Annotated in this window: 54 protein-coding genes and 2 pseudogenes (1 of these 56 running past the window's edge); 22 read left to right on the top strand and 34 right to left on the bottom strand. The window is 60.0% G+C overall.

Annotated features, from left to right (window positions below):
* Positions 1-189 precede the first annotated feature (189 nt).
* The 3 genes and pseudogenes from DBR00_RS18210 to DBR00_RS18200 form a co-directional block, all read left to right on the top strand.
* A complete protein-coding gene (locus DBR00_RS18210) occupies positions 190-585 on the top strand; it encodes a hypothetical protein (protein WP_177480025.1) in 396 nt (131 codons plus the stop codon).
* A complete protein-coding gene (locus DBR00_RS18205) occupies positions 582-1145 on the top strand; it encodes a hypothetical protein (RefSeq protein ID WP_256583071.1) in 564 nt (187 codons plus the stop codon). Before DBR00_RS18210 ends, DBR00_RS18205 begins: the two co-directional genes overlap by 4 nt.
* Before the next feature lie 97 nt (positions 1146-1242).
* A pseudogene (locus DBR00_RS18200) lies at positions 1243-1425 on the top strand (transposase); the annotation flags it as partial.
* A 105-nt stretch (positions 1426-1530) separates the two neighbouring features.
* Here DBR00_RS18200 and DBR00_RS18195 read toward each other — a convergent pair.
* The 5 genes from DBR00_RS18195 to DBR00_RS18175 form a co-directional block, all read right to left on the bottom strand.
* A complete protein-coding gene (locus DBR00_RS18195) occupies positions 1531-2331 on the bottom strand; it encodes a transporter substrate-binding domain-containing protein (RefSeq protein ID WP_108486217.1) in 801 nt (266 codons plus the stop codon).
* A gap of 382 nt (positions 2332-2713) precedes the next feature.
* Entirely contained in the window at positions 2714-3301 is a 588-nt protein-coding gene (locus tag DBR00_RS18190) for a TMEM175 family protein (protein ID WP_158271579.1), read from the bottom strand.
* A 65-nt stretch (positions 3302-3366) separates the two neighbouring features.
* Complete coding sequence (locus DBR00_RS18185; RefSeq protein ID WP_218276639.1) at positions 3367-3942, bottom strand: antibiotic biosynthesis monooxygenase; 576 nt, start codon at positions 3940-3942, stop codon at positions 3367-3369.
* A gap of 58 nt (positions 3943-4000) precedes the next feature.
* On the bottom strand, positions 4001-4615 hold the full coding sequence (ycaC, locus tag DBR00_RS18180) for an isochorismate family cysteine hydrolase YcaC (RefSeq protein WP_108486219.1): 615 nt from the start codon (positions 4613-4615) through the stop codon (positions 4001-4003).
* Between the two features lie 397 nt (positions 4616-5012).
* Positions 5013-5717, bottom strand: coding sequence for a pirin family protein (locus DBR00_RS18175; RefSeq protein WP_108486220.1), 705 nt, complete (start codon positions 5715-5717; stop codon positions 5013-5015).
* A gap of 163 nt (positions 5718-5880) precedes the next feature.
* On the opposite strand from DBR00_RS18175, the gene DBR00_RS18170 reads away from it, so the two are divergent.
* Positions 5881-6813, top strand: coding sequence for a LysR family transcriptional regulator (locus DBR00_RS18170; protein ID WP_108486221.1), 933 nt, complete (start codon positions 5881-5883; stop codon positions 6811-6813).
* 204 nt (positions 6814-7017) lie between these two features.
* Here the strand turns inward: DBR00_RS18170 and DBR00_RS18165 are convergent, their stop codons facing one another.
* The 3 genes from DBR00_RS18165 to DBR00_RS18155 form a co-directional block, all read right to left on the bottom strand.
* Positions 7018-7443 carry a BLUF domain-containing protein gene (locus DBR00_RS18165; protein ID WP_108486222.1) on the bottom strand — a complete coding sequence of 142 codons (426 nt, stop codon included), beginning with the start codon at positions 7441-7443 and terminating at the stop codon, positions 7018-7020.
* A 163-nt stretch (positions 7444-7606) separates the two neighbouring features.
* Positions 7607-9013: an FAD-binding oxidoreductase gene (locus DBR00_RS18160; protein WP_108486223.1), complete on the bottom strand. Its 1407-nt coding sequence runs from the start codon at positions 9011-9013 to the stop codon at positions 7607-7609.
* A gap of 60 nt (positions 9014-9073) precedes the next feature.
* Complete coding sequence (locus tag DBR00_RS18155) at positions 9074-9469, bottom strand: YkgJ family cysteine cluster protein (RefSeq protein ID WP_108486224.1); 396 nt, start codon at positions 9467-9469, stop codon at positions 9074-9076.
* Between the two features lie 245 nt (positions 9470-9714).
* Here DBR00_RS18155 and DBR00_RS18150 point away from each other — a divergent pair, with 245 nt between their 5' ends.
* From DBR00_RS18150 to DBR00_RS18120, 7 genes are all read left to right on the top strand, one after another.
* Positions 9715-13305, top strand: a complete 3591-nt coding sequence (locus DBR00_RS18150; protein WP_108486225.1) for a DUF2339 domain-containing protein — start codon at positions 9715-9717, stop codon at positions 13303-13305.
* Positions 13302-14672 carry a DUF3999 domain-containing protein gene (locus tag DBR00_RS18145; RefSeq protein WP_108486226.1) on the top strand — a complete coding sequence of 457 codons (1371 nt, stop codon included), beginning with the start codon at positions 13302-13304 and terminating at the stop codon, positions 14670-14672. Before DBR00_RS18150 ends, DBR00_RS18145 begins: the two co-directional genes overlap by 4 nt.
* A gap of 194 nt (positions 14673-14866) precedes the next feature.
* On the top strand, positions 14867-16510 hold the full coding sequence (locus tag DBR00_RS18140) for a histidine kinase N-terminal 7TM domain-containing protein (RefSeq protein ID WP_108486227.1): 1644 nt from the start codon (positions 14867-14869) through the stop codon (positions 16508-16510).
* A gap of 105 nt (positions 16511-16615) precedes the next feature.
* Complete coding sequence (locus DBR00_RS18135; protein WP_108486228.1) at positions 16616-17623, top strand: class 1 fructose-bisphosphatase; 1008 nt, start codon at positions 16616-16618, stop codon at positions 17621-17623.
* Positions 17624-17626: 3 nt separating this feature from the next.
* Positions 17627-18244 (top strand): DUF924 family protein, encoded by a 618-nt coding sequence (locus DBR00_RS18130; protein WP_108486229.1) that lies wholly within the window; start codon positions 17627-17629, stop codon positions 18242-18244.
* A gap of 68 nt (positions 18245-18312) precedes the next feature.
* The gene (bamE, locus tag DBR00_RS18125) at positions 18313-18567 is read left to right on the top strand and encodes an outer membrane protein assembly factor BamE (protein WP_108486230.1); all 255 of its coding nucleotides are present in this window, start codon (positions 18313-18315) and stop codon (positions 18565-18567) included.
* Positions 18567-19130, top strand: coding sequence for a lipocalin family protein (locus tag DBR00_RS18120; RefSeq protein WP_108486231.1), 564 nt, complete (start codon positions 18567-18569; stop codon positions 19128-19130). Before bamE ends, DBR00_RS18120 begins: the two co-directional genes overlap by 1 nt.
* A gap of 15 nt (positions 19131-19145) precedes the next feature.
* Here DBR00_RS18120 and DBR00_RS18115 read toward each other — a convergent pair whose 3' ends face one another.
* Entirely contained in the window at positions 19146-19580 is a 435-nt protein-coding gene (locus DBR00_RS18115) for a hypothetical protein (protein WP_108486232.1), read from the bottom strand.
* Positions 19581-19703: 123 nt separating this feature from the next.
* Here DBR00_RS18115 and pip point away from each other — a divergent pair, with 123 nt between their 5' ends.
* On the top strand, positions 19704-20675 hold the full coding sequence (gene pip / locus DBR00_RS18110; RefSeq protein ID WP_108486233.1) for a prolyl aminopeptidase: 972 nt from the start codon (positions 19704-19706) through the stop codon (positions 20673-20675).
* Positions 20672-21109, top strand: coding sequence for a D-aminoacyl-tRNA deacylase (gene dtd, locus DBR00_RS18105; RefSeq protein WP_108486234.1), 438 nt, complete (start codon positions 20672-20674; stop codon positions 21107-21109). The genes pip and dtd overlap by 4 nt, the downstream gene beginning before the upstream one ends.
* Here the strand turns inward: dtd and DBR00_RS18100 are convergent.
* Positions 21072-21647, bottom strand: coding sequence for a DoxX family protein (locus DBR00_RS18100; RefSeq protein ID WP_218276638.1), 576 nt, complete (start codon positions 21645-21647; stop codon positions 21072-21074). The genes dtd and DBR00_RS18100 overlap by 38 nt on opposite strands.
* 85 nt (positions 21648-21732) lie before the next feature.
* Between DBR00_RS18100 and DBR00_RS18095 the strand changes: the two genes are divergently transcribed.
* Positions 21733-22293 carry a TetR/AcrR family transcriptional regulator gene (locus DBR00_RS18095; RefSeq protein WP_218276637.1) on the top strand — a complete coding sequence of 187 codons (561 nt, stop codon included), beginning with the start codon at positions 21733-21735 and terminating at the stop codon, positions 22291-22293.
* 249 nt (positions 22294-22542) lie between these two features.
* Here the strand turns inward: DBR00_RS18095 and DBR00_RS18090 are convergent, their stop codons facing one another.
* The 9 genes from DBR00_RS18090 to ubiE all read right to left on the bottom strand — a co-directional run bounded on the left by DBR00_RS18090 (position 22543) and on the right by ubiE (position 28473).
* Positions 22543-23250: a 16S rRNA (uracil(1498)-N(3))-methyltransferase gene (locus DBR00_RS18090; protein WP_108486236.1), complete on the bottom strand. Its 708-nt coding sequence runs from the start codon at positions 23248-23250 to the stop codon at positions 22543-22545.
* The gene (tatC, locus tag DBR00_RS18085; RefSeq protein WP_108486237.1) at positions 23247-24041 is read right to left on the bottom strand and encodes a twin-arginine translocase subunit TatC; all 795 of its coding nucleotides are present in this window, start codon (positions 24039-24041) and stop codon (positions 23247-23249) included. The genes DBR00_RS18090 and tatC overlap by 4 nt, the downstream gene beginning before the upstream one ends.
* Entirely contained in the window at positions 24038-24382 is a 345-nt protein-coding gene (gene tatB, locus DBR00_RS18080; protein ID WP_108486238.1) for a Sec-independent protein translocase protein TatB, read from the bottom strand. The genes tatC and tatB overlap by 4 nt, the downstream gene beginning before the upstream one ends.
* A gap of 9 nt (positions 24383-24391) precedes the next feature.
* Entirely contained in the window at positions 24392-24667 is a 276-nt protein-coding gene (locus tag DBR00_RS18075; protein ID WP_108486239.1) for a twin-arginine translocase TatA/TatE family subunit, read from the bottom strand.
* Positions 24668-24690: 23 nt separating this feature from the next.
* Positions 24691-25023, bottom strand: a complete 333-nt coding sequence (locus DBR00_RS18070; protein WP_108486253.1) for a phosphoribosyl-ATP diphosphatase — start codon at positions 25021-25023, stop codon at positions 24691-24693.
* A 7-nt stretch (positions 25024-25030) separates the two neighbouring features.
* Entirely contained in the window at positions 25031-25432 is a 402-nt protein-coding gene (gene hisI, locus DBR00_RS18065; RefSeq protein WP_108486240.1) for a phosphoribosyl-AMP cyclohydrolase, read from the bottom strand.
* 67 nt (positions 25433-25499) lie between these two features.
* Positions 25500-27089: a ubiquinone biosynthesis regulatory protein kinase UbiB gene (gene ubiB, locus DBR00_RS18060; RefSeq protein ID WP_108486241.1), complete on the bottom strand. Its 1590-nt coding sequence runs from the start codon at positions 27087-27089 to the stop codon at positions 25500-25502.
* Positions 27086-27703, bottom strand: coding sequence for an SCP2 domain-containing protein (locus tag DBR00_RS18055; RefSeq protein ID WP_108486242.1), 618 nt, complete (start codon positions 27701-27703; stop codon positions 27086-27088). The genes ubiB and DBR00_RS18055 overlap by 4 nt, the downstream gene beginning before the upstream one ends.
* Entirely contained in the window at positions 27703-28473 is a 771-nt protein-coding gene (gene ubiE, locus DBR00_RS18050; RefSeq protein ID WP_108486243.1) for a bifunctional demethylmenaquinone methyltransferase/2-methoxy-6-polyprenyl-1,4-benzoquinol methylase UbiE, read from the bottom strand. The genes DBR00_RS18055 and ubiE overlap by 1 nt, the downstream gene beginning before the upstream one ends.
* Before the next feature lie 205 nt (positions 28474-28678).
* Between ubiE and DBR00_RS18045 the strand changes: the two genes are divergently transcribed.
* The 3 genes from DBR00_RS18045 (at position 28679) to DBR00_RS18035 (ending at position 30369) form a co-directional block, all read left to right on the top strand.
* Positions 28679-28957, top strand: a complete 279-nt coding sequence (locus DBR00_RS18045; protein WP_108486244.1) for a polyhydroxyalkanoic acid system family protein — start codon at positions 28679-28681, stop codon at positions 28955-28957.
* A 199-nt stretch (positions 28958-29156) separates the two neighbouring features.
* Positions 29157-29600 carry a phasin family protein gene (locus tag DBR00_RS18040; protein WP_108486245.1) on the top strand — a complete coding sequence of 148 codons (444 nt, stop codon included), beginning with the start codon at positions 29157-29159 and terminating at the stop codon, positions 29598-29600.
* A 10-nt stretch (positions 29601-29610) separates the two neighbouring features.
* The gene (locus tag DBR00_RS18035; RefSeq protein ID WP_108486246.1) at positions 29611-30369 is read left to right on the top strand and encodes a phasin family protein; all 759 of its coding nucleotides are present in this window, start codon (positions 29611-29613) and stop codon (positions 30367-30369) included.
* A 284-nt stretch (positions 30370-30653) separates the two neighbouring features.
* On the opposite strand, the pseudogene DBR00_RS21295 reads toward DBR00_RS18035, so the two are convergent.
* The 12 genes and pseudogenes from DBR00_RS21295 to betB form a co-directional block, all read right to left on the bottom strand.
* A pseudogene (locus tag DBR00_RS21295) lies at positions 30654-30808 on the bottom strand (methyl-accepting chemotaxis protein); the annotation flags it as partial.
* A 385-nt stretch (positions 30809-31193) separates the two neighbouring features.
* Positions 31194-31808, bottom strand: coding sequence for a TetR/AcrR family transcriptional regulator (locus tag DBR00_RS18020; RefSeq protein ID WP_108486247.1), 615 nt, complete (start codon positions 31806-31808; stop codon positions 31194-31196).
* Between the two features lie 73 nt (positions 31809-31881).
* Positions 31882-33564: a class II poly(R)-hydroxyalkanoic acid synthase gene (gene phaC / locus DBR00_RS18015; protein WP_108486248.1), complete on the bottom strand. Its 1683-nt coding sequence runs from the start codon at positions 33562-33564 to the stop codon at positions 31882-31884.
* A 205-nt stretch (positions 33565-33769) separates the two neighbouring features.
* Positions 33770-34630, bottom strand: coding sequence for a poly(3-hydroxyalkanoate) depolymerase (phaZ, locus tag DBR00_RS18010; RefSeq protein WP_108486249.1), 861 nt, complete (start codon positions 34628-34630; stop codon positions 33770-33772).
* Between the two features lie 155 nt (positions 34631-34785).
* Positions 34786-36465, bottom strand: a complete 1680-nt coding sequence (gene phaC / locus DBR00_RS18005; RefSeq protein WP_108538095.1) for a class II poly(R)-hydroxyalkanoic acid synthase — start codon at positions 36463-36465, stop codon at positions 34786-34788.
* 508 nt (positions 36466-36973) lie between these two features.
* Positions 36974-37348, bottom strand: a complete 375-nt coding sequence (locus DBR00_RS18000) for a gamma-butyrobetaine hydroxylase-like domain-containing protein (protein ID WP_108490555.1) — start codon at positions 37346-37348, stop codon at positions 36974-36976.
* A 58-nt stretch (positions 37349-37406) separates the two neighbouring features.
* Positions 37407-38747, bottom strand: coding sequence for an ATP-dependent protease ATPase subunit HslU (gene hslU / locus DBR00_RS17995; protein ID WP_108538094.1), 1341 nt, complete (start codon positions 38745-38747; stop codon positions 37407-37409).
* A gap of 27 nt (positions 38748-38774) precedes the next feature.
* The gene (gene hslV / locus DBR00_RS17990) at positions 38775-39305 is read right to left on the bottom strand and encodes an ATP-dependent protease subunit HslV (protein WP_090254921.1); all 531 of its coding nucleotides are present in this window, start codon (positions 39303-39305) and stop codon (positions 38775-38777) included.
* Between the two features lie 141 nt (positions 39306-39446).
* Positions 39447-40124, bottom strand: a complete 678-nt coding sequence (locus tag DBR00_RS17985) for an SPOR domain-containing protein (RefSeq protein ID WP_108488614.1) — start codon at positions 40122-40124, stop codon at positions 39447-39449.
* Positions 40125-41864, bottom strand: coding sequence for an arginine--tRNA ligase (gene argS / locus DBR00_RS17980; RefSeq protein WP_108488637.1), 1740 nt, complete (start codon positions 41862-41864; stop codon positions 40125-40127).
* A 210-nt stretch (positions 41865-42074) separates the two neighbouring features.
* Positions 42075-43763, bottom strand: coding sequence for a choline dehydrogenase (betA, locus tag DBR00_RS17975; RefSeq protein WP_108488615.1), 1689 nt, complete (start codon positions 43761-43763; stop codon positions 42075-42077).
* A gap of 194 nt (positions 43764-43957) precedes the next feature.
* A complete protein-coding gene (gene betB / locus DBR00_RS17970) occupies positions 43958-45430 on the bottom strand; it encodes a betaine-aldehyde dehydrogenase (RefSeq protein ID WP_108488616.1) in 1473 nt (490 codons plus the stop codon).
* Between the two features lie 341 nt (positions 45431-45771).
* On the opposite strand from betB, the gene DBR00_RS17965 reads away from it, so the two are divergent.
* A complete protein-coding gene (locus tag DBR00_RS17965) occupies positions 45772-47304 on the top strand; it encodes a BCCT family transporter (RefSeq protein WP_108488617.1) in 1533 nt (510 codons plus the stop codon).
* Positions 47305-47343: 39 nt separating this feature from the next.
* Here the strand turns inward: DBR00_RS17965 and betI are convergent, their stop codons facing one another.
* Positions 47344-47934, bottom strand: a complete 591-nt coding sequence (gene betI, locus DBR00_RS17960; protein WP_108488618.1) for a transcriptional regulator BetI — start codon at positions 47932-47934, stop codon at positions 47344-47346.
* A gap of 525 nt (positions 47935-48459) precedes the next feature.
* Between betI and DBR00_RS17955 the strand changes: the two genes are divergently transcribed.
* Entirely contained in the window at positions 48460-49845 is a 1386-nt protein-coding gene (locus DBR00_RS17955) for a sensor domain-containing diguanylate cyclase (protein ID WP_108488619.1), read from the top strand.
* Positions 49846-50197: 352 nt separating this feature from the next.
* On the opposite strand, the gene DBR00_RS17950 is transcribed toward DBR00_RS17955, so the two are convergent.
* Both DBR00_RS17950 and DBR00_RS17945 read right to left on the bottom strand, forming a co-directional pair.
* Positions 50198-51085, bottom strand: a complete 888-nt coding sequence (locus tag DBR00_RS17950; protein WP_108488620.1) for a sterol desaturase family protein — start codon at positions 51083-51085, stop codon at positions 50198-50200.
* A gap of 5 nt (positions 51086-51090) precedes the next feature.
* On the bottom strand, positions 51091-51570 hold the full coding sequence (locus tag DBR00_RS17945; RefSeq protein WP_108488621.1) for a cysteine rich repeat-containing protein: 480 nt from the start codon (positions 51568-51570) through the stop codon (positions 51091-51093).
* Positions 51571-51707: 137 nt separating this feature from the next.
* On the opposite strand from DBR00_RS17945, the gene DBR00_RS17940 reads away from it, so the two are divergent.
* The 3 genes from DBR00_RS17940 to DBR00_RS17930 form a co-directional block, all read left to right on the top strand.
* Positions 51708-52424 carry a response regulator transcription factor gene (locus DBR00_RS17940; RefSeq protein WP_218276636.1) on the top strand — a complete coding sequence of 239 codons (717 nt, stop codon included), beginning with the start codon at positions 51708-51710 and terminating at the stop codon, positions 52422-52424.
* Positions 52425-52436: 12 nt separating this feature from the next.
* Positions 52437-53729, top strand: coding sequence for a sensor histidine kinase KdpD (locus tag DBR00_RS17935; RefSeq protein WP_108488623.1), 1293 nt, complete (start codon positions 52437-52439; stop codon positions 53727-53729).
* Positions 53730-53876: 147 nt separating this feature from the next.
* Positions 53877-54311 carry the 5' portion of a HEAT repeat domain-containing protein gene (locus DBR00_RS17930; RefSeq protein WP_108488624.1) on the top strand. It continues 1566 nt past the right edge of the window, so 435 of the gene's 2001 nt are visible here — the first part of the coding sequence; it begins with the start codon at positions 53877-53879; the stop codon falls past the right edge of the window.

Below are 54311 nucleotides of genomic sequence, written 5' to 3'. Positions count from 1 at the left end.
AGTCGCGTCTGTGCGGTGCCCTGAAAGCCGCACCGCGTCTTGGTTGCAGCCGCATCGACAGGGAAAGTCGCGTCGGGTGATACTGTTGGTCCAAAAGGAACTGCCGCGGCTGAAGTCCCAGCTACCTCTGCAACTACACGGGTAGGGCTGCGGGAAGACCTCGCAGCGCAAGCCGGAATCCCTCGAAATATGGTGGAAGCCCCGGCGAATGTTTGGGGGAAATCCATCGATGATATTCAACAGTCGTTCAAGATGGATGGTGCCAAGCTCACATATGTGCCACCAAGACCTGGAACATCTGGTAACGCGCAGGTGTACAAAGTTGAAGGTGGTACAACTGGGATTAAGACGGTTCAATATAGTCCATCTACTGTTAATGCGCCGATCAAATCAGTGCATGTGGGTGAGTACTATAAAATTACATATGTTGATGGTAGTAAGGCTAAGGTTATTGATCCTTCGACTTATAGGCCGAAATTCCAGGGGCCTTCTAAGCCAATTTATGACGCAAATACGACATATTTGAATCCGCAAGGGCAGAAGGTGAAGTTCAATCCTGCCACCAATACATGGGTTTCTGAATGATGCCGCTAGAAAGTTTTTCTGTAACTTGGGATGCTCAAATTATTCCTGGTGTATCACTTGCAGGTATACCATTGCATGCTAGTGCTGCTGATCTAGAGGCTGTGCTTTCCAGATATTTGGTGGATAAGAATTCTTTGCGGTATAGGTTTGAAGGGGCGCCAGACCTTCGTTTAAGTTGGTATGGTCTGGAGGAATGCGGAAGCGGCGGTTATTCTTTTTCGCTTTTTGATGATGAGATTGTCAGCGAATTCAAAAAGGGAGTTCCTGCATTATCTGTGCTTATTAGTGGTGGGAGGGTGTGTGCGGTTAAAGTTTATGACTTTAGCTTTCCAGACGAGCCTGCGCATAGGTTTGTCTATAAAGGGCTTTTGTCAGGAAGCATAGGTTTGGGAAGTCTTGTGTCGGACATTTTGCCATTTACTGGCTTAGAGTTTGATGAGGCCGAAGAGTGGTTTTATACCGGTCGCGATTATGGTGTCCTTGAAGTTACGGGGTGGGGGGTGCCTCTGAAGGAGGAACCGAACCAGCTTATTACAGCTATATGTGTAATTCCTGGATGATAAGTTCTACATATAGAAAAAAGGGGACAGATTTATTTTTCTAGCTGAGGGGCGGGTTAATAAATAAATCTGTCCCCTTTTCCCTGTCCCCTGTCCCCTGTCCCCTTTTCCCTTTTCCCTTTTCCCTTTTCCCGTCCCCTTTTCCCATGACCGCCAGGTGGTGTTTGCTGCTGCCGAAGATTATCAGCGCTATCTCACGGATCTTCGCGAGCTTAAAGATGTATTTGGGGTAAAGGTCTACGCCTACTGCCTGATGACCAATCATGTTCATCTTTTGCTGGAGCTAATGGGGTCGGAGTGATTTATTTTTGATCAATTAGGAATGGTCAACTGCTAGATAATTCACTCCGACCCCATTAGCTTTAAAAACTGATGTCGCGCGAAATCAAAGATCATTTCCTTTGTATTGAGATAACAACTGATTCATCAAGGTTTTGTTTTCGCGAACTTGAGCTATTGCCTCCCAGATTGCCTGCTGCCTTTCTGCGGGGAAGTTGCTGCTGATAGAAAAAGCGGCAAAATAAGATTTTGAGTTGAAAGGCACCGTTTGTATCTTTAATTTATCTTTGAAGGACGGATGTTCAGCAAACAGCTCTGCCATATTGCGAAGCGTGACCACGCTACCGTTGTCTTGAGTCACTAAGCGCAGCAACGTTGCGAGGTCCCCTTTTGACGTGCTGTCCACGTCGTTGAGGCCACCCGCTTTAAGGTCAGCGCCAACCGAATAACCTTGCGGCACCATCACCGGTTTGGGTAAGTCAAGTATGTTGCCTTCAAACTCATAGGGGTTATCCTTGCGGTTAACCACAACATATTCAGCTTGAGTTAATCGAAATGCAGACGCATTGGTGCTGCTCGCATCTGCCGGATAGCTTAGAAACTCGGTGCGTGCTTCCACATACGAAGCCCTCAGCACCATCTGTACTTCGCCTTTACGCGCCTGTTCAAGGCAAGCAACCCAATCCATAGGTCTAATGCGAAAACGGTCACCGCTAATTTTGCCGGCTTCGTTGAGCATGTCGACATAGAGTCCTTCAGCCTTATTGATTTGTACAAAAGTGAAGGGGTACCAGTAGGCTTTATCAGTACAAACACTGATGGCATCCTCGCTCAGTGCTGGCAAGCAATAGCCACTGAGCGCCAAAAACATACTCAATGAAGCAGAAGCCGTTCGTTTGCTGGCCATTAGAGCCTCCGGATAACCAATGATCTAAGGTGATTGACCGCTCTCTAACCCTAGGTCTGCTCCCCCAAAAATACAATTATTAGACGTGGGGCAGGCGTAAGCGCCCCATTAGCCGCGCCCCATGACAAGACCTTTTTCAGGCGGCCGGAGCTGGCGAGCCGCTCTGAGGCAGCAGCGCTGCGTGGCCATCGAGGGTGTTGATCAGCTGCAGGCGTTCGAGCGTGTGGCGCAGGTAAGCGCAAGATTACTGGCCGTTGGCCTTGGTGGTTTCCACCAGGCCATAGAGCTGGTGCGATCGAAGTAAGCTGCTGAGGCCGACTGAAACCGTGATCTATCCGCTGTTATCCCTTTGTGTGGATGGCGGGTACCTGTTAACGGTTTGTTATGGGTTTGTTCTTTGTGTGCAACTTTTTTCAATATGCTTGTCTGGCATCAGCCAGGCACATGCCACCAGAAAGTAAATTATTAAACTGAGCACAGGTGCAAAAAACGCGCAAACTATGCCGGTCAGGTAGGCCAGCATCGACAACTTGGTCTTGCCCGTCATGGCACACAGCCTCTGTACTTCCGGGTTGTCCGCTTCTTCTTTGGCGACAAACTGTGTCAGCAGAGACCAGGCGAAACTGGACAAAAATAAAATCCCTCCATAAAACGCCAGCGGGTATGAGCTAATAAAGTGCTTTCCCACCCAGCCACTGGCCATGGGAAGAATGGATAGCCAGAAAAGTAAATGTGAATTGGCCCAGAGAATCTTCCCGGTCACCTTGGTTGCGGAAAACCAAAGGTGATGATGGTTGTTCCAATAAATACCCACGTAGATAAACGTCAAAATGTGGGCAGTGAATTCAGGAATCAGGGGGACTAGAGATTCCCAGTTGGTGAACTCTGGGGGTTTGAGGTTGAATACCAGAATGGTAATGGTGATTGCCAGTACTCCATCGCTGAACGCTTGTAATCGTGCTGAATTCACTACGGTTACCTTGAAATAATTCAAAAAAGAGCGAGTGGTTTACTGTCGTTGGCTGAAGACTGGGTTCAACGGTAAAGCCATTTGGCGACCATGCGCGTATAGCGAGGCATGATTACATACACCATCAGTCCCACAATGCATGTTGCTACCAGCAGTTTGCCAAAGAGCATCGCGGGCAGCCCTTGCCCAGCACCCAGCAGGGGGGCAAGCAGTGCCGGTACGATCACCGTTAGTGGAAAAATGGCAGACAGGGTGAGCAGGAACTGCTTCCAGGAAACCGGCGGCTTGACCGTCGGCGGCGTAAACCAGAAATCCAGTCCGGTCTGCACCACGTAACGGTCACCTTTCTCAAGTAGGTGTTCAATACGCTGCAGAAACTCGCGTCGCACGTCAGACTGCATCCAGCGTTGCAGGGCCTCTATGCCTGAAAAACGAATGATCACGGTGAAGGTAGTGAGATTGCCAACCGGGCGGATCACGTCGGTGGACAAATAGCCTGGAATCTCTCTACAAGCCTCTCCTACATCCTCCAGCCACCGTTCGTATTCGGGCCAGCCATTGCGGCGGGGTTGGTGCACGATGATGGCCGTGACGGTTGTATCTGGGCTGCTGGAGTCAATTGCATGGTTTGTGGCGGTCATGGCAGGCCTATGTCGGGCAAGAAAGCGCACCCGCATTTTTGCAGATGCGCTCCGGGATTTACTTAGCGTTGTAGCTGGTCATCAGGTTTTTGTAGTCGGGAATATGGTTTGCGCAGAGCGTTCCCAGACCTTCGACATCATTGCGCCAGTCACGATGCAGTTCGCAGGCCATGCCAAACCAGGTCATGAGTTGCGCGCCTGCTGTCGACATGCGGTTCCAGGCGGAGTCGCGTGTCAGCTCATTGAACGTGCCAGAAGCGTCGGTAATCACGAACACTTCGAAGTCTTCTGCAATGGCGTCCAGTGCGGGGAAGGCTACGCACACTTCAGTAACTACGCCCGCGATGATGAGTTGCTTTTTGCCGGTGGCTTTGACTGCCTTGACGAAGTCCTCGTTATCCCAGGCGTTGATTTGGCCCGGGCGAGCAATATAAGGCGCATCCGGGAAGAGCGCCTTGAGCTCGGGCATCAGGGGGCCGTTGGGGCCTTGTTCGAAACTTGTAGTCAGTATGGTCGGCAGACCGAAAAACTTGGCAGCATCGGCAAGCGCCATAACGTTGTTTTTGAAGCGATCTGGCTCGATATCACGAACCAGTGACAGCAGGCCGACCTGATGATCCACCAGCAGGACAGCGGCATTGTTTTTGTCGAGCTTGACGTAAGGCTTGCTCAAAGGGTTCTCCTTGGTTTTTTTGGTATGTGCGGCGAGTGTTGTTTGCCTGTGGTCGGGGATGCCGCACGAATCCCCGCAGGTTTTTAATCAGCGTTAGGCAGATAAATCAGGTGAGGTGTGTATTGATAACGGAAAGAGACTAGGGGCGTTCCCAATTTGTGTCAGGAACTAAGTTCGCAGTGCAAAAATAATACGCCCACCCAGATAACCGTTTTATTACCGGCTCGCTTGTTCAGTTTGATTGCTCAGGACACGAGTCGTATGAATGCACTTCACTTTTTCGGTTTTTCTTTATGAAGTTATTTTTTGCTCAACGAACTTGGCTCATCTGGAACCTGCATGATGATCCTGACAGTAAGATCGCCAAGTACTTCTTTGTGGCAGCTGTCCCTTAACGTTAGGCTGCGACGTCGACCAGTACGATTTCGGCGGCTTCCTCTGCGGTCACGCGGATCGACTGCTCACCGGAAATCGCCGCACCATCCTGGGCCTGCAGCGCGATGCCATTGACGGTCACGCTGCCGCGTGCGGCGACCAGGTATCCCCGACGACTCGCATCTGCAAAGCGGTATTCCAGGGTTTCCCCGGGGCTCAGCGCTGCACCCAAAACCCGCGCGTTGGCGCGTATCGGCAATGCCTCTGTGTCATCTGCCAGGCCACTCGCCAAGGTGACAAATCGCCCGCAAATGTCGCCTTTTGGGAAGGGCTTGGTTCCCCACGAGGGCGGACCGCCAGGCTGGTCGGGAATGATCCAGAGCTGAAAGATGCGGGTGATGCCCTGTTCGAGGTTGAATTCGGAGTGCCTGATGCCGGTTCCGGCGCTCATCACCTGCACATCACCTGCAAGGGTTTTGCCCTTATTGCCGAGGTTGTCCTGATGAGTGATGGCCCCCTCGCGCACATACGTGATGATTTCCATGTCGGCATGCGGATGCGGCGAAAAGCCGCTGCCCGGTTGAATCGTGTCGTCGTTCCAGGCACGCAAGGCGCCCCAGTTGTTCCTGTCAGGATCCGCGTAGCTCGCGAATGAGAAATGATGACGGGCCTGTAGCCAGCCATGGTCGGCATGGCCGAGGCTTGATAAGGGGCGACGTTCGATCATGGTAGGGTACTGCTTTAAGATGGTTTAAATAAGGATAATAAGCGTTAATGTTTTCCTTAAAAATAGCAACAATGGAATAGCACCATTTCCATTTTTGCTTAGATGACTGGGCCAGTCAGACAATCCGTTGGCGGGCCGGGAAGGTGATGACTGGAGTGTGCGCTTGAACAAACTTCCTGATCTAGAGGCATGGGCGATCTTCGCCAAGGTTGCCCAAACCGGTTCATTCGTGCAGGCCGCAACGGAGTTGTCGCTGTCGCAGGGGACGGTCTCAAAAGCGATTACCCGGCTGGAGGCGCGGGTCAGGAGCATGCTTTTTCACCGCACCTCGCGCAGCATGACGCTGACCGACAGCGGTGTGATCGCCTTGGAGTTTGCCAACAAGATTCTTGAGGAGGGGTTGGCGGTCGAAGCCGAACTGACGGAACAGGCGGTCAATCTGCACGGGCAAGTGCGTGTGACAGCGCCGATGTCTTTCGGGCTTTCGTATGTCGCGCCTGCGCTGCCGGGGTTTATGGCGCAATATCCTGATATTGCGCTCGATATCGATTTCAGTGACGCGTTGGTCGACCTGATCGAACAGCGATTCGATCTGGCTATCCGGATTGCCAAACTCTCTGATTCGAGCTTGCTGGCGCGGCGCTTGTGCACGGTACGCATTCTTCTGGTCGGTTCGCCCGCCTATTTCGAGCAGCATGGCCGGCCTAGGCATCCTCGCGATCTCGCCGGGCACCGGGCGCTTCAATATGCCTATTCCCCTAAGGGTGAGAGCTGGCGGTTCCAGCATCCGCAGCATGGTGAATTCACGCAAACGATGCATGCGCCGTTGCGAGTGAACAACGCGGAAGCCTTGGTGCCAGCACTCCATGCTGGGCTTGGGCTGGCATTACAGCCTGAGTTTCTTGCCTGGCAGGAGATTCAATCAGGACGGCTGGAAACCGCCATTGACGACTGGGAGGTCGAACCTATTGCCTTGCATCTGGTCACCCCGCCCGGAAGGCGGCGTCCCGCGCGAGTACAAACGCTGATCGATTACCTGGGCGATTACTTTGCCACGGTGCCGTGGGCTCACGGAACCGGGCCGGAGCAGGCGTGAATTGGCCGCCCAGATCGTGGGAAAGGAGGCGATTTAATTTCCCGGTTGGTGAGGGCGCCAATCAGTAAAGCTGTCCCCCTGTTGCTTTTCCTAGCTGACTAAAAAGCCTCCGCAGGCATGAGCCTGCGGAGGCTTTTTGTTGGCACTGTTCGCCGGGGGCGGCGACGGTTCTGCCAGGTCATCATTTAGCGTTTGCATCGGTTATCAGGTTTTGGCGATCTGAAAGCGTTCACGCAGCCCCATGAGCAGACCGAGGCAATTGGAGCCGTTCATTTGATACGGCCGGAAGTCATCATCGACACCAAAGCGCAGCAGCAGGTCGCGTGTCAGTTTGGTGATGGGAACATACGCCATGCTCCATTCAGGGAACTGGCGTTCGTCAATCTCGCTGACCTGCAGCAGCAGGAGTTGCTCATGCCGCGAGTCCAGGGCGATGTGTTGATAGAGTTGGTTGACGGCAGTGCGTCCGCCTTCCAATACCTGCAGGAAGAATTCGCCGTTAAAGGCCAGCATGCCGGTGATGCCAACCTTCGCATTGTGTTGGCGAGCGACCTGTAACAGGGCGTCAATTTCATGAGCGCCTAATCCGTTTACCACCTTACTTACATAAAGCAGCCGCACAAGGTACATGGTTATTCTCCTTTTACCATTGGTCAGGCAAACGATAGATGCTCCGCATGGTTTGTGCTGCGCAGAAAGGTTGCATTGTGCAAATTCAGATCAGTGGATTGCGACGCCAATCGCGGCGCGTTGACGGGGGCAGCAAGTGCCTGGCCCAGGTGCTGGATGGGTCTTAGCGCATTAATTTTTCCAGACGGGCGGCCACAGTGCGGGCCATTTTACGCCGCCAGGGGGCGCTGTTTGGGTTGGCCAGTACGCGGTCTTCGAGGGCAAAACTCTGGATGATGGCGTTGTAGCCGAGCCAGCGCAGGGGTTCCGGCTCCCAGCGCGGGAGTCGGTTCAGTGGCTGGTCGCCCAGTACCCAGGGTTGGCGGGTTAGCTCGCTGTGTTGTCCGAGGATCAGGTCAGCCAATGTGCGCCCACCGAGGTTGCTGGCGCCGACGCCTTCGCCGCCATAACCGCCTGCCAGGGCAATGCCGCTGCGCCGGTCGACCAGCATGTGCGGTCGAAAACGCCGTGCCATGCCCAGGTTGCCGCCCCAGGCATGGGTGATGCGCACGTGCCTGAGTTGGGGGAACAGTTCCGCGAAGAGGTAGCGGCGCAATTCGCGCTCATGTTCATGCAGGTTGAAGTCGCTGCGCAAACGCCCGCCGAAGCGATAGCCGCCGCGTGCGCCGAATACCAGTCGGTTGTCAGCGCTGCGTTGGCCGTACGTGACCTGGCGGCTGTTTTCACTGAAGGCCTGGCCCCGTTCCAGGCCGATGTCAGCCCACACTTCCTTGGGCAGTGGCTCGGTAGCTACCAGCAGGCTTTGCACGGGTAGCTGATGCTTGCCCAGCGGTGGGAGGCCTGCTGCGTAGCCTTCAACCGCCGGGACAATCCAGTCAGCACGTACGCTGCCGGTGGCCGTGCGCAGCAGGCCGTTTTGCCAGTCGAGTACGCGGCTTTGCTCGTACAGTTCAACGCCCATGGCCAACACGCAGCGGGCCAAGCCGCGTACCAGCTTGGCCGGTTGGATGGTGGCGCAGTGAGGGCTGTAGAGTGCACCGTAGGCCTTGGCCAGTTGCAGTTGCTTACCCAGGTCAAAGGGCGTCAGCCAGCGGTAATCCGTTTCATCCAGGCCCTGGGCGCGCAAATCAGCCAGCTGCTGTTGCAGGCTGCTGCGCTGCTCGGGATAGCGTGCGGCGCAGTACAGCACGCCGCCTTTGCGGTAGTCGCAGGCAATCTGTTCGCGCTCGAGGACGCTGGCGACTTCATCCGGGATGCCGTGCAGCAATGCGTGGGCGCTGTGCCGTGAGGCATTGGACAGGCCGGCCAGCATGCGTTCCTGGCCGAGCAGGTTGCCCATCAGCCAGCCGCCGTTGCGCCCGGATGCACCGAAGCCGGCGATCTCGCTTTCGAGAATGACGATGCGCAGTTGTGGCGCCTGGCGTTTCAGGTAGTAGGCGGTCCATAGGCCGGTGTAGCCGGCACCAATGATCGCCACGTCGACCTGCAGGTCTTCGCACAGGGCTGGGCGCGGGGTGAGCGTTTTGCCCAGTTGGTCCATCCACAGGCTGAGGGTATGCCATTGCTGCATCTGGGTAGGCCTATTGCGGGTAATGGCCTTTAGCGTAAACCAGTACAGCGCAGCCGGAACTTAGCTCTTGGGTTTATAGGCGCAATAACCTGGGCGCGGGCCGATTCGTGGGTGGTTGCGGCAGGTGTCCGGGCGTTTGTCGTAGATGGTGCACAGGCGGGTTTTGCGATCGAGGTAGTAGCAGTCGTTGTTGCTCATGCGGGTGAGGGTGAAGATGCCCGACTTCTGATGGAAACGTTCGACGATGCCGTCCTTCTGCAGGCGCTTGGCGATGTTCTTCAGCGGTTCGCTGCGTTCGAACTCATCGACCACGCCGATGCGGATCAGGTCATTCAGACGTGCCTCGACCGGCAGCGTGCAGCAGCTGGACATGCAGCTGTGGCACATGTCGGCAGTGTATTTGGCCCAGGTTTCCAGGCGGTCGAGTTCGGCGGCAGCAATCAGGTTGTTTTTCATCAGCGCAGGCAGGCATCAGTTGTACGGCGCGCGATGATAGCGGCCTGACGGCGCTTGTGGATGACTATCTGCCAACTGGTCATCTTTTGTGCTGTTTGCGGACGGGCGAATTTCTTGTTGTGCTGTGATGCGTGCGGCATTCGTCTCTCTGGGTATGCACCGGTCGTGCTCCTATACTGCTGCGCAGTTTGCGCCGGGTGCCGGGCAACGGGATGTTCGGGTTTAGCTGAATAGGAACGCGCTGCATGCAATGGATCTTCATGCTGGTGGGGTTGGTGCTCGGGGCGTTGGCAGATGAGACGCTGACGGCGTCACTGCTGGGCGCTCTGATAGGCTTGGGCCTTGGCCAGGCGCTCAAACTGCAGGGGTTGGCGCGCGAGAATGCTGCGCTGACGGCGCAGCTCAAGGCGTTTACGCAGCGCTTCGAGCAAGGCACTGCGGCGCTGTATGAGCGCTTGCTCAAGTTGGAGCAGGCCGCCATGCCAGCTGCCGAGGTGCCGCCTGTGTCGGAACCGATCAGCTCCGTTGTCGAGCCTGCACCTGAACCTATCGTGAGTGCTCAAGCGGCCCAGCCTGAACTGGACTGGACCCTGGATTTTGTCCTGCCAGAACCAGCTTCCGAGCCTGTCACTGTCATGCAGTCCGTGCCTGAGCCCGCTGTCGCGTCGATCGAAACGCTGCCCGCTACACCCAGGAGGCCTGCTGAACCGCGTCAGCCAACCTTGCTTGAGCGGGGCTTTGCGGCGGCGAAGGACTGGCTGCTGGGCGGTAATACGGTGCTGCGTGTCGGTGTCGTACTGCTGTTTCTCGGCCTGGCCTTCTTGCTGCGTTACGCCACCGAAGGCGTGGTGGTGCCGGTGGAGTTGCGCTATGCCAGTGTCGCCGCCAGTGCCGTGGCGTTGCTGGGTTTGGGCTGGTGGCTGCGTCTGCGTAACCCGAACTATGCCTTGATGCTGCAAGGCACCGGGATCGCAGTGTTGTACCTGACGGTGTTCGCTGCGATGCGCCTGCACCCGCTGCTCGCCCCTGGTATAGCGCTGGGGCTGCTGGTGCTGGTGACGGTGTTCTCGGCGATCCTGGCGGTGCAACAGAATGCCCTGGGCCTGGCGGCTGCAGCGGCATTGGGTGGTTTCGCCGCGCCGATCCTGACCAGTACCGGCAGCGGCAACCATGTGGCACTGTTCAGCTATTTCGCCCTGCTCAATGCCGGAATCTTTGCCATCGCCTGGTTCAAGGCCTGGCGCCTGCTCAATCTGATCGGTTTTGTCGGCACCTTTGGCATCGGCTTCGCCTGGGGCATCCGCTCCTATAAGCCGGAACTGCTGTGGAGCACCGAGCCGTTCTTGATTCTGTTTTTCCTGATGTATGTGGCCATTGGTCTGCTGTTTGCCCGGCGCAAGCTGCATGAGGCTCTGGACGCGCCCGAGGACCGCGACGCACTGCTGCGCTGGGCGGCGCGCAAGGGCGACTATATCGACGCCACTGTGCTGTTCGGTCCGCCGCTGGTGGGTTTTGGCTTGCAGTTTGCGCTGGTGCAACACCTCGAATTTGCTGCGGCGTTCAGTGCGCTGGCGCTCGGACTGTTCTATCTGCTGCTGGCGCGGCTGCTGGTCGGCCGCACCGGTGATCGTGCCGGATTGCTGGTAGAAACCTGCCTGGCACTGGGTGTGGTGTTCGGCAGCCTGGCGATTCCCTTGGGTCTGGATGCGCGCTGGACTTCAGCCGCCTGGGCGGTGGAAGGTGCGGGTATCTACTGGCTCGGTTTACGTCAGCAGCGCAGCTTGGCGCGGGCGTTTGCTCTGCTGCTGCAGGTGGGGGCGGCGCTGGCATTTGTTATGGGCTTGCGCGGCGGCGAGCTGACCCTGTTGGACGGTGTGCCGCTGGGCGCGTTGATGCTTGGCGTGGCCTTGCTGTTCAGCTACTGGCAGTTGCGGCAGAACACGCAACACGCCAGCAGTTGGGAAGTGCGTGGTCTGCCGGTGCTGGCCTGCGCCGGCCTGGCGTTTCTCTATCTGCTTGCGCCGTTGCTGTTTGCTGCCCAGGGCACGGCGATCAGCTGGGCGTTGGCCGGTCTGCTGACGTTATGGCTGGGTTTGCGCCTGCAGGCGCGCAGCTTCCTGTTCAGTGCCTTTACCGTGCAATTGCTTGGTGGTGTGGTGTTTATGCTGGAGATGGCCGGCAATGCGGCCACCGGCATGGGCGGCTTCTCTGCCGGCTGGCAGGGCTTGCTGACTTCGTCCTTGATTGGTTTTGGCCTGATCGCCGGCATGCTGCTGGCCGCCCGTGATCCGCAGGTGGGTAACGACCGCCGCCTGCTGCGCGGGCTGTCGGTTGTGCTGCTGGTTGGGCTGGTGTTTCTCAATCTGGCAGTGCTGTTTGTGCTGCCCTGGGCGACGGCCAGTGCGGTATGGGGCGGCAGCGGGTTGCTGATCATCTGGCTCAGTTTGCATCTGCAGCAGCGCGCCAGTTTTGTCTTCGGTCTGTTGTTGCAGGTGCTGGCGGGGCTGGTGTTTCTCGCAGTCAGTCCGCTGCTGTTCGGTCAGTTGTCGGTCGAGGGGCTTCGGCCGCTGGCTCATATGGATTTCTGGACGCCGCTGGTGCTCGGTGTCGCCGCCTTGATCGGTGCCTGGCGCTTGCAGCAATTGGCGCGCCGCGAGGCGCCCAGCGCCCTGGGTCATTTCAGTTTGCTTGGCCTGGCGCAGTTACTGTTGGTCTGGGGGGCCGCCTGGTGGGCGCTGGCGCTGAGCAGTGAAGTGCTGCGCTTTGTCGCCGCTGAATGGCAGGCAAGTGCCTTGCTCGCGTTGCTGGCGGCCAGTGTGGCCTTGGCCGCGTTTTTGGCCCCGCGCACCCGCTGGGCCGAACTGGCGCTGCTGTGTTGCCTGCTGACACCGCTGGCCGGTGTGGTGTTGCTGTACGCCTGGCATCAGCACTATCACCCGGCCGCACAGTTTGGCTGGCTGGCCTGGGCGCTGCTGTTTGCCGTGCACTTCTGGGCGTTGCGACGGTTGGCGGTGCAGTTGCCGGCTGGCGCGCTGAGCGCCGCCCATGTGCTCGGTTGCTGGTTGCTGCTGGGCGTGCTGGCGCTGGAATTGCGCTACCTGCTGTTGGCTCTGTCGGAGCATTACAACGCCTGGCGCTGGCTGGGTTGGGCGCTGCTGCCGAGTGTCTACCTCTGGCTGATGGCGCTGCCACGGCGCTGGCCATGGCCTGTCGTGGCCTATTCGCGGGAATACCGCTTGCTGGCGGCGGCCCCGCTGGCGTTACTGATGCTGGGCTGGTTCTGGCTGGCCAACGTGGTCAGTGCCGGGGATGCTGAGCCTTTGGCCTACCTGCCGTTGCTCAACCCACTGGAGCTGGGCCTGCTGTTTGCCCTGGGTGCGGTGTTCGCCTGGGCGCGCCTGGGCCTGGCCGAGCTGGGCGTGGACGGTGTGCACAGTCAGTGGCTGACTCAGGCTGTGGCGGGGGCTTCGCTGTTCGCCCTGCTGACCGCGATGGTGATGCGCACGGCCCATCACTGGGGCGGCGTGCCTTATCAGCTGGATGCATTACTCGATTCGATGCTGGTGCAGGCTGGCTTGTCGATTGTCTGGACGCTGATCGCGCTACCGCTGATGGTGCTCGGTAACCGCCGTGGCCGGCGCGAGCTGTGGCTGATCGGCGCGGCGTTGATCGCTCTCGTAGTGGCCAAGCTGTTCTTCGTCGAATTGGGTAACCGCGGTGGCCTGGAGCGCATCGTGTCGTTTATTGGGGTGGGTGTATTGCTGCTGGTCGTGGGCTATTTCGCGCCCCTGCCGGCACGCAAGGCGGATGTGGATCAGCCGCAGGAGCAAGCATGATCAGTCGTTTAATTTACCGCGTGGGCAGCGCTGCCTTGCTTGGCTTGCTGTGCGGCGCGCCAGTCCTGGCGCAGGAGCAGCCTGGCGACTATGCCGTGCAATTACCGCTGAGTCTCAGTGGCGAAGGCCCCTGGTATCGTTTGGATGTGCCGATGGCGCTGCATTTCGCTGCGCGTTATGGCGATCTGCGCGACCTGCGGGTGTTTAACGCGGAAGGTCAGGCCCTGGCTTACGCCCTGGTGGCGGGGCAGGGTGAGTCGCGCGACAGCCAGCAGGAGCAGGCGGTCAAGTGGTTTCCGCTGTATGCCGAGCAGGGCGACAGCAGCGCCACGCCGAGCCTGCGGGTGCAGCGCAGCACCAGCGGCACGCTGATCGAGTTGCTTGATGAGGCGAACTCCTCAGCCACCCCCGCCTTGCTGCGTGGCTGGCTACTGGATGCCAGCGCATTGGACGAGCCGCTGGTGCGCTTGCAGCTGGATTGGAGCGGCGGCCAGGACGGTTTTCAGCGCTTCAGCATCGAGGCCAGTGATGACCTGCAAGGCTGGCAGCCCTGGGGCAGTGGTCAGCTGGCGCGCTTGTCTTTCGACGGTGAGCGTATTGAGCAGCGCCAGATCGAGCTACCGGGGCGCAAGGCGCGTTATCTGCGCCTGCTCTGGCAAAGCCCGCAACAAGCGCCACAGCTGACGGCAGCCAGTTTGCGTAGCCAGCGCAGTGATAGCGTGTCGGCACCGCTGGTGTGGTCGCAGCCGCTGGCGGCTACGCGCAGCCCGGATGGTGAATATCAGTGGCAGCTGCCCCTGGCCTTGCCGCTGGAACGGTTAAAGGTTGAGCTTACGCAGGCCAATAGCCTGGCGCCGATCCGCGTTAGCGGACGCAATGAAGCCAAGGGTGCTTGGCAATCACTGACACAGGGGCTGCTCTATCGGCTGCCGGAAAATGGCGTGGAAATCCGTCAGGACGAGCTGGCACTGCCCGGTTGGGCGGTGCAGCAGCTGCGTCTGCAGGTGGATGAGCGAGGCGGCGGCCTGGGCGGCGAGCCACCGCAGATCAAGGTAGCGGTGCGCGCCACCCAGCTGGTGTTTCTGCAGCGTGGCAGCCCGCCCTATCGGTTGGCGTTGGGGCGCAGCGGGGCAGCGTCGGCGGCCTTGCCGCTGACGACCCTGATTCCTGGCTATCAGCCGCAGCGCCTGCAGCAACTGGGCACAGCCGAAGCAGCGTTGCAGGCCGCTAACCTGGCACAGCAAGAGCGGGCAGCGGTGAGCGATAGCGGCTGGAAGCGTTGGGGCTTGTGGCTGGTGTTGTTGCTTGGGGTTGGACTGCTGGCGCTGATGGCGGTCAGTCTGTTGCGTAGCCCGAAGGCTGAGTAGAGTCCTCTAACAGAAATAAAGCCCAGCTACCTAACGAAATTTGCAGTATGGTTGGCACCTTCAATTGATTGGCGTTTGAGGTCAGGAAGGCCCTTGCGTATTTCTATTTTGACCCGTGTTTGGGTAGCGCCTGAGTGGTTTTGCGGTGTTTTTGACCGAATTGCCAGGCCAATAGCTTTGGTAGAACCCAGCCGATGAATGCCTGCGGAAATTCCTCCTGGGCGTTGAGTGGGCCATTGATACTCACCTGCCTGGTCTGTATCGGGGTGCTGCTGTTGACCCGTTGGGTGACTCGGCAGCGCTATTTCCCCGGGCGCGAGAGTTTTATCGTGCTGCACCTGGCCAGCCTCTGGTGGATGGTGGCCGCAAGCCTGGAGATGGCCGCGCAGGGCGCACAGTGCAAGGTGTTCTGGGCGAGCATGGCCTGGCCGGGAATTCTTGTCGCGCCCACCTTCTGGGCGATCTTCCTCTGGCAATACGTCAACAGCGTGCGGCAACCGTTGCCGCTGCGCAGCGTGCTAGGGTTGGCCGTGGTGCCGGTGCTGATTTGGCTGATGGCCCTGAGCAACCCCTGGCATGGTTTGTTCTATGGCGCAGGTACCGCGCCGCTCAGTGATGAGCCGGGCGCGCCAATCCGTTATGAGCACGGGCCGTTGTTCTATGCGGCAGCGGCATACGTTTATCTGTTCATGACGTTTTGCATGGGCGTAGTGCTGCGCGCGGCTATCGTCAGTTACGGCGTGCATCGGCGTCACTACCTGGCGTTTGTCTTCGTCACGGCCGTGCCCTGGGTCGCCAACATCAGTTACGTGGTATTTGGCTGGATGCTGTTCGGCTTCGACCCGACGCCGTTCAGCTTTGCCTTTACCCTGGTGGCCTTTGCCTGGCTGATCGTCGGGGTACGTCTTTTTGATCTGCTGCCCGTGGCCCGGCACTTGTTGCTGGAAGCGCTGCTTGATCCGGTTCTGGTGGTGGATGCTCAGTTGCGAGTGATTGAAGCCAATCCGGCGGCGTTGAAACTCGCCAGTTTGCGCAGTGGTTGGCAGGGCCGCCCACTGCTGGACTGGCCGATTCTCGGTGCTGATCTGCAGCAATTGCTGGGTCAGCACCCGCCTGGTGAGCAGGATTGTCTCCTGACATTGGCCAACTCCGCACGCTACTTCGAGGTGCGTATCCGGGCGATCGAACGCGTCACGCGCCAAGGCGCTCAGGTGCTCGGGCAGATGCTCTATCTGCGCGATGTGACCCAACGCCACCTTAGTGAGTTGAAACTGGCCGAAGCGCTCGCCTTGAGTGAGGAGCGCCTGCGAACCATCAGCAGCCTGCATGAGCAGTTGCAGCAGCAGGCGCTGTGCGATCCGCTGACCGGTTTGTATAACCGGCGCTATTTGGATGAGTTCTTTGCCCGTGAACTGACCTTGGCGCAGCGCGAATGTTCGCCCATTGCCCTGGCTCTTATCGATCTTGATCACTTCAAGCAACTGAACGATGAGCATGGCCATCTCGAAGGTGACGATGTGCTCAAGGGCGTAGCCCAGCACTTGCTGGAGAACCTGCGTAGCTCTGATGCCGTGTTTCGTATCGGTGGTGAAGAGTTCCTGCTGATCTTGCCAAGAGCCGATGCCGCGGAGGCGCGTGCGCGCCTGGAGGGGATCTGTCGCGATCTGGCGGCTCATCCGCTGTCCACTCGTGGAGGTGCGCGCTATGTCACCCTGTCGGCTGGTCTGGCGCTTTGGCCTGCGCAGGGGCATGTGCTGGACGAGCTGCTCCAGGTGGCGGATGCGGCGCTCTATCAGGCCAAGCATGAAGGCCGTAACCGGGTCTGCAGCCTGGCCTGAGTCAGGTGTTGTCAGGCCGTGCCTTCCCTTCCATCCAGCGCAGAGGCGCTTTTCCCGCTAAAGGGGTAAACTGCGCGCGATTTTTCTTCCTTCCCGGAGCCGTCCATGTCCCGCGTTACCCTCAGCCGCTATCTGATCGAGCAGACCCGCAGCCACAACACCCCGGCCGATCTGCGTTTCCTTATCGAAGTGGTCGCGCGCGCCTGCAAGGAAATCAGCCATCAGGTGTCCAAAGGTGCATTGGGCGGTGTGCTGGGTAGCATGGGCACCGAGAACGTGCAGGGCGAAGTGCAGAAGAAACTCGACGTGATTTCTAACGAGATTCTGCTGGAAGCCAACGAATGGGGCGGTCACCTGGCCGGCATGGCGTCGGAAGAAATGGACAATGCCTACCAGATTCCCGGCAAGTACCCGAAGGGTGCCTACCTGCTGGTATTCGACCCGCTGGATGGCTCCAGCAACATCGACGTCAACGTTTCGGTCGGCACCATTTTCTCGGTACTGCGCTGCCCAGACCGCAATGGCGAAGAGGGTGATCTGGGCGAAGAGGCCTTCCTCCAGCCGGGTACTCAGCAAGTGGCTGCCGGTTATGCCATCTACGGCCCGCAGACCATGCTCCTGCTGACCCTCGGTGAAGGCGTCAAGGGCTTTACCCTGGATCGCGAACTGGGCAGCTTTGTGCTCACCCACGACAACATCAAGGTGCCGGAGTCGACCAAGGAATTCGCCATCAACATGTCCAACCAGCGCCACTGGGAGGCGCCGGTGCAGCGCTATGTCAGCGAATTGCTGGCGGGTGAAGAAGGCCCGCTGGGCAAGAACTACAACATGCGCTGGATCGCCTCGATGGTGGCCGACGTGCACCGCATCCTCACCCGTGGCGGTGTATTTATGTACCCACGCGACAGTCGTGAGCCGGAGAAACCGGGCAAGCTGCGCCTGATGTACGAAGCCAATCCGATGTCGATGATCATCGAGCAGGCTGGCGGTGTGGCCACCAATGGCACCCAGCGCATTCTCGATATCCAGCCGACGTCCCTGCACCAGCGCGTCGCCGTCTTCCTGGGTTCCAAGGAAGAAGTGCTGCGCATCAGCGCCTATCACCGCGAGTAAGCGGTGAACGTGCCCTGGCAGCCGTTGCTCGACTGGTGGTTCGGTGCGGCCGGCTGCGGCCCCGGTGTGACGGCGGCCGAGGTGGCTGCCAGTCGTACTGCGCTGTGGTTCGGCAAACAGGACTACCAGGATGACCAGGCGCGCGAGCAGTTTGCTGCGCTGGTCGAGCAGGCGCTGGGCAACCAGCTGCAAAACTGGCAGGGCCAGCCTGAAGGCTGGCTGGCGACACTGTTGTTGCTCGATCAGCTGCCACGGATGATCTTTCGCGATACATCAAAAGCCTTTGCCGGTGATCCGTTGGCGCGTGCTCTGGTTCAGCACGGGCTGGCGCAAGGCTGGGATCAGGCATTGCCGCCGATCCAGCGGGTGTTTGCCTATCTGGTGCTGGAGCATGCCGAAGATCTGCAGCTGCAAGATCAGGCCGTGCAGCGCTTTGAGGTGTTGCATACGCAGGTCGCAGACACCGAGCGCGAGCTGTTTGCCGGCTATCTGGATTATGCCGAGCGCCACCAGCGGGTAATCGCCCGTTTTGGTCGATTCCCCCACCGCAATCAGATTCTTGGCCGCTGCAGCAGTGCCGAGGAATCTGCCTTTCTGCTGGAACCAGGCTCACGCTTCTAGCGTCGAAGCAAGCAAGCTCGGTATGGCTATGCCAAGCTGGTTTGGCCCATTTTCTCAGGAGTAATCCCATGCCTCTGCGTGTCGTCGCACTACTCGCCGGTTGCCTGCTGCTGGTTGCCTGCAACAAGGTCAACCAGGACAGCTACGCCCAGCTCAAGCCCGGCATGAGCAAGGATGACGTCGAACGCCTGCTCGGCGGCCCGGATGAGTGTGCCGGTGCTCTGGGTATGTCCAGCTGCACCTGGGGTGACGAGCAGCGGTTTATCAGCGTGCAGTACGCGGGCGACAAGGTCATGCTGTTTTCCGGCAAGGGGCTGAAGTGATGCGTCTGTTCGCCGTGTTGAGCGCTGTGCTGGCGCTGGTCGGTTGCGTTAATTCAGGTACCGGTGTGGTGCCGCCGCAGACTGTGGACAAGGTCGACCTGCAGCGCTATCAGGGTACCTGGTACGAAGTAGCCCGCCTGCCGATGTTCTTCCAGCGCAACTGTGCGCAATCCGAGGCGCACTACCGGTTGCAGGACGACGGGGCTATTGGGGTAGTAAACCGTTGTCGGACCTTCAATGGCGAGTTGCAGGAGGTCAAGGGGCAGGCCGTGCCACAGGTGCCGGGGCAAACCAGCAAGCTCTGGGTGCGTTTCGACAATTGGGCCAGCACTCTGCTGCCAGGGCTGACCAAGGGCGACTACTGGGTGCTCTACCTGGATGAGAACTACCAGACCGCGCTGGTCGGGCATCCCAACCGTAAATACCTCTGGCTGTTGGCGCGTGATCAGGACATCAGCCCGCAACACCGTGCGACCCTACTGGAAGAGGCGCGCAAGCGCGGCTATGACACCCGCGAGCTGATCTGGCGGCGTACTGAGGCCGAGATGGCCTTGCCGCGCTGAGGGCTGTTGCCGGCGTTACTTCCAGCTCAGGCGCGCCAGCTTCCAGTCATCGCCATCCAGCCACCATTCCAGTTTCACGCTGTAATGGCGTGCGCTGTCAGGTATCAGCCCCTCGGCACCCGAAAGGGCAACCTGCGCCTCGGTGTGGCCTTTCTCACGGTAGGTCGTATCGAGGTGACTGTCCTTGCTCAGGGCCAAGACTTTGATGTTCTTGTGGCGCATAAACAGCAGCAACATGGTGCGCTGCGCCCACTCGCGGTCGAATTCGCCCTGGGCCGAGAACTGCGGGTGCAGTTGGTCGAGCACCGCGCTGGTGCTCTTTGCTTCCAGATTGTCCTGCAGCTGCTGCAGCGCTGCTGCCAGGGCGGCCTGCGGGTCATCCTTGCTGCCGCAGCCAGCGAGCAAAGTGCAAAACATCAGGAAAACTAAGGCAATTATCCGTGTTGGCATGCTCAACTCCTGTTTCATGGTTATGATGCCCGGCAGAGCTTAAAGCGGTTGCGTCCGTGGTTGTTCGGCGCAAGGCCGTCAACGTTACGCCGCGCATTATTCAGGTCAAGTCAGGAGCATGCCATGCAGACCTTGTATCCGGAGATTAAACCCTACGCCCGTCATGAGCTGGCGGTGCAGGCGCCGCACGTGCTGTATGTGGACGAAAGCGGTTCACCGGATGGTTTGCCTGTGGTGTTTATTCACGGCGGGCCAGGTGCCGGCTGCGATGCTGCGAGTCGACGCTATTTCGACCCCAATCTGTACCGTATTGTCACCTTCGATCAGCGTGGCTGCGGTCGCTCCACCCCGCACGCCAGCCTGGAAAACAACACCACCCAGGCATTGATCGCCGACATGGAGCAGATCCGCGAGCACCTTGGCATCGACCAGTGGGTGCTGTTCGGCGGCTCCTGGGGCTCGACCCTGGCGCTGGCTTACGCCCAGGCCCATCCGCAGCGCGTGCACGGGCTGATTCTGCGCGGCATCTTCTTATGCCGCCCGCAGGAAATTCAGTGGTTCTATCAGGAAGGTGCAAGCCGCCTGTTTCCCGATTACTGGGAGGATTACCTCGCGCCGATCCCGGCGGATGAGCGCGCTGATCTGGTGCAGGCCTTCTACAAACGCTTGACTGGTCCGGATCAGATTGCCCAGATGCACGCGGCCAAAGCCTGGTCGACCTGGGAGGGCCGCACCGCCACCCTGCGCCCGAACCCGCAGGTGGTCGACCGCTTTAGCGAGGCGCACCGCGCGCTATCGATCGCTCGCATCGAATGCCATTACTTCGTCAATAACGCCTTCCTTGAGCCCAATCAGCTGCTGCGCGACATGCCGAAAATCGCCCACCTGCCTGGGGTGATTGTGCATGGCCGTTATGACGTGATCTGCCCGCTGGATAACGCCTGGGCGTTGCACCAGGCCTGGCCGAACAGCGAGCTGCAGATCATCCGCGATGCCGGCCATTCGGCCGCTGAAAGCGGTATTACCGATGCCCTGGTGCGTGCAGCGGACGAACTGGCGCGACGCCTGCTCAACCTGGCGCCGGACGAAGCATGAAAGCACTGATTCAACGGGTGCGTGGCGCCCGGGTAGACGTGGCGGGTGAAGTGGTTGGCGCGATTGATCAGGGCCTGCTGGCGCTGGTCGGCGTTGAGCCGCATGACACTCCGGCCAGCGTCGATAAAATCCTGCACAAGCTGCTCAACTACCGCGTATTCAGCGATGCGGCCGGCAAGATGAACCTGTCGCTGAGTGATGTCGGCGGCGGGCTGTTGCTGGTTTCGCAATTCACCCTGGCCGCCGATACCAAGAGTGGCCTGCGCCCCAGTTTCACTCGCGCCGCGCCGCCGGCACTTGGCGCTGAATTATTCGACTTGCTGGTGGCGCAGGCCCGCGCCCGGCACCCTCAGGTCGCCACCGGGCAATTCGGGGCCGACATGCAGGTGCACCTGATCAATGACGGGCCGGTGACGTTTCTGCTGGAGAGCTGAGCCGACGTCGATCTGCCTGTGCGGCGTGAGCTTGAGCTTCTGGCCTCTTGGCGGGTTGCGGGCCGTGCGTCGCAGCATCGGTTTTGGCTTGGCCAATCAACTCACCGGCGTACAGCGCCCAGAGAATGATCAGCGGCTGAAAGGGCAGGCGCAGCCAGTAGTACCAGGTCGCCGCAGGCAGGCCTTCAACCTGCAATCCATCTACGGCGTTCTTGATATTGGCCGGGAACACGCAGACGAAATAAATCGCCAGGGCAATGGCGGCATAGCGCCTGAAGCGTGGCAGCAGCAGGCCGATCGCACCTGCCAGTTCGCACAGGCCAGTGAAGAGCACCAGTTGCAAAGGATAGGGCAGGTAGCCCGGCATCATGGCCAGGTAACGCTCGGGCGTCAGCAGGTGGTCGGTGCCCGCCATCAGCAGCGCCACGACCATGGCCAGGCGCATGCGCTGGGGCCAGTCAGCCACGCCAGGGACGCCGCAACGGTGAGCCAATGCGGCCAGTAGAGTCAGGCTGAGCAACAAGGCAATGAATAGCATGAGTCCTCCTAATGTGCCGACTGGTAAGGCTAACCGAGCTCGCGGCATAATGTGGGCGTCGTCAACATATAAGGAGATGTTGTCAGTGTCAACACGCAAGCAGGAACAGCCCTATCACCATGGAGAGTTGCGCGGTGCGCTGCTGCTCGCCGCGACCGAACTGTTGGCTGAAGGAGGGCTGGCATCCATTAGCCTGCGCGAAGTCGCACGTCGAGCGGGTGTCTCGCATAACGCGCCCTACCGCCATTTTGCCGACCGCGACAGCCTGCTGGCGTCTCTGGCAATCCAGGGGTTCGTTCAGTTGGGACAAGAGATGGGCCGGCAGTCTGGCGGGCTGGCCGAGCTGGGACAGTGCTATGTGCGTTTCGCCCTGGCGCAGCCGGGGCATTTTGGGTTGATGTTCGGTGCCACCCTGGACAAGCGCCGTTATCCCGAGTTGCAGCAGGCCTCGGCGGCCTTGCACGCGCGTTTGGCCGCGGCCGTGCAGGTGGCCGCGCCACAGCGCGCTCAGCCGGTCGCGACCCTGGCGGCATGGAGCCTGGTGCATGGTCTTGCTCATCTGCTGCAGGAGCAGCAACTGAGCGAGGCCCTGGGAACAGATGAATTGACCGAGCAGGTGACACGACTGTTCGTCAGCCTGCTCTAAGGCATTTCAGCGGCGCAGGGCTGCGACCAGAAAGCCCTGCTGATTCTGGCCGGAGTTGCATTTCGCTGCCGCCCCCGTTGCGTTTGGTGTCTTCTTCGCTGCTGCTCTTCGGGTGTTCTTTGAGCCTTTCAGTTGACTGTGGTGAGCCGGTTGCAACGAGTAGGGTGGATGATGCGCTGTTTATCCATCGGCCGCTGTGGGGGGTGAATGGAGTAAAGGCTTTCCATCCTACGGCTCATGGATGTGTGGTTAAAAAAGTCGCGCGAGCAAGGCAGTAACCGCTGTTTCCACCCGCAGAATCCGCGCGCCTAGTTGAACCGGTTGCAGGCCGGCGTGCTGGAGCTTTTCCACTTCGTAGGGAATCCAGCCGCCTTCCGGGCCGATGGCCAATGTGACGGCCTGTTCGACGGCTCGCGGGCAGGCCGGGTAGTCGCCAGGATGGCCGACCAGGCCTAGGGTGCCGGCGGCAATACCCGGCAGCTGGTCTTCGACAAAGGGCTTGAAGCGTTTCTCGAGGGTGACCTCGGGCAGCACCGTATCGCGGGCTTGCTCCAGGCCGAGGATCAGCTGTTCGCGAATGGCAGCGGGCTCGAGGAAAGGTGTTTGCCAGAAGCTTTTTTCCACCCGGTAGCTGTTCAGCAGCACCAGCCGTGACACGCCCATGCTGCTGACGGTTTGCAGCACGCGGCGCAGCATCTTCGGCCGAGGCAGGGCGAGCAGCAGGGTCAGGGGTAGTTTCACTGGCGGTGGCTGGTTGAGTTGCACAGACAGCTCGGCTTCTTCTGCATCCAGGCGCAGCAATTGGCCGCTGCCCATCAGGCCATTCAGGCGGCCGACGCGCAGGCTGTCGCCCGCTTCGGCGCGGTGCACTTCCTGCAGGTGCTTGAGGCGGCGGCCGCTTAGCCGTACGCAGTCCTCGGCGATAAAGTCGCCGTCTTCCAGCAGCAGCAGGTTCACGGCAGTGGGGCTGGCGGCTGGTCTTCGGTCTCTCGCGTGGTTTCGTCCAGCTCATGCTCATCGCGCCGCTTGATCATGCTGCCGCACAACACGCCGGCCTCGAACAGCAGCCACATGGGCACGGCCAGCAGGGTCTGCGAGAAGATATCTGGCGGCGTTAGCACCATACCGACTACAAAGCAGCCGACGATCACATACGGCCGGCTCTTGCGCAGGGTATCGACGTCGACGATGCCGACCCAGATCAGCAGGAAGGTCGCGACAGGGATCTCGAATGCCACACCAAAGGCGAAGAACAGGGTGAGGACAAAGTCCAGGTATTCGTTGATGTCGGTCATCATCGCCACGCCTTCGGGGGTCACGCTGGCGAAGAAATGGAAAATGATCGGGAATACCAGGAAATAGGCGAAAGCCATGCCGCTGTAAAACAGGATGATGCTGGAAACCAGCAGCGGCACGGCGATGCGCTTTTCATGCTTGTACAGACCGGGTGCGATAAAGCCCCAGATCTGATGCAGGATCACCGGCACGCTGAGAAACAGTGCGATCCAGGCGGTGAGTTTGAACGGGGTGAGAAATGGCGAGGCGACCCCGGTGGCGATCATCGTCGCGCCTTCCGGCAGGTAGGCGCGCAGCGGCGCGGAAACAATGGTGTAGATGTCCTGGGCGAAGTAGAACAGCCCTGCGAATAGCAACAAGACCGCCACTACGCAGCGCAGCAGGCGCGAGCGCAGTTCGGTCAGGTGCGACACCAGGGGCATTTCCTGGTCGCTTTCCGGTAGTCGACTCATGGTTGTGGGGTCTTGTCCTGGCTGGCGGCGGTGGGCGTCGTCAGGCTGGTTTCAGTTGCAGTTACACTGCTTTCGACGGGCGTGGCGGGGGCGATAAGGCTCTGCTTCATCGCCTGCATTTCCCGCTCCAGGTCGAGAATCTGTTCGTTATGCAGTTGCCGACGGATTTCGTCGGCACCGATCTCGCGCTCCACTTCCTGCTTGATCGACAGGAAACTGCGTTTCAGGCGGCCGATCCATAGGCCCGCAGTGCGCACGGCGCCGGGCAGGCGGTCCGGGCCAAGCACCACCAGGGCGACTACGCCTACGAGCACTAATTCGGAAAAACCGATATCGAACATGGCGTGGACTCAGTCTTTACGGGCAGGTTCTTCGACTTTTTGCGCGTGCCCGTCGATGGTCTGCGGCTGATGCAGAGGAGCGGTGTGTGCCTGCGGCGCTGGGTGCGGCGCTGGGGCTGGCTGTGGTTCGGCCTTTTCCGCGTCTTCATCGGTGTTCATCGCCTTACGGAAACCTTTGATGGTTTCGCCCAGGTCAGAGCCAAGGTTCTTCAGTTTTTTGGTGCCGAACACCAGGATCACCACGATAAGAATGACTACCCAGTGTTTCCAATCGAAAATACCCATGAACGGCGCTCCTCTAAGATTGATTAGTTGGTGTCGCGCGCGGCTTTTTCCGCGTGCCCGGACAGACCGAAACGCCGGTCCAGTTCATCCAGTACCGCCTGCGGATGCTGGCCGAGGGCGGCCAGCATGACCAGGCTATGGAACCACAGGTCGGCGGTTTCATAGATCACATTGCTGCAGTCGCCGCTGACGGCTGCGTCTTTGGCGGCAAGGATGGTTTCCACCGACTCCTCGCCGACCTTTTCCAGAATCTTGTTCAAGCCCTTGTGGTATAGGCTGGCGACATAGGAGCTGTCGGCGGCCGCGCCTTTGCGCGACTCCAGCACCTCGGCCAGGCGGCTCAGGGTATCAGTCATGGCCGAATCACTCATGGGTATGTCCTGCGCTGTAGATGGCGTGCGGGTCTTTCAGTACTGCTTCGACCGTTTTCCAGGTGCCATTCTCGAACACCCGGTAAAAGCAGCTCTCGCGGCCGGTGTGGCAGGCAATACCGCCCAGCTGCTCAACCATCAGAATGATCACGTCAGCGTCGCAGTCCAGGCGTATCTCATGCAGTTTCTGCACATGACCGGATTCTTCACCCTTGCGCCAGAGTTTGCCGCGCGAGCGTGACCAGTAGATGGCACGCTGCTCGCTGGCCGTCAGGCTCAGGGCTTCACGGTTCATCCAGGCCATCATCAGCACACGGCCGGTCTTGTGGTCCTGAGCGATGGCCGGCACCAGGCCGTCGCTGTTCCAGTTGATTTCGTCGAGCCAGTCAGTCATTACAAGTTCCGCCCATCTCGGGCTGTCTGATTCAGAAAGCTAGTGTGCCAGTGCACGCCCGGTGTGGCTATCGGCGCAGTATCAGATAGAGACCGCCCGCCAGCATCAGCCAGCTGGGCCAGACGCTCAGGCTCAGCACCAGGCCCTGGGTGGCCGCCCCTGCGATCAGCGCCGCGCCGAGCAAGCGGGCGGGCCATTGGCGCCCGCTCGTAGGCTGTGACTGGCGACTGGCTGCGGGCTGGTTGAGGCGCTCCAGCGCATCGCGGGCAATCTGCGACAGGTGCGGTACCTGCTCGGCCTGCAATTGCAGGTTGCGCAGCAGATGCAGCGGGCTGATGCGTTCACGCATCCAACGCTCCAGGAATGGCTGCGCGGTGCTCCACAGGTCCAGATCCGGGTACAGCTGTCGGCCCAGGCCTTCGATATTCAGCAGGGTCTTTTGCAGCAGCACCAGCTGCGGCTGCACTTCCATATTGAAGCGCCGTGCGGTCTGGAACAGGCGTAGCAGCACCTGGCCGAAGGAGATGTCTTTGAGCGGCTTTTCAAAGATCGGCTCGCACACGGTGCGGATCGCGGCCTCGAAATCATTGATTTGGGTTTCTGCCGGCACCCAGCCGGAATCAATATGCAGCTGCGCCACGCGGCGGTAGTCACGCTTGAAGAAGGCGATCAGGTTACGCGCCAGGTAGTCCTGATCTTCGGCGGTGAGGCTGCCGATGATGCCGCAGTCGATGGCGATGTACTGCGGGTTCCACGGCGTGCGCGTGCTGACGAAGATGTTGCCGGGGTGCATGTCGGCGTGGAAGAAGCTGTCGCGGAACACCTGGGTGAAGAAGATTTCTACGCCGCGTTCGGCCAGTTTTTTCATGTCGGTGCGTTGGTCGGCCAAGGTGTCCAGATCGGTGACCTGAATACCGTAAATGCGCTCCATGACCAGCACTTTGGGCCGGCAATAGTCCCAATACACCTGCGGCACGTAGAGCAGCGGCGAGCCTTCGAAGTTGCGCCGCAACTGGCTGGCGTTGGCCGCTTCACGCAGCAGATCGAGTTCATCGATGATGGTTTTCTGGTAGTCGCTGACCACTTCCACCGGGCGCAGACGGCGGGCATCGGCGGAGGCGCGTTCGGCCAATTTGGCCAGCAGGAACAGCCAGGCGATGTCTTGCTCGATCACCGGCTTCAGGCCGGGGCGGATCACCTTGACCACCACTTCTTCGCCACTTTTCAGCTGCGCGGCATGCACCTGAGCCACTGAGGCTGACGCCAATGGCAGGGCATCAAAGCGGGCGAACACGTCGCTGACCTTGGCCCCCAGTTGCGCTTCGATCAGCGCTTGCGCCTTGGCCGGGTCAAAGGGTGGCACCTGATCCTGCAGCTTGGCCAGTTCGTCAGCGATGTCCAGCGGCAGCAGGTCGCGGCGGGTGGAGAGGACCTGGCCGAATTTGATGAAAATGGGCCCCAGCTCTTCCAGTGCCAAACGCAGGCGTGCGCCGCGCGACAGCACCATTGGGCGCCGTGGCAGCCAGCGCCAGGGCAGTGCGTAGCGCAACAGACGCGCCCAGAAGGGCAGCGGCAGGTCGAACAGCAGATCATCCAGTTGATAACGAACAATCACGCGCTGGATACGCAGCAGGCGACGCAGGGCTAGCAGCTTCATGCGATGGGCTTATGGCGTTGGGCGAGGCGCTCGATGCGCGCGTCGAGTCGATCAAGGGACAGCTTGAGCTGATCCAGTTCGGCGAAGCGCGCATCGGCTTCGCGCTGGCCAACCAGGCTGCGGGATTCTTCGCTGAGGTAGTCGGCCAGGTTCAGGCGCAGGCTGTCGAGGGCCTGGCTGGTCCAGTTGAATCGGCTGCGCAGGTGGCCGCCGAGCAGCTGGCTGCCGACCGGGCCGAGCCAGCGTGACAGCTCGTATTCCCAGTCCAACTCCAGGTCCTGAAGGATGCCTGCCAACTCCAGCAGGGCAGCGCTGTCGCCGTCCAGCGTGACGTCAGGGCTGTGCAGGATGCTGGTTTTGTCCTTGCTGGTGGCCAGGCGCAGCAGGCTGGCGGCGGATGCGCGCAACTGGCAATCGGCCTCACCGCCCCATTGTGCGGCCAGTTGAAGACCGCTGGCGCTAGGCAGAATAAACAGTTGCAGCGCTGGTGCGGCGCATTCCACGGCAATCACCCGACCGCTCAAGCGGGCCAGCCGTGGCAGCGCGGTGCTGTCCATGGCCAGTACACGATTGAGGCCGAGTTCAACCCCAGCCAGCAGCCCGGTGAGCAGCATCAGGGCTTGATGCCGCGGTGCAGGGCGACGATGCCGCCGGTCATGTTGTGGTAGGTGACGCGCTCGAAGCCGGCTTCGACCATCATCGCCTTGAGGGTGTTCTGATCCGGGTGCATGCGGATCGACTCGGCCAGGTAGCGGTAGCTGTCGGCATCGTTGGTGATCAGCTTGCCGGCCAGCGGCATGAACTTGAACGAGTAGGCGTCGTAGAACTTCGACAGCAGCGGGCTGGACGGTTTGGAAAACTCCAGAATCAGCAAGCGGCCGCCGGGCTTGAGCACGCGCAGCATTGAGCGGATGGCATCTTCCTTGTGCGTCACGTTGCGCAGGCCGAAGGCGATGGTCACCACGTCGAAGTGGTTATCCGGGAACGGCAGCTTTTCTGCATCAGCCTGAACGAAGTTGACGTTGCCGGCCACGCCCTTGTCGAGCAGGCGGTCGCGGCCCACCTTGAGCATGGATTCGTTGATGTCGGCCAGCACCACTTCGCCAGTTGGACCGACCAGGCTGGAGAACTTGCGGGTCAGATCACCCGTACCGCCGGCAATATCCAGTACCCGGTTACCGCTGCGCACACCCGACAGTTCGATGGTGAAACGCTTCCACAGGCGGTGCATGCCGCCGGACAGCACGTCGTTCATCAAGTCGTATTTGGCGGCCACCGAATGGAACACCTCGGCGACTTTCTCCGCCTTCTGGCTTTCCGGCACGCTCTGGAAACCAAAGTGTGTGGTGGGTTCGCTGTCGCTGCTGTTGCGCGGGTCGTTCATCTTGCCCTTTCCTAAAACAGAGAGGCTGCATCCAAAGTGGCGCTCATTCTAAACCCAAAAAGCCCCGCTGGGTTTGGGCCGTGCGGCGGCAAACCACAAAGTTGTGCCGTGGGTGGAACACTGACGTTGCGTGCAGCTTGCGCCTTGCAGCCTTGCTATAGTCGCAGCGACTTAAGGTCGCAGTTAACGGGCGAGGAGAAATGCCATGGCCAAGATCACCATTGAACGACCCCATTCCCTGGGGCGCGAGGTTGCCCGCGAAAAAGCCGAACAACTGGCCGAGCGCCTGGCGCGAGAATACGACGTGCGTTACCGCTGGAACGGCGACAGCCTGGAGTTCAAACGCAGCGGTGCTGATGGCCGCATTGATGTGCATGACGACAGCGTGCGCGTGCAACTCAGCCTGGGATTGTTGCTGTCGGCCATGAGCGGCACCATCAAACGCGAAATCGAAGACGTGCTGGACAAGAATCTGCGGGCGTGAGGTGTCGTCTGAAGACACCTTGGCCGTTTTCATGAGACACCCCAGGCAGCCACCCTCCGGGCCGTTGCTGCGCTCGGCTCAAGACGGCCCCGGCATTTTTTCTCACGCTTAGTATGCGGTTTCTAATTTTCATCGATACCGTGCACCTAAGCCTGCATTACGTGGGCGTTTCCTCGAAACATAAAGAGTGAGGTGCACCATGTCGAAAGTTGCCGTTAAAAAGAAAACTGCCGTCGTTGAAGAAAGCACCAGCGTGCTGAGCGACGCCAAAGTCTACGCCCGCAAAATCTGGCTGGCAGGTCTGGGCGCATACGCCAAGGCGGGTCAGGAAGGCGCCGAGTACTTCAAAGAACTGGTGAAGAGCGGTGAAGGCGTTGAGAAACAAGGCAAGAAGCTGGTCAACGAACAAGTTGACGCCGCCAACAGCCAGATCGACAGCGTCAAGAGCACCGTCACCAGTAACGTCAGCAGCGTCAAAGGCAAGGTCGAAGTGCAGCTCGACAAGATCGAGAAAGCCTTCGACAACCGTGTTGCCAGCGCCCTGAATCGTCTGGGCATTCCGTCCAAACAAGACGTGGAAGCACTGTCTGCTAAGCTGGATGAGCTGAGCGCGTTGCTCGAGCACGTCGCGCGTACCAAGTAAGGAGAGCAGGATGGCTGTTAAGAAGAAAACCGAAAAGCAAACCACTTCCTGGATCGGCGAAGTAGAGAAATACTCGCGTCAAATCTGGCTGGCCGGTTTGGGTGCCTACTCCAAGGTCAGCAAGGACGGCAACAAGCTGTTCGATACGCTGGTCAAGGACGGCGAGAAAGCTGAAAAACTGGCCAAGACTGAAGTCGACAAGCAAGTTGGCGCGGTGAAGTCCACTGTGGGTTCGAAAGTGGACAGCGCCAAGTCGAAAGTTGACGAAGTCAAAGACAAGGCCATTGGCAAGTGGGGCGAGCTGGAAGAGGCGTTCGACAAGCGCTTGAACAATGCCATTTCGCGTCTTGGTGTACCGAGCCGCAATGAAGTGAAAGCACTCAACGCCAAAGTCGAAAGCCTGACTAAGCAGATCGAGCAATTGACCGGCGTTTCGGTCAAGTCGGTCAAGCCTGCCGTGAAGAAAGTTGTGGCCAAGCCAGCGGCCAAACCGGCTGCCAAAGCCGCCGCCAAGCCTGTTGCTAAAGCTGCTGCCAAACCGGCGGTCAAGGCTGCGGCCAAGCCAGCGGCTAAACCCGCTGCCAAAGCTGCCGCCAAGCCGGCTGCTAAACCCGCGGCGAAACCGGCTGCCAAGCCGGCCGCCAAGGCTGCTGCTAAACCCGCCGCCAAGCCTGCAGTTGCCAAACCCGCTGCTGCCCCGGTAGCCGCTGCGGTGCCTGCGCCGGCCGCTGCACCTGCTGCACCAGTAACACCTGCCGCCCAGTCGTAAGACGCGCAGCAGTCAACGCAAACGCCCGGCTTCGTGCCGGGCGTTTGCGTTTAGGTGGGGGCTGCGTCTGGGCCGCATCGGTCAGGCTTGTCAGTCCTGAATGGCGTGGGTGAATTGTGCGATGGCATCCACGACCCGCTGTGCTTCGCTGCGAATTTGCAGCATCAGCTCACCCGCGCGGTTGGCCAGTTCCCCCCACGCGTTCGGCACTGCCCAGGCTGCCGGTCATGCCAGCGACTGCCTGCTGTGCCAGGTTCTGGTTCTGTTGCATCACATCGTTGATTTCCACCGGTCTGGCTGGTTCTTGCTGTCAGGCTGCGCACCTCATCGGCAACCACTGCGAAGCCGCGGTCTTGATCGCCGACGCGGGCGCCTCAATCGTGGCGTTGAGGGCCAGCAAGCTGGTCTGTTCGGCAATGCTGCGGATGACCTGGACAATGCTGCTGATGCGTTCCGACTGGTGGCTCAGTGCATGGATGTTGGTGGATACGGTGCCCAGTTCGCCGGCAATCGAGCGCACCACATCTGTCGTATCCTGAACCCTTTTGCCCCTTCCACGGCACTGGTGTCGGTCTCGCAATGTTCGATTTGGGCCGTGATGTCACTGGCGAACTTGATCACGCCAACCACCTTGCCCTGCGCGTTATACCGCGGGTTATCGGTTGCGCGCAGCCAGGCCGTGCGGCTGTCTTTGGTGGCGCACTCAAATCGGGGGCGTCGTGCCTGAAAGGCGCTTAGATCATCCCTTTGCGGTTTAGGGGCTTTTGCCTGAGTGTGGGAATGCCGCACGCAGCGCCTGAGTAAATGGGCTCAGGCGCTGCGTATCACGCTTCCAGGTAGCGACTGGCCAAGTGCTCGGCTGCCAGGCGTGAAGTGCCCGCGAGGTGTGGGGCCACCAGCATCATCACCTGGTACACCACCAGACGGCTTTCACCTTCGCGGCCAATGATGCGCTGGTAGTCGAGGGAGAACAGCAGGGTCAGGGTGATCTGCTCGACCAGTTGGCCGAGTGATGCGGTGTCGCTGTGCAACTGGCCGTCTAGCTGCAGTTGCGCGAGCAGTTCAGCCAACGCGCGTTTCAGGCTGTTGAGCCAGTGGCGCATGCCGCGTTCGAGTTTCGGCAAGCGGCTGGTGAGGTTGGAGAGGTCCTGAAACAAAAAACGGTAGTGTGCCAGGCGTTCGACAATCAGGTGCAGAAACAGCCAGTAGTCTTCGACATCCAGCTGCACGTCTTCGGGCGGCGAGAGCAGCGGCGCCAACTCGGCCTGAAAGCGCTCGAACAGGCCGAGGATCAGCGGCTCCTTGCCGTGGAAGTGGTAGTACAGGTTGCCCGGGCTGATGCCCAGTTCGTTGGCGATTTCCAGGGTGGAGACATTCGGTTCGCCCTTCTGGTTGAACAACAGCAGGGCACATTCAAGGATTCTGTCGCGGGTTTTCATCCGGTCTTCTTATGCTGGCCGCGGGGCGTTTGACGATACCTGGCCGCAGCAGGCTGCGGCCAGTGGCGGTTGTTCAGCGCACGTGCACGTAGGTGCCGGGAGCCGCTTCCATGGCAGGGTGGTTCTGGTTGCCCAGGGCCATCAGGGTGTCCCGCTGTTCGCCCGAGCGTTCCTGCATCCACTTCAGCCACACCGGCCACCAGCTGCCTTGTACGTGCTCGGCATCGTGGTACCAGGCGCGTGGGTCGCCGGTGAGCTTGGGGTTTTCCAGGTAATTGGATTTGGGGTTGCCCGGCGGGTTGAGAATGCTTTGGATGTGTCCGCTGTTGGACAGGATAAAGCGCCGGTTGCCGCCCAGCAGCAAGGTCGAGCGGTAGACCGCGTCCCAGGGGGTGATGTGGTCGTTGATTCCGGCGACGCTGAAGCTGTCGACCGTGACCTTCTGCAGGTCCACTGGCGTACCACAGACTTCCAGGCCGCTTGGGCGGGTCAGCGGGTTGTGCTTGAAGAAGTCGATCAGGTCGCCGTGTAGAGCTGCGGGTAGGCGGGTGTTGTCGTTGTTCCAGTAGAGAATGTCGAAGGCCGGCGGCTGCTTGCCGAGCAGGTAGTTGTTGACCCAGTAATTCCAGATCAGGTCGTTTGGGCGCATCCAGGCGAACACCCGCGCCATGTCACGGCCATCCAGAACGCCTTGCTGGTAGGAGCGGCGTTTGGCGGCTTCGAGGGTCAGCTCGTCAGCAAAAAGCATGGCTGGGCTGTCGATCTGGCTGTCGAGCAGGCTGACCATGTAGGTGGCGCTGGCCACTTTGCGCAACTGACGCTTGGCTTGTAAATGACCTTGCAGCGCCGCAATGGTCAGGCCGCCGGCGCAGGCACCGAGGAGGTTAACGTCCTTGCTGCCGGTGATTTCACGGCAGACGTCGATGGCTTTTTCCAGTGCTTCTACGTAGCTCGACAGGCCCCATTCGCGATGCCGCGGGTCCGGGTTGCGCCAGCTGATGACGAAGGTTTGCAAGCCATTCTTCAGTGCGTACTGGACGAAGCTTTTTTCGCTGGAGAGGTCGAAGATATAGAACTTGTTGATTTGCGGCGGCACGATCAGCAGCGGTTTGGCGTACTGTTTTTCGCTCATCGGTTTGTACTGGATCAGCTCCAGCAACTCGTTGCGAAACACCACTGCGCCGCTCGTGGTGGCCAGGTTACGGCCGACTTCGAAAGCGTGTTTGCTGACCTGGCTAGGCATGCCGTCGTTGTTCACCAGGTCATCGAACAGATGGGTCACGCCCTTGAGCAGGCTGCTGCCGCCGCTGTTGAACAGTTCTTTGATCACCTGTGGATTGAGTAGGGTGTTGCTGGGGGCGAGGGCATCGCCGAGCAGGGTAGCGACAAAACGTGCGCGGGCACGGTCATCGGCGTCCAGGTTGCTCTCGTCGATCCAGCTGTTCAGCTGCTTCTGGCAAGCCAGGTAGGCTTGCAGGCTGCGGCTGTAAAGCGGGTTTTCACGCCAGGTTGGGTCGGCGAAGCGCGGATCTTGTGGGTTGACCTTGAACGGTTTGTCACCCAGCAGCACCCGCCCCAGCTGGCCGCCGAGGGCTACGGCATGCCGTGCGCTGTGGATGGGGTGTCGGACCCCTTGCAGGGCCAGGCTGCGCAGTGTGGAAAGCAAGTCGCGGCCGCGCAGGCCGACCACCGCGTTCTGGGCATTCATCACACTGCTGCGGGCGGGCAGGGCGTTTTTGGCAGGCTGGTCTCGCATTGGGCAACACTCCGTCGTCAAACCGTGAGACTTCAAGGTCGATAGATAAGCAGCAAGGCTTATACCAACGCGCGCGCTAGGTGCATTCCAGACTACCGCGCGACAAGCTTCAGGTAATACAACGTGCCCGGAAACGGGTCAAGCACTGAGCGGCCGGCACAGCCTCGGTGCGTTGTCAGGGGGCGCCTGCCCAACCAAGGTGCGGTCAGCTCAGGGTGCGTGCGGCTGCCGGCTGTGGGTGCATGATGGCGCGCTGACGCTCTTCCTCAAGGAACTTCATGATGATCGGCGCCACGGCTTCGGCGCGGGTCACCAGAAACAGGTGGCCGTCGTCGATGACGTGCAATTCTGAGTTGGGGATGCGCCAGGCCAGCAGGCGCATATTCACCAATGGGATCAGAGGGTCGTCATCACCGGCCATGACCAGCGTTGGTTGGCGGATTTTGTGCAGCCAGTGGATGCTGGTCCAGCCGAGGCCGGCGAACAGCTGCCAGTAATAGCCCATCTTGCCGCCCGAGCGGACTTTACTGGCGTGTGCCAGCGCCAGCTTGGGGTCACGGCGAAAGGCGCCACCGTAGATGTCCGGGGCAATCTGCACGCCATAGGAGGGCTGCACATAACGTCGGGGGCTGGCCATGCACCAGAGCACCTTGGGTTTGCCTGGCACCATCACCGCGCCGGCCGAGGTGGCGGCGAGGATCAGTTTCTTGCAGCGCTCCGGGTAGTCGTGAGCAAACTGCTGTGCCAGTGCGCCACCCCAGGACACGCCAATGGCATTGACCTGACCGTAGTCGAGGTAGTCGAGCATGCGTGCTGCCAGCTTGGCCAGGCCAGGAAAACGGTACGGTGTGCTGGGGGTGGATGAACCGCCTACGCCAGGCACGTCGAAGGCGATGACTTCCAGGTCGGGGTCGAGGGCGCGCACGAAGGGCATGACCAGTTCCAGGTTGGCCCCGATGCCGTTGAAGATCAGCAGCGGGGTCATCTTGCCGTTGCCGGGGCGAACGGCGGTACGGATGGTCTGGCCGTCCAGTTCGATGGTGCGGAATACGAAAGGTAGCGACATGCGCAGAAGCCCTATCAGTGAAAACGCTGGGTCAGACCCTCCGGGTCATTTCCAGAAACGCCAGGGCAAAGCCTGGTTCGCCGCACTCAGACCATTGCCTGGGTGGGCGAGCGGCACCTCCAGTGCCGCGGGCAGTGCTGCGCAGTGCGCAGGTATCAACGTTCGTGAACGTAAGTGCCAGGCGCTGCTTCGCCGGCGGGGTGCTTTTTATTGCCAAGCTGGGTCGGCGCCTTTTTCATTTCACCGGAGCGCTGTGCCAGCCAAGTCTGCCAATGCAGCCACCAGGAGTCGGCATGCTTGGTAGAAGTGGCTTGCCAGGTTTTCGGATCAGCGTGCAGTTCCGTGTTGGTCATGTAACGCGCCTTGGGGTTACCCGGCGGGTTGAGAATGCTCTGAATGTGCCCGCTGTTGGACAGCACGAATTCGACGTTGCCGCCAAACAGCTTGGCTGACTTGTAGCAGGACTCCCACGGTGTGATGTGGTCGGTGGTGCCGGCTACACAGTACAGATCGCTGGTGACCTGCTTGAGGTCAATCGGCGTGCCGCAGACTTCCAAGGCGTTGGCCCGAATCAGCGGGTTGGACTGGAACATGTCAATAAACTCGCCATGCAGGGCGGCCGGCAGGCGGGTGGTGTCGTTGTTCCAGTAGAGAATGTCGAATACCGGTGGCTCGTTGCCCAGCAGGTAGTTGTTGACCCAGTAGTTCCAGATCAGGTCATTGGGACGCATCCAGGCAAAGACTTTGGCCATGTCGCTGCCTTCCAGTACACCGGCCTGGTAGGAACGGCGTTTGGCCAGCTCCAGGCTTTTCTCATCGGCAAACAGGGCAACGTCGGTTTCCAGGCGATTGTCCAGCACGCTGACCAGCAGGGTCAGGGCGTTTACCTTCTTATCTCCCAGCGCGGCGTAATGGCCCAGCAGCGAGGTGGTGGTGAGGCCGCCGGAGCAGGCACCGAGCATGTTGATGTCGTTGCTGCCGGTGATGGCGGTGACCACGTCGATGGCTTCTTTCAGCGCTTCGATATAGGTCGACAGGCCCCACTCGCGGTGGGCCTTGGTCGGGTTGCGCCAGCTCACCACGAAGGTCTGCACGCCGTTGCGCAGCAGAAAGCGCGCCACGCTCTTTTCCGGTGACAGGTCGAAGACGTAGAACTTGTTGATCTGTGGCGGCACCACCAGCAGCGGGCGTTCGTGCACTTGCTCGGTGATTGGCTTGTACTGAATCAGTTCCAGCAGGTCGTTACGGAAGATCACCGCGCCGTCGCTGGTGGCGAGGTTCTTGCCAACCTCGAAGGCGTTCATATTGACCTGGCTGGGCATGCCGCCGTTGTTGACGATGTCTTTGGCCAGATGCGACAGGCCATCGAGCAGACTCTTGCCGCCAGTCTCGAAGAAGCGTTTGACGGCCGCCGGGTTAGCCATGCTGTTGCTCGGGGCCATGGCTTCGGTCATCAGATTGATCACGAAGTGGCCGCGGCTGGCGTCCTGTTCGGACAGGTTGCTGTGCTCGACCCAGTCGTGCAGCTCCTTGCGCCAGGCCAAGTAGGTCTGCAGGTAACGACGGTACAGCGGGTTCTGGCTCCAGGCCGGATCAGCAAAGCGCCGATCGCCTTCGGTGGGGGTGAGTTCGGATTGGCCGAGCATCACGTTTTTCAGTTCGATACTGAAGTGGGCCAGGTGTTTGGCACTGTGCAGGGGTTGCTTGAGGGCTTGCTTGAGTACGATACGCGCAGAGCTGAGCAGGTCTTTACCCCGGATGCCGATTACCGGGTTAAGGCCCAGGGTGTTCTCGGAGGCCTGGTGTTTCAGGTCATCATTATTCTTATCTGTCATCTACAACGCTCCATTGTCCTGAGACGAAATACCGGCAACTTGCTGTGCACGGCGACACAGGGCTAGAACCTGCACCCAGTCTGCTGCATATCGGCGCTGCTGCGCAGGAACAGACTCGGGAGCGACAGCTCGTACACTGCGCGTCTTCGCCTGTTCTTGCCTTGCATGGCTTTAGCTCGTGAGACTTTGAACGGGTTCCATGAACCAGGTATTGCCCGGATTACCAAGGGCGGATCACTCCGCAATATTTCCTGCCGCTGGTTTGGCCAGATGCAAGAAAACTTCCAACTACTTGGTTACCCGAGTTTGTGAATTTGTGCAAGCTGACCACGATCTTGGCCGAATGCGCGATGAGTATGCCGAGAAGGATTAGAAAATGCGCTCTAACCGGGTAAGCGTGGCGGGTTAGAGCGCGTGCTGTCAGGCTGCCAGTAGGCGGTGGGGGCCGGAAATGGCTGATGCCCTGATGTGGCCTCAGCGAGCGCTCCGGCAAGCCGTGTGCAGCGTTTCAGAGCATCAGTCTGACCACACTCTCGTTCGGGTCACGCGATTGCCCGGCGGCCCTCAGTGCGGCCAGATAGTCGCTCCACAGCTCGGCCTGGCGCAGGGACAGCTGTTCCAAGTAATCCCAAGTGAACAGGCCGCTGTCGTGGCCGTCATCGAAGGTCAGTTTGAGGGCGTAATTACCGGCCGGCTCGACCTTGCTCAGGCCGACGCCGAGCTTGCCGGTCTGCAGAATGGGCTTGCCGTGGCCCTGTACTTCTGCAGATGGCGAATGCACGCGCAGAAACTCGGCAGGCAGGGTGTAGTGCTCGTCCGCGCCGTAGTGCAGCTCCAGGGTTTTCGAGGCTTTGTGCAGTTTTATTGCGGTGGGGATGCGCATGCTCGCTTCCTCAATGGTTCCCTGGCCTGGAGCGCATCCGGGCCAGGGGTGGGGCGCGCTACAGAATATAGCGCGAGAGGTCTTCGTCCTGCGCCAGTTCACCGAGGTGGCTGTTGACGTAGGCCGCGTCGATCACGATCGGTGCGCCATTCTGCTGGCCGGCCAGGTCGCCGGCGCTGAAGGAGACTTCTTCCAGCAGGCGTTCGAGCAGGGTGTGCAGGCGGCGCGCGCCGATGTTCTCGGTTTTCTCGTTGACCTGATAGGCAATCTCGGCGATGCGCTTGATGCCTTCGGCGACGAACTGGATGCCCAGGCCTTCGGTGTTCAGCAGCGCGGCATATTGCTCGGTGAGCGAGGCGTGTGGCTCGGTGAGGATGCGCTCGAAATCTTGTGGGGTCAGGGCTTTCAGCTCGACGCGAATCGGCAGGCGGCCTTGCAGTTCGGGCACCAGGTCGCTTGGCTTGCTCAGGTGGAACGCGCCGGAGGCGATAAACAGAATGTGGTCGGTTTTCACCATGCCCAGCTTGGTGTTCACCGTGCAGCCTTCGATCAGCGGCAGCAGGTCGCGTTGTACGCCTTCGCGGGACACATCCGCGCCACCGACGTTGCCGCGCTTGGCCACTTTGTCGATTTCGTCGATAAACACGATGCCGTTTTGTTCGACAGCTTCCAGCGCCTGCGCCTTGAGTTCGTCTTCGTTGACCAGGCGCGCGGCCTCTTCGTCGCGCACCATCTTCAGGGCTTCGTTGACCTTGAGCTTGCGGCTCTTGCGTTTGCCTTTGCCCATGTTGGAAAACAGGCTTTGCAGCTGGTTGGTCATCTCTTCCATGCCCGGTGGGGTCATGATTTCGATGCCGGCCGGAGCGTCGGCCACTTCGATTTCGATGTCCTTGTCATCCAGCTGGCCCTCGCGCAGGCGCTTGCGGAACAGCTGACGGGTGTTGGAGTCGCTGGCTGGCGCGGCCTCTTCATTGAAGCCGGTGCGGGCGGGTGGCAGCAGGGCGTCGAGGATGCGCTCTTCGGCGGCGTCTTCGGCGCGGTGGCGGACCTTGATCATCTCCTGCTCGCGCAGCATCTTGATCGCGGCATCGGCGAGGTCACGGATGATCGACTCGACATCACGGCCGACATAGCCAACCTCGGTGAACTTGGTCGCTTCCACCTTGATAAACGGAGCATTGGCCAGCTTGGCCAGGCGGCGGGCGATCTCGGTTTTGCCGACGCCGGTGGGGCCGATCATCAGGATGTTCTTTGGCGTCACTTCAGTGCGCAGCTCAAGCGGCAGCTGCATGCGCCGCCAGCGGTTGCGCAGGGCGATGGCCACGGCGCGCTTGGCGTCGTCCTGACCGATGATGTGGCGGTTGAGTTCGTGAACGATCTCGCGGGGCGTCATGGACATGCGGGTTTACTCCAGAAGAAGGCGCGCTTACTCGGCGCAGTCTTCTTCTTCGATAGTCAGGGTTTGGTTAGTGAAGACACAAATGGAGCCGGCAATGTTCAGCGCGGTTTCGGTGATTTCACGGGCGCTCAGGTCGGTTTTTTGCAGCAGGGCCATGGCCGCCGCTTGGGCGAAGCCACCGCCGGAGCCCATGGCGATCAGGCCATGCTCGGGCTCCACCACGTCACCGTTGCCGGTGATGATCAGCGAGGCGTCCTTGTTTGCTACAGCCAGCATGGCTTCCAGGCGGCTCAGCGAGCGATCGGTGCGCCAGTCTTTGGCCAACTCGACGGCAGCGCGCACCAGATGACCTTGATGCTTTTCAAGCTGGCCTTCAAAGCGTTCAAACAGGGTAAAGGCATCGGCGGTGGCACCGGCGAAGCCGGCCAGCACCTGGCCGTGGTACAGGCGGCGCACTTTTTTCGCGTTGCCTTTCATCACGGTATTGCCGAGGGACACCTGGCCGTCGCCGCCCATGACGACTTTGCCGTTGCGGCGCACTGAAACGATGGTGGTCAAGGGGAGAGTCTCCACGCAGCGGGGCGAAAGTGCCCAATGCCGAGTGAAGTGGGGGCTGAGCGCGCCGGCTTCAAGCCCTGTGTGCAGCCGGCGCCGACAAATAGTCAGCTGATAGGGTCGCAGGGCTTGTCTGGCGCGGGTCTACTGCACCTGGCGCTGCTGTAACAACAGATTGCTGAAGCCACTGCCCGCCAGCGATTTCTGCGCCTGGCCAAGCTGTTCGCGGGTGGCAAAAGGCCCGACCAGCACGCGGTGCCAGGTTTCCTCGCGTACCTTGCCGGATTCCACCTGCACGTTCTGGCCGAGCAGGATGATCTGCGCGCGCAGGGCGTCGGCGTCCTCCTTGCGGCGGAACGAGCCGGCCTGGAGGAAGAACTGCGAGCTGACCGGTCCCTTGGCCACCACCGGCGGCGGTGGCGGCACCTCGCCATTGAGCGCTGCTTCGGCGCGGGCGGCGTCGATTTTTGCGGCTTCTTCCGGGCTGACCGGTTTGGGCTCAGGCACGGCGGCGGGCTGTTCGATGGCTTGTGGCGGCAGGATCACTTCTGATTCTGGCAGCAGGGTGTAGAAGTCGTATTTGGGTTTGGCCGGTTCCTTGTCGTCGGCCGGCTGCGCGGTGGGCTTGGCTTGCTGCTTGGCCTGTTCGGGCTTGTCGCGTTTGATTTCATCGCGGCCCGGCTCCAGGCTGAACAGAAACACCATGAAGCCGCCGATCACCAAACCACTGACCAGCCAGAACCAGCCAGGCACCGGCTTTTTCGCCGGTGCCTGGTAGCGGCTGGCGCCGCGTTTGGCGGCGGGCTTCTTCTTGGCCGCCACTTACATGCGCTCCAGGGTTTCCAGACCGAGCAGCTGCAGACCCTGCTGCAGGGTGCGACCTGTGAGGGCGGCCAGGCGCAGGCGGCTGTTGCGCACGCCATCGTCCTCGGCGGCGAGGATCGGGCAATTCTCGTAGAAGCTGGAGAACAGCCCGGCCAGGTCATACAGGTAGGCGCACAGCAGGTGCGGCTCGCCCTTGTCGGCAACGCCGCCGAGCACTTCCGCGAATTGTGCGAGTTTGCCGGCCAGGTCGATTTCCTGGGCGGCCTGCAGGTCCAGCTGGCCGTCCAGCTCATCAAAGCCCTTGCCTACTTTGCGCAGCACGCTGGCCACACGGGTGTAGGCGTAGAGCAGGTAAGGCGCGGTGTTGCCCTCGAAGCTCAGCATCAGCTCGAAATTGAAGCGGTAGTCACTGGTGCGGTGCTTGGACAGGTCAGCGTATTTCACTGCGCCAATACCCACAGCGCGGGCGATCTGGCGCAGCTCGGCGTCGTCCAGTTCAGGGTTCTTGCCTTTGACCAGCGCGTAGGCGCGCTCTTCGGCTTCATCGAGCAGGTCGACCAGCTTTACGGTGCCGCCGTCGCGGGTTTTGAATGGGCGGCCGTCGGCGCCGTTCATGGTGCCGAAGCCCATGTGTTCCATCTGCATTGCGGCGGGGACGAAACCGGCCAGGCGCGCAGCGGCGAAGACCATTTGGAAGTGCAGCGCCTGGCGTTGGTCGACGAAATACAGCACGCGGTCGGCCTTCAGCACATTGGCGCGGTAGCGCGTGGCGGCCAGGTCGGTGGTGGCGTACAGGTAGCCGCCGCCAGCCTTCTGCACGATCAGCGGCAGCGGATTGCCTTCGGCGTTTGTGAACGCGTCCATAAACACGCACTGCGCGCCGTTGTCTTCGGTCAACAGGCCCTTGGCCTTGAGGTCGGCGACCACGTTGGCCAAATCGTCGTTGTAAGCGCTCTCACCCTTGACGTCGGTCATGCTCAGTTTCACGCCCAGGCGGTCATACAGCGCCTGGCAGTGGCTCAGGGAAATGTCGTTGAAACGGTGCCACAGGCGCAGGCACTCAGCGTCGCCGGCTTGCAGCTGCACCACCAGCTCACGGGCGCGTTCGGCGAACTCCGGGGAATCATCGAAGCGTTTTTTCGCCGCGCGGTAGAAGCCTTCCAGGTCGGCCAGCTCGCTTTCGGCGGCTGCCGGGTTTTCCTGCATATAGGCCAGCAACATGCCGAACTGAGTGCCCCAGTCGCCGACGTGGTTCTGGCGGATCACCTCGTCGCCGAGAAACTCCAGCACCCGTGCCACACCATCACCGATGATGGTCGAGCGCAGATGGCCGACGTGCATCTCTTTGGCCAGGTTGGGGGCGGACAAGTCGACCACCACACGCTGCGCCGAACCGGCCTTGCGTACACCCAGCTTGGCATCGGTGAGCAGCGCATCCAGGCGCGCGGCCAGTGCCTGGGTGTTTTGGAAGAAGTTGAGAAAGCCCGGCCCGGCAATTTCGACCTTGCTGATGCCATCGTCGGCCGGCAGTGCAGCGATCAGCTTTTCGGCCAGGTCGCGCGGCTTCATGCCCGCCGGCTTGGCCAGCATCATGGCGATGTTGCTGGCGAAATCACCGTTGGCCTTGTCCTTGGTGTTCTCCACCTGAATGGCCGGAGTCAGGCCCTCCGGCAGCACGCCGTCGGCAGTGAGGCGGGTCAGGGCGTGCTGGATCAGGTGGCGAATGCTGTCTTTCATGGTCTGCTCGGTCGGCCGGTGGCGGCGGCGCACAATGGCGCTGGTTGAAAACTGCGCATTATCGACGCCCTTCGCCTGCAGCATCAAGCCGCCTGTGGTTTCACTTCGCTAAAGGCTGGCGCAATGGGCGGCCGATCGCGCCGTGCCGTGCCTTTATATGACAGCGCCGCAGCGGCGGAGCCCCTGCGGCGTTGAGGCGCGTGCGCCGCTTTAGGCGGAGCGTTGCGCGGTGCCACGCACGGCGGCATTACCCGCGACGAAATAGGGCGCGGTGCTGCGTGGCAGCGGGGCGCGGCCACGGATTTTGTCGGCGATTTTCTCGGCCATCATGATGGTCGGCGCGTTGAGGTTACCAGTGACGATCAGCGGCATGATCGAGGCATCCACCACACGCAGGCCGTCGAGGCCGTGCACCCGGCCCTGACTGTCGACCACGGCCATGTCGTCTTCGCCCATTTTGCAGGAACACGACGGGTGGTAGGCCGTTTCCGCGTGTTCGCGAATAAAGGCATCCAGTTCGGCGTCGCTCTGCACATCCTTGCCGGGGCTGATTTCGCGACCGCGGTACGGGTCCAGCGCCGCCTGCGCCATGATTTCGCGGGTGATGCGGATGCCATCACGGAACTCGCGCCAGTCCTGTTCGCTGGCCATGTAGTTGAACAGAATGCTTGGGTGCTGGCGCGGGTCTTTGGATTTGACCTGAATGCGCCCACGGCTCGGCGAGCGCATGGAACCCATGTGCGCCTGGAAACCGTGTTCTTTAACCGCGTTGCTGCCGTTGTAGTTAATCGCCACGGGCAGGAAGTGATATTGGATATTTGGCCACTCGAATTCGGCGCTGGAGCGGATAAAGCCGCCGGCCTCGAACTGGTTGCTGGCACCAATGCCCTTGCCTTGGAACAGCCACTGCGCGCCGATGGTGGGCTGGTTCCACCATTGCAGCGCCGGGTACAGCGACACCGGTTCTTTGCAGGCGTATTGCAGGTACAACTCGAGGTGGTCCTGCAGGTTCTGGCCAACGCCCGGTAGGTCATGGACCACGGGGATTCCCAGTTCATTCAGGAGGGCGGCTGGGCCGACGCCGGAGCGCTGAAGAATTTGCGGCGAGGCAATTGCGCCGCTGCACAGCAACACTTCGCGACGGGCCTTGGCAATGTGCGGGGTGTTGCTGTCACCCACCAGGTAGGTCGCGCCAATGGCCCGCTTGCCGTTGAACAGAATGCGATCGGTCAGGGCATGGGTGACGATGGTCAGGTTCGACCGCTGGCGGGCTTGGTCGAGGTAACCACGCGCAGTGCTGGAACGCCGGCCCTGGGGCGTAACGGTGCGGTCCATCGGGCCGAAGCCTTCCTGCTGGTAGCCGTTGAGGTCGTCGGTACGCGGGTAACCGGCCTGCACGCCGGCTTCGACCATGGCGTGGAACAGCGGGTTATTGCCGTTTTTAGGGGTGGTGACCGACACTGGGCCTTCGCCGCCGTGGTAATCATTGGCGCCGATGTCACGGGTTTCGGCCTTGCGGAAATACGGCAGGCAATCCAGATAACTCCAGTCTTCCAGGCCTTTCTCCTTGGCCCAGCCGTCGTAGTCCATGGCATTGCCACGGATGTAACACATGCCGTTGATCAGCGATGAGCCGCCCAGGCCTTTGCCGCGACCGCATTCCATGCGGCGGTTGTTCATGTGCGGCTCGGGGTCGGTCAGGTAGGCCCAGTTGTAGCGCCGGCCTTGCAGGGGATAGGCCAGGGCAGCGGGCATCTGCGTGCGGAAGTCCAGGCGATAGTCGGGGCCGCCGGCTTCGAGCAGCAGTACGCTGACGTCAGCGTCTTCGGTCAGGCGGGTGGCCAATACGTTACCGGCCGAGCCGGCGCCGATGATGATGTAATCGAATTCTTGGGGCATAAACGCTCCTGTGGCCGGATCTCTCCGGAGAAAACGCGATAACTGTTCCCGGATTGCATCCGGGCTACGGGGCGGTGAAGACCGGGTGATCGGGCTGCCGTATGGATAGCCGTCGGTCTGTGGGAGCGGCCGAGCGGCGTTCCGCTTTATCCGCGACACCTTTCGCGGCTAAAGCCCCTCCCACAACACAGTGCTCAGAACACCGAGGTGTAGCCGCCCATTTCCAGCTGCACCGATTTGATCCGCGTGTAGTGCGCCAGTGTGGTCAAACCGTTTTCGCGGCCAACGCCGGATTGCTTGTAACCGCCCACCGGCATTTCCGCCGGTGATTCGCCCCAGGTGTTGATCCAGCAAATACCGGCTTCCAGCTTGTGGATCACCCGGTGTGCGCGGTTCAGGTCGCGGGTGACCACGCCAGCGGCCAAGCCGTACTCGGTGGCGTTGGCGCGGCGGATCACCTCTTCTTCCGTGTCGTACACCAGAATGCTCATCACCGGGCCGAAGATTTCTTCACGCACGATGGTCATGTCGTCGGTGCAGTCGGTGAAAACCGTAGGGGCGACGTAGGCACCGTTGGCGTATTCGCCCTCGGTCACGCGCTGGCCACCGATCAGCAGGCGAGCACCTTCACTGCGGCCTTTTTCGATATAGCCGAGCACGCTGTCCATGTGCGCAAAGCTCACCAGCGGGCCGAAGTTGGTGGCGTCGTCCTGCGGGTTGCCCAGGCGAATGCGTTTGACCCGCTCCAGCACCTTGGCCTCGAAGCGTGCCTGCAACATGCGCGGCACAAACACGCGCGTGCCGTTGGTGCAGACCTGCCCGGAGCTGTAGAAATTGGCCATCACCGCGATGTCGGCGGCGCGGTCCAGGTCGGCGTCTTCGAAGATGATCAGGGGCGACTTGCCACCCAGCTCCATGGTCACTTCCTTGAGTGATGAGCTGGAGGCGCTGGCCATGACCTTTTTGCCGGTCACGGTACCGCCGGTGAAGGAGATTTTCTCGATGCCTGGGTGCTCAGTCAGCCACTGGCCGACTTCGCGGCCGCTGCCGGTGAGCACGTTGAACACGCCATCCGGCAGGCCTGCAGCGGTGTAAATTTCCGCCAGTTTGAGTGTGCTGAGTGAGGTCACTTCGCTCGGTTTGAAGATCATGGCGTTGCCGGCGGCCAAGGCCGGGGCGGATTTCCACAGGGCAATCTGGATTGGGTAGTTCCACGCCCCAATACCGGCCACCACGCCCAGCGGCTCGCGGCGGGTGTAGACGAAACTGGTGTCGCGCAGCGGGATTTGCTCGCCTTCGATGGCCGGGATCAACCCGGCGTAGTACTCCAGCACGTCAGCGCCGGTGACGATGTCGACATAGCGCGTTTCCGAGAGTGGCTTGCCGGTGTCGAGGGTTTCCAGTTCGGCCAGCTCATCGTTGCGCTCGCGCAGAATGTCCACGGCCTTGCGCAGGATGCGCGAGCGCTGCATGGCGGTCATCGCGGCCCACACTTTCTGGCCTTCGGTGGCGCTGGCCACGGCCAGTTCCACGTCCGCCTGGCTGGCACGCTGCACCTTGGCCAGCATTTCACCGTTGGCCGGGTTGATGCTGTCGAAGGTCTCACCGCTGCTGGCCGCCACATAACGGCCTCCGATATAGAGCTGCTGTTCGTCAAAACGGGGCATGGGTGAGTCCTCTCTTATAGGTGTATTCGGTTTCAGGCGGCCGGCCATGCGCTGCAAGCCGGTGCGGCAAGGTGAAAACGAGCCTACTTTATTTTTATTGAACGTTCAAACAACAAAGAATAAGCTCGCCGCACTGACCCCTTCTGCGGCACATCGCCGCAGTGGGTAAGCCGGCTGTAAGGCCCGCCATAGAAGCGTGCCGGCAGCGGGTTAGGGTCAATCCGGCGTGCCGTCTCAGAACCAGCGGTGCGTTCGTTTCCATTGCCTTGGAGCTCATCTCCACCATGAGTACTGCTTCTCTGATAACAACAAACCCTGAGAAGGTGCGCTTGAATCCGGTTGTGTTTTACGGATCGACAGCGTTGATTCTGCTGCTGACCCTTGCATTAATCGTCTTCCCCGATGCGGCCGGTGCCTGGCTGAGCAAAGCCCAGGTGTGGCTGTCGCGCAGTTTTGGTTGGTATTACATGCTGGCCATTGGGGCTTATCTGTTCTTTGTGCTGTACGTGGCGTGCTCGCGCTACGGCAATCTGCGCCTGGGGGCTGACCACGAGCGCCCGGAGTTCAGCTATGGGGCGTGGGCCGGCATGCTGTTCTCTTCGGGGATTGGCATTTCGCTGTTGTATTTCGCCGCTTCGGAGCCGATTGATCACTTGTACAACCCGCCTGAAGGCGAGCCGGGCACGGCCTCGGCAGCCCGCCAGGCGCTGCAGCTGACCTTCCTGCACTGGGGTGTGCACGGCTGGGCGATCTACGCGCTGGTCGGTCTGGCCGTGGGGTATTTTGCCTACCGCCATCAACAGCCTCTGGCCTTGCGCTCGGCGTTGTACCCGTTATTCGGTCAGCGCCTGACCCGTGGCTGGGTCGGCAATGCGGTGGACTGCTTTGGTATCTTCGTCACGTTGCTGGGCTTGGTGACCAACCTCGGCATTGGCTCGCTGCAAGTGGCATCCGGCCTGGAGTACCTGTTCGGCATGCCCAACAGCCAGGGCGCGCTGCTCACGGTGATTCTGGTGATGAGCGCTGTGGCCACGCTGGCAGCCGTTTCCGGGGTGGAGAAGGGCATTCGTCGCCTGTCCAACCTCAATATCATCCTGTTCAGTGGCTTGCTGGTGTTCGTCTTGCTGGCCGGCGACACCCTGCATTTGCTCAATAGCCTGGTGCAAAACCTCGGTGACTACCTCAACGGTTTGGTGCTGAAGACCTTTGACCTCTATGTGTACACCGGGCAGTCCGGCAAGAGTGAAGCGTGGATGGGCTTGTGGACCCTGTTCTACTGGGCCTGGTGGATTTCCTGGGCACCGTTTGTCGGCATGTTTATCGCGCGGATTTCCCGTGGTCGTACCGTTCGCGAGTTAGTCAGTGGCGTGTTGCTGATTCCGCTGGGGTTCACCCTGGCCTGGCTGTCGATCTTCGGTAACAGCGCGTTGGATCTGGTGATGAATCAAAACGCCACCGATCTGGGCAAAGCTGCGCTGGAACAACCTGCCATGTCCATCTACCTGCTGCTGGAGCATTACCCCTGGTCCAAGGTGGTGATCGGTGTATCGATTTGCGTGGGCTTTGTGCTGTTCCTCACCCCGGCTGACTCTGGCTCGGTGATGCTGGCCAACCTGTCGCGTCAGGGCAGCGAGCTGGACGAAGACGCTCCGCATTGGCTGCGCATCTTCTGGAGTGTGGTCATCACGCTGGTGACCATTGGGCTGTTGTTCGCCGGTAATTTCACCGCCATGCAAACCGTGGTGGTGCTGGCGGGATTGCCCTTCTCGGTGGTGTTGCTGTTGTACATGTTCGCCCTGCTCAAGGCGATGAAGGCCGATCTGGCCGCCAGTGAGCAGCCAGCGGCAGTGTCCGCCCTGCCGACGCAAGGCTGAAGCGGACTCGGGTGGTGCCCTGTGCGCCACCCGAGTTGCTTAACCCGCTTTTTCCAGCTGCATGTCCAGGTAGTCATAGGCGATCTGCATCGCCTGGCGGGTGTCGAAACCTTCACCGGACAGCGCCCCGCGCAGCCACAGGCCATCGATCAATGCCGCCAGGCCACGGGCTGCGCTGCGCGCCTGCGCCTGCGGCAACACCCGGCTGAACTGCCCGCACAGGTTGGAATACAGGCGGTGATCGTTGACCCGCTGCAAACGCCGCAGCGCCGGCTGGTGCATGCTGGTGGCCCAGAATGCCAGCCAGGTTTTCATCGCCGGGCCGTTGACCTGACTGTCATCGAAGTTGCCTTCAATAATCGCCCGCAAATGGGCGCGCGGTTGATCCGCCGGCAGGCGGGCGCGGCGTTCGCGAACGGCTTCGCTCAGCGCCTGCATCAGGTGGCGCATGGTGGCGTCGAGCAAGCCGTTCTTGTCGCGGAAATAGTGGCTGATGATGCCATTGGATACGCCGGCAATCCGCGCGATGTAGGCAATGCTGGCTTCGCTCATGCCGACTTGATCGACGGCTTCAAGGGTGGCCGCAATCAATTGTGAGCGGCGGATCGGTTGCATTCCGACCTTGGGCATCTGTTTCTCCGTCGATGGGGCTTCCCGTAATGCGCGCAGTCTAGGCCGGTTGTTGCGGCCTGATCAATCTGTCAGGGATTTAATGCTGACTATCGGGTCATTAAGTGTCGAGGGTTTATATCACTGACTTAATGGGCGCTCGAATGCTTAAACATTCATAAGTGTATGTGGGTTGGATGAACTTTAATTTATAGAAACGCGTTTTACTATACGGCTGCGTACTGTAATTAAATTGTCACACTGGTGCGTGCCGAGTACAAAAAGATACAGAGCATTTAATGGTATGGCTTTATAAAGATGTGGCATTTCTTGAAACGAGTTTCTGCGCTAGACGGTAATTTGACGTTGGTTTAATGGCGTAAGGGGTTTCCCCTAAGGAGGCTAAATAAAACTATTCGCAATTAAAAGCAGGCTGTGAATCGCAATTAATAATTATAACGAGGACGACCCTGGCGACCCATTAAAGCTTCTGTATGTGCGATGGATGGAGTTTCAGAGAGCTAACGTATTTGGCGAGGGTTTGCTATGAGTGATATCGAATCACCTAATGCGCAGGTGTTGACGTTTTTGTTTGTGCTGTTGTTGATGAGCTTGGGCTATGCCGTGCATACCCGTCGCCAACTTCACAGTGTGGCGCGCAAGGCAGATCGTGTCTTTGCTGAGTTAAGTACGCAACTGAGTAATAATCAGGCGTTGTTACGGGCTGCTGTAGATGGCATTCATGTGCTTAATCTCAAAGGTGATGTCATTCTGGCCAATGAGGCGTTTGCCCGTATGCTCGGCTACGAACAGTATGAGGTCATGCAGTTAAATGTCCTGCAGTGGGATGCACGATTCGACCAAGAAGACTTGATCGCCAATATCCCCATGTTGCGAGGTATAGAAAGTACCTTTGAAACACAACATCGGCGTAAAAGTGGGCAAATCATTGATGTTGAAATAACCAGTGTCGGTGTAGACATTGATAGTGTGCCACTGCTGTTTTGTTCGGCGCGTGACATTACTGCGCGAAAATATGTAGAACAAAAATTATTACAAGCCGCCAGCGTGTTTCATCATTCCCACGAGGGTGTGATGATTTTTGAAAACGACGGCTCCCTGGCTGACGTTAATCAGGCCTTTAGTCGTGTCACCGGGTATTCCCGCGAAGAGGCGCTGGGCCACTGTCCGCCGCTGATCAATGCCGAGTGCAATGACGCAGAAATCTGCCAGAGCATCAAAGCTGCACTCGAGCAATCAGGTTATTGGACAGGCGAAACCTGGAACCTGCGCAAAAACGGAGAGCTTTACGTCACGCACCTCACCGTCAGCCGTGTGCCGGGCATTTCCGGGCGGGTGAATGGTCTGGTGGGTGTGTTTACCGATATTACGCCACTGAAAGACCATCAAAAACAGCTCGAAAAAATCGCCCACTATGACCCACTGACCCGTCTGCCAAACCGCGTGCTGTTTGGTGAACGCCTCAAGTTAGGGCTGCTACAGGCTATGCGACGGGACAATCTGGTAGCCGTTGTCTACCTCGATCTGGATGGTTTCAAAGCCGTTAATGACACCGGCGGGCACGTTGCGGGTGATCAACTGCTGGTTGAACTGGCTGGCAGGATGAAACATGCCCTGCGCGACGGCGACACCGTGGCCCGGATTGGCGGTGATGAGTTTGTTGCCATTCTGGTTGATCTCGAATCCGTCGAAGCCTGTGAAACCGTTCTGCATCGTCTGCTGCAGGCCGCTGCCGAACCGGTGCAATTGGCTACGCAAACGCATCAGGTGTCCGCCAGCATCGGTGTGGCGCTTTACCCGCAAGACGGTGCTGACGCCGATTTGCTGCTGCGCTGCGCCGACCATGCGATGTACCAGGCCAAGAAAACCGGGAAAAACCGCTACCACTTTTTTAACCCTCATGCGCATTAGTAGCGGCTGAACGGATAAAGCATAAATGCATGGACTCGCCTTTGTTCACGGTGCTGTGGACAGAGGTGTGTGGCTGCGGCACTTGAGTTCAGAGGGTGTTAGCGTCGTTCAAGCCTTCACGGGCAATCAGCTTGGTGAGTGGTGCGAAATTGCAGTGATTTGACCACCAATTTGCACAACCACTGACCAGTCAATGGCATTCCAGCTGACCAAGCGTTTGCACTCGACTTGACCAGCGCACGCCGTCGTGACGACCGGCAGAAACCGGCCCCAAAGCGGTCATAGAGTGTCAGCAAAAGCTGGTGCGACTCACTAGTCGTTGGAGCCAAGTGGCTCTCTGTTTGATCCTTTGTTAGTCGTCGCTTTTTTTGCGTGCGCCAGGCGGTGCGAACAATGCGTGCCAGACATCGCCTAGGTTGCGTGCGCTAACCACATCACGCACCAGGTTAATCCACTCATGGAAGGCGATGCGCAATGGGTTGTATGTCAGCAATGGAGTGGTCAGGCCATAGCGCGGTGGCACATCGGCGCGTTCTTCCACATAGGTACCAAACAGGCGGTCGAAGACCATCAGCACGCCGCCATAGTTGCAGTCCAGATATTCCGGGTTGCTGCCGTGATGTACGCGGTGGTTGGAGGGGGAATTGAACCATCGCTCAAACACGCTTCCCAGCTTCGGTATCCAGGTGGTGTGTAGCCAAAACTGATAGAGCAGGTTGGCCGACATCGCGAGCATCACCGCCAACGGTGAAAAACCGAGCCATACCAAAGGCGCGAAGAACACTGCCGTACCGGTGAGCTTGCCCGTCCAGCCCAGCCGCAGGGCGGTGGCCAGCGTCAGCTGATTGGGTGAATGATGCACAGCATGCGTCGCCCAGAACCAGCGCACGCGGTGGGCACTTCGGTGGTACCAGTAGTAGCAAAGCTCCTCGCCTACGAACAACAGGGCGAAGGCCCACCAGGTGTCCATCGTGATGGTGAACAGGCGGTGCTCGTAGACCCAGCCGAGCAGCAAAATCGCAAGCACCAAGCCGAGCCCGGTGGACACTGCATCGGTGATGCCGCGCCCGATTGCATCAGCGATTGACGCGGCAAAGGCTCGCCAATCATAGCCACTCGGGGTACGGCGCGAGAGGACGATGCCTTCAATGGCAGCAATACCCAGCAAGACGACAATCAAGACGCTGAGCCAAGGCCGCAGATCGGCAGTCGCGAGGTCATTCAAGGCGATGTGATCCATGATGGTCAGTCTCCAGCCGCGGTTTGGCAACCCGCACTTAACTTGGTGCGCCTATCCTTCAGGCACTGTTTCTTATCCCCCTCATCCGGTATGTCTGCGCACAACTGCTGCATTTCGGCTGCACAGGTGTCGATCTTATTGAGCTGGAATTGGCATGCCGCAGACAACTGACGGGTGTTCTCGCGCAGGCAGGTGACGATGCGCCCCTCGCCAGGTCGCTGGCCGGTGCAAAATTTTCGGGCATCGCTGCGGCAGGCCTGTGCCAGGGTGCGTTCGCTCGCCGTTACAGGGGCGCTGGCCCATAGCATCGCGGCACATAGTCCACCTAGGGCGAGGGTTCGGGGGAGGTCGGCAAATCGTCGAGTGTGCATTACATACGTCTTGGTGTTTTGGTGGCTGTGATGGTCTTGGTCATGACGCGCGGATGCTGGTGTGACGACGGCATCCATGGCTGAGGCAAAGGGCCGTGAGTGAACCTTGTGCATGGCGGACTCTTATGGGAGTGTGAAAGACAGATGCATCGCACTGAGCATGTGCAAATATTAAGTGCCGCCCGGTGCTGTGCGCGTCTACGAAAAACGACGAATTGCGACAGCGCTGTCGTATAGCCAAATAAAGGGCCATGCCGCGAATGCAACCGCAGATCCTTATCGTCGATGACGATGCCGAACTGTCCGCCATGCTGGTGGAGTTGCTGGCACGCGAGGGCTGGTCCACGCAAACGGCATTGAGCGCGGGCGATGGCGAGCGAGCACTAGCGGCAGGCCAGCCGGACGTCGTTCTGCTTGATGTAATGCTGCCTGACGGTAATGGTTTCGAACTTGCGCGCCGCTGGCGTGCGGCGTACTCGGCCCTCGGCCTTGTGATGCTCACTGCTCGTGGTGATCCAATGGACCGCGTGCTCGGACTGGAGATTGGTGCCGACGATTACCTGGCCAAACCTTTCGAGCCCCGTGAGCTGGTGGCACGTGTTCGTGCGCTGCTGCGCCGCGCGAAACCGGAGCGTGCAAACACCGCTGTGCTGCGTTTTGCAGGACTGTCGATTGATTTCCTCAAGCGTGAAGTCATCGCCGACGGCGGTGTCGTGACGCTCACCAGTATTGAATTCAAGTTGCTCGTTGCGCTGGCCAAGCAGCCTGGCACCCCGCTGACACGCGAGGCGCTTTCCGAGGCGGTGCAAGTAGGCAGCTACCAACCGCAGGAGCGTACTGTCGACGTGCAGATTGCGCGGTTGCGGCGCAAGCTGCGCGACGCGAGCATGGGCACCCAGTGGATCGACACCGTGCGCGGTGAGGGGTATGCCTTCATACCACGTGGAACCGGTGCCCGTGCGTCTTAGCGAGTTAGCCCGATGAGCCGCTACGGCAGTTTGTTTGCGCGCCTGCTCGCGGCGCAAGTGGCGGTGGCCATCGTGCTCACCGTGATGCTGGCGATGATCTTCTACGCGGAGCGCCACCGCACGGTGGCGCAGCTTGTTGTATCACGCTGGGCACCCGCCTTGATGCTCGTGGCACAAGGGGCTCCGATGGAGAAGGCACGGCAAATTGCGCCCGGCCCCTTGCAGGCCTCGGATCAGCGACCTGGTGAGGTGTTCGGGATCGCATCACTGACGCCGCGCCGATCAATTGTCAGCCAGGCATTGATTGAGGCAGGATTGCCGGTGGCAGACCTGGTCTTCGGTCGTAAACGGGACGTCACGTCGGTAGGGCCGACGCTTTGGTTGGCGCTACGCGGCACAGACGGCAGCGTGCGCTGGGTGGGTTTTGAAAGTGCCATTGTCGAAGAAGCGCTGGGCGAGCGGGTGTTGATCGCAACGCTACTGCTGGTCGGACTGGCTATAGCTGCTAGTGCGTTGATCGCACATCGTCTGGCACAGCCACTCGAAGCCCTGCGCGCGCGTATTGCGGCCGACGATGTATCCAGCGACCCGTTGCCACACGCTAGCGCGGAAGTCCAAGCGATCGACGAAGCCTGGCGTACGCTGCGGCAGTCCCTTGATCAGCAAGAGCGCGAGCGTGCATTGCTATTGGCGGGCGTGTCGCATGATCTTCGAAGCCCGCTCGGCCGGATTCGCATGGCGGCCGAGCTTTTGCCTGAGGGCGATGGCATTGCCCCGAAGCGCGAAGTCATCGTGCGTAATGCGCTGCAAGCAGATCGGCTCGTAGGAAGCTTTCTCGACTATGTGCGCAGTGGTGAGCTGTGTCTGGACGAGACGGTGGATGTGGCCTTAGTGGCAAACAGCGTAGTGGCGCAGCAGCAGCGCGCCGATACGGAGTTGCTGGTTGAAGTACCGCCGTCGCTCATCGTGCCTCACGCCAGTGGCGTGCTGCTTGAACGCGTGATTGGCAACCTACTCGACAATGCTTTTACCCACGGTCAGCCACCGGTGCGATTGACCGTGAGTACGGCGGGTCTCAGGGCTTTGATTGAGGTCGAGGACTGTGGGTCGGGTATCGCACCGGAAGATCAGAAGGCGATGCTGCAAGCCTTTGCACGTGGCGATATGGCCCGCCGGCACCCGGGTTTGGGCCTGGGGTTGGCAGTTGTGCAGCGTGTTGCAAAACGAATGCGCGGTAGCGTTACGTTCTCCTGTTCGCCTGATGCTGCAAGGACCATGGTGCGATTTGAGTGGCCGATAGGTTGATGCCGCTGAAGCTACTTTTTCAACAGAATCGGCTAAAAGCAGACGTTTAGAGTAAGGAAAATAAAACCATCCCCTTTTCGGTCCTCTTTGCCTGACAAATGCGCTGTGATGTAATCCGACCGACTTTACTCAATGGATGCTGGCTACATGGATGACCTGAGCAGGGCGCTTGCAGAATACCTGCCGGCTGCCAAACACGATGTTGATGTATTTCTTACCCTCGAAGCGCTAGCGCGGACCAAGCCTGAGGTTGCAAGCGCAGCGATTTTTGAATTCATCAAAACGGCCAGCGACCGGCATGCGAGATTGGCCAGCAACGCGCTTGTTTTATTGGCCGAACGTGGGCCGGCTCTTCTGGTAGCTGCCACGTCGGACGAACATGCGCCCGTGGCAGATGCCGCGAAGAAAGCGCTTTTATCGCGTCCCTCCCATGAAGCTTTGCCGTTTTTCCTGCGCCTGGGCAAGTCAAAAAACGTCGACGAAGTCTGCACCGCACTGATGATGCTGGGCAGAATTCCCTCGCCCGAGGTTCGCGCGCCGCTGTTTAAAGCGCTTACCCACCGTAGCGTCAATGCCCGCCAA

The organism is Pseudomonas sp. HMWF032 (assembly GCF_003060885.1).
GTDB lineage: Bacteria > Pseudomonadota > Gammaproteobacteria > Pseudomonadales > Pseudomonadaceae > Aquipseudomonas.
The sequence above is the reverse complement of the archived record's forward strand: the minus strand, read 5'-3'. Positions and strand labels throughout refer to the sequence as shown.

Bases quoted from the DNA above. Each gene is read 5' to 3' on its own strand.
- DBR00_RS18210 (WP_177480025.1), top strand. From the start codon at position 190: ATGGTGGAAGCCCCGGCGAATGTTTGGGGGAAATCCATCGATGATATT.
- DBR00_RS18205 (WP_256583071.1), top strand. From the start codon at position 582: ATGATGCCGCTAGAAAGTTTTTCTGTAACTTGGGATGCTCAAATTATT.
- DBR00_RS18195 (WP_108486217.1), bottom strand. From the start codon at position 2,331: ATGGCCAGCAAACGAACGGCTTCTGCTTCATTGAGTATGTTTTTGGCG.
- DBR00_RS18185 (WP_218276639.1), bottom strand. From the start codon at position 3,942: ATGACCGCCACAAACCATGCAATTGACTCCAGCAGCCCAGATACAACC.
- DBR00_RS18175 (WP_108486220.1), bottom strand. From the start codon at position 5,717: ATGATCGAACGTCGCCCCTTATCAAGCCTCGGCCATGCCGACCATGGC.
- DBR00_RS18165 (WP_108486222.1), bottom strand. From the start codon at position 7,443: ATGTACCTTGTGCGGCTGCTTTATGTAAGTAAGGTGGTAAACGGATTA.
- DBR00_RS18160 (WP_108486223.1), bottom strand. From the start codon at position 9,013: ATGCAGCAATGGCATACCCTCAGCCTGTGGATGGACCAACTGGGCAAA.
- DBR00_RS18155 (WP_108486224.1), bottom strand. From the start codon at position 9,469: ATGAAAAACAACCTGATTGCTGCCGCCGAACTCGACCGCCTGGAAACC.
- DBR00_RS18150 (WP_108486225.1), top strand. From the start codon at position 9,715: ATGCAATGGATCTTCATGCTGGTGGGGTTGGTGCTCGGGGCGTTGGCA.
- DBR00_RS18145 (WP_108486226.1), top strand. From the start codon at position 13,302: ATGATCAGTCGTTTAATTTACCGCGTGGGCAGCGCTGCCTTGCTTGGC.
- DBR00_RS18140 (WP_108486227.1), top strand. From the start codon at position 14,867: ATGAATGCCTGCGGAAATTCCTCCTGGGCGTTGAGTGGGCCATTGATA.
- DBR00_RS18135 (WP_108486228.1), top strand. From the start codon at position 16,616: ATGTCCCGCGTTACCCTCAGCCGCTATCTGATCGAGCAGACCCGCAGC.
- bamE (WP_108486230.1), top strand. From the start codon at position 18,313: ATGCCTCTGCGTGTCGTCGCACTACTCGCCGGTTGCCTGCTGCTGGTT.
- DBR00_RS18120 (WP_108486231.1), top strand. From the start codon at position 18,567: ATGCGTCTGTTCGCCGTGTTGAGCGCTGTGCTGGCGCTGGTCGGTTGC.
- DBR00_RS18115 (WP_108486232.1), bottom strand. From the start codon at position 19,580: ATGCCAACACGGATAATTGCCTTAGTTTTCCTGATGTTTTGCACTTTG.
- pip (WP_108486233.1), top strand. From the start codon at position 19,704: ATGCAGACCTTGTATCCGGAGATTAAACCCTACGCCCGTCATGAGCTG.
- dtd (WP_108486234.1), top strand. From the start codon at position 20,672: ATGAAAGCACTGATTCAACGGGTGCGTGGCGCCCGGGTAGACGTGGCG.
- DBR00_RS18100 (WP_218276638.1), bottom strand. From the start codon at position 21,647: ATGCTATTCATTGCCTTGTTGCTCAGCCTGACTCTACTGGCCGCATTG.
- tatC (WP_108486237.1), bottom strand. From the start codon at position 24,041: ATGAGTCGACTACCGGAAAGCGACCAGGAAATGCCCCTGGTGTCGCAC.
- tatB (WP_108486238.1), bottom strand. From the start codon at position 24,382: ATGTTCGATATCGGTTTTTCCGAATTAGTGCTCGTAGGCGTAGTCGCC.
- DBR00_RS18075 (WP_108486239.1), bottom strand. From the start codon at position 24,667: ATGGGTATTTTCGATTGGAAACACTGGGTAGTCATTCTTATCGTGGTG.
- DBR00_RS18070 (WP_108486253.1), bottom strand. From the start codon at position 25,023: ATGACTGATACCCTGAGCCGCCTGGCCGAGGTGCTGGAGTCGCGCAAA.
- hisI (WP_108486240.1), bottom strand. From the start codon at position 25,432: ATGACTGACTGGCTCGACGAAATCAACTGGAACAGCGACGGCCTGGTG.
- ubiB (WP_108486241.1), bottom strand. From the start codon at position 27,089: ATGAAGCTGCTAGCCCTGCGTCGCCTGCTGCGTATCCAGCGCGTGATT.
- DBR00_RS18055 (WP_108486242.1), bottom strand. From the start codon at position 27,703: ATGCTGCTCACCGGGCTGCTGGCTGGGGTTGAACTCGGCCTCAATCGT.
- ubiE (WP_108486243.1), bottom strand. From the start codon at position 28,473: ATGAACGACCCGCGCAACAGCAGCGACAGCGAACCCACCACACACTTT.
- DBR00_RS18045 (WP_108486244.1), top strand. From the start codon at position 28,679: ATGGCCAAGATCACCATTGAACGACCCCATTCCCTGGGGCGCGAGGTT.
- DBR00_RS18040 (WP_108486245.1), top strand. From the start codon at position 29,157: ATGTCGAAAGTTGCCGTTAAAAAGAAAACTGCCGTCGTTGAAGAAAGC.
- DBR00_RS18035 (WP_108486246.1), top strand. From the start codon at position 29,611: ATGGCTGTTAAGAAGAAAACCGAAAAGCAAACCACTTCCTGGATCGGC.
- DBR00_RS18020 (WP_108486247.1), bottom strand. From the start codon at position 31,808: ATGAAAACCCGCGACAGAATCCTTGAATGTGCCCTGCTGTTGTTCAAC.
- phaC (WP_108486248.1), bottom strand. From the start codon at position 33,564: ATGCGAGACCAGCCTGCCAAAAACGCCCTGCCCGCCCGCAGCAGTGTG.
- phaZ (WP_108486249.1), bottom strand. From the start codon at position 34,630: ATGTCGCTACCTTTCGTATTCCGCACCATCGAACTGGACGGCCAGACC.
- phaC (WP_108538095.1), bottom strand. From the start codon at position 36,465: ATGACAGATAAGAATAATGATGACCTGAAACACCAGGCCTCCGAGAAC.
- DBR00_RS18000 (WP_108490555.1), bottom strand. From the start codon at position 37,348: ATGCGCATCCCCACCGCAATAAAACTGCACAAAGCCTCGAAAACCCTG.
- hslU (WP_108538094.1), bottom strand. From the start codon at position 38,747: ATGTCCATGACGCCCCGCGAGATCGTTCACGAACTCAACCGCCACATC.
- argS (WP_108488637.1), bottom strand. From the start codon at position 41,864: ATGAAAGACAGCATTCGCCACCTGATCCAGCACGCCCTGACCCGCCTC.
- betA (WP_108488615.1), bottom strand. From the start codon at position 43,763: ATGCCCCAAGAATTCGATTACATCATCATCGGCGCCGGCTCGGCCGGT.
- betB (WP_108488616.1), bottom strand. From the start codon at position 45,430: ATGCCCCGTTTTGACGAACAGCAGCTCTATATCGGAGGCCGTTATGTG.
- betI (WP_108488618.1), bottom strand. From the start codon at position 47,934: ATGCCCAAGGTCGGAATGCAACCGATCCGCCGCTCACAATTGATTGCG.
- DBR00_RS17955 (WP_108488619.1), top strand. From the start codon at position 48,460: ATGAGTGATATCGAATCACCTAATGCGCAGGTGTTGACGTTTTTGTTT.
- DBR00_RS17950 (WP_108488620.1), bottom strand. From the start codon at position 51,085: ATGGATCACATCGCCTTGAATGACCTCGCGACTGCCGATCTGCGGCCT.
- DBR00_RS17945 (WP_108488621.1), bottom strand. From the start codon at position 51,570: ATGCACAAGGTTCACTCACGGCCCTTTGCCTCAGCCATGGATGCCGTC.
- DBR00_RS17940 (WP_218276636.1), top strand. From the start codon at position 51,708: ATGCCGCGAATGCAACCGCAGATCCTTATCGTCGATGACGATGCCGAA.
- DBR00_RS17935 (WP_108488623.1), top strand. From the start codon at position 52,437: ATGAGCCGCTACGGCAGTTTGTTTGCGCGCCTGCTCGCGGCGCAAGTG.